Annotated in this window: 37 protein-coding genes, 2 tRNA genes and 1 pseudogene (1 of these 40 only partly in view); 33 read left to right on the top strand and 7 right to left on the bottom strand. The window is 68.1% G+C overall.

The window, feature by feature from the left end; genetic code table 11:
* Positions 1-233: 233 nt before the first annotated feature.
* On the top strand, positions 234-1,481 hold the full coding sequence (locus BN3906_RS07320; protein ID WP_066586612.1) for a ferredoxin reductase domain-containing protein: 1,248 nt from the start codon (positions 234-236) through the stop codon (positions 1,479-1,481).
* Between the two features lie 72 nt (positions 1,482-1,553).
* Here BN3906_RS07320 and BN3906_RS07315 read toward each other — a convergent pair whose 3' ends face one another.
* A complete protein-coding gene (locus BN3906_RS07315; RefSeq protein ID WP_066586610.1) occupies positions 1,554-2,480 on the bottom strand; it encodes a carbon-nitrogen hydrolase family protein in 927 nt (308 codons plus the stop codon).
* A 120-nt stretch (positions 2,481-2,600) separates the two neighbouring features.
* Entirely contained in the window at positions 2,601-3,329 is a 729-nt protein-coding gene (locus BN3906_RS07310) for a hypothetical protein (protein ID WP_066586609.1), read from the bottom strand.
* Positions 3,330-3,520: 191 nt separating this feature from the next.
* Here BN3906_RS07310 and BN3906_RS07305 point away from each other — a divergent pair, with 191 nt between their 5' ends.
* From BN3906_RS07305 to BN3906_RS07250, 12 genes and pseudogenes are all read left to right on the top strand, one after another.
* Positions 3,521-4,933, top strand: a complete 1,413-nt coding sequence (locus BN3906_RS07305; RefSeq protein WP_066586605.1) for a SulP family inorganic anion transporter — start codon at positions 3,521-3,523, stop codon at positions 4,931-4,933.
* A gap of 88 nt (positions 4,934-5,021) precedes the next feature.
* On the top strand, positions 5,022-5,423 hold the full coding sequence (locus tag BN3906_RS07300) for a hypothetical protein (RefSeq protein ID WP_066586602.1): 402 nt from the start codon (positions 5,022-5,024) through the stop codon (positions 5,421-5,423).
* Positions 5,424-5,448: 25 nt separating this feature from the next.
* Complete coding sequence (locus BN3906_RS07295; RefSeq protein ID WP_066586599.1) at positions 5,449-6,582, top strand: metallophosphoesterase family protein; 1,134 nt, start codon at positions 5,449-5,451, stop codon at positions 6,580-6,582.
* Positions 6,583-6,655: 73 nt separating this feature from the next.
* Positions 6,656-6,823, top strand: coding sequence for a hypothetical protein (locus tag BN3906_RS14685; protein ID WP_154669492.1), 168 nt, complete (start codon positions 6,656-6,658; stop codon positions 6,821-6,823).
* Between the two features lie 193 nt (positions 6,824-7,016).
* Complete coding sequence (locus tag BN3906_RS07290; protein WP_147592869.1) at positions 7,017-7,337, top strand: hypothetical protein; 321 nt, start codon at positions 7,017-7,019, stop codon at positions 7,335-7,337.
* Positions 7,338-7,968: 631 nt separating this feature from the next.
* Entirely contained in the window at positions 7,969-8,874 is a 906-nt protein-coding gene (locus tag BN3906_RS07280; RefSeq protein ID WP_066586593.1) for an alpha/beta hydrolase, read from the top strand.
* Between the two features lie 60 nt (positions 8,875-8,934).
* A pseudogene (locus tag BN3906_RS07275) lies at positions 8,935-10,208 on the top strand (NAD(P)-binding domain-containing protein).
* A gap of 245 nt (positions 10,209-10,453) precedes the next feature.
* Positions 10,454-11,542: an LLM class flavin-dependent oxidoreductase gene (locus BN3906_RS07270; protein WP_066586591.1), complete on the top strand. Its 1,089-nt coding sequence runs from the start codon at positions 10,454-10,456 to the stop codon at positions 11,540-11,542.
* Between the two features lie 56 nt (positions 11,543-11,598).
* Positions 11,599-12,021, top strand: coding sequence for a GNAT family N-acetyltransferase (locus tag BN3906_RS07265; RefSeq protein ID WP_202616732.1), 423 nt, complete (start codon positions 11,599-11,601; stop codon positions 12,019-12,021).
* A 138-nt stretch (positions 12,022-12,159) separates the two neighbouring features.
* Positions 12,160-13,512, top strand: a complete 1,353-nt coding sequence (locus BN3906_RS07260) for an alpha/beta fold hydrolase (protein WP_078057260.1) — start codon at positions 12,160-12,162, stop codon at positions 13,510-13,512.
* A 26-nt stretch (positions 13,513-13,538) separates the two neighbouring features.
* A complete protein-coding gene (locus BN3906_RS07255; RefSeq protein ID WP_066586586.1) occupies positions 13,539-15,032 on the top strand; it encodes a basic amino acid/polyamine antiporter in 1,494 nt (497 codons plus the stop codon).
* Between the two features lie 126 nt (positions 15,033-15,158).
* On the top strand, positions 15,159-15,530 hold the full coding sequence (locus tag BN3906_RS07250) for a DoxX family protein (RefSeq protein WP_066586584.1): 372 nt from the start codon (positions 15,159-15,161) through the stop codon (positions 15,528-15,530).
* 36 nt (positions 15,531-15,566) lie between these two features.
* On the opposite strand, the gene BN3906_RS07245 is transcribed toward BN3906_RS07250, so the two are convergent.
* Positions 15,567-16,004, bottom strand: coding sequence for a heat shock protein transcriptional repressor HspR (locus BN3906_RS07245; RefSeq protein ID WP_066586582.1), 438 nt, complete (start codon positions 16,002-16,004; stop codon positions 15,567-15,569).
* A gap of 11 nt (positions 16,005-16,015) precedes the next feature.
* Positions 16,016-17,173: a molecular chaperone DnaJ gene (gene dnaJ / locus BN3906_RS07240; protein WP_066586579.1), complete on the bottom strand. Its 1,158-nt coding sequence runs from the start codon at positions 17,171-17,173 to the stop codon at positions 16,016-16,018.
* Positions 17,174-17,293: 120 nt separating this feature from the next.
* Here dnaJ and BN3906_RS07235 point away from each other — a divergent pair, with 120 nt between their 5' ends.
* Positions 17,294-18,370, top strand: a complete 1,077-nt coding sequence (locus BN3906_RS07235; RefSeq protein ID WP_066586577.1) for a DUF1444 domain-containing protein — start codon at positions 17,294-17,296, stop codon at positions 18,368-18,370.
* A gap of 110 nt (positions 18,371-18,480) precedes the next feature.
* Here BN3906_RS07235 and grpE read toward each other — a convergent pair whose 3' ends face one another.
* Both grpE and dnaK read right to left on the bottom strand, forming a co-directional pair.
* Positions 18,481-19,107 carry a nucleotide exchange factor GrpE gene (grpE, locus tag BN3906_RS07230; RefSeq protein ID WP_066586574.1) on the bottom strand — a complete coding sequence of 209 codons (627 nt, stop codon included), beginning with the start codon at positions 19,105-19,107 and terminating at the stop codon, positions 18,481-18,483.
* Positions 19,104-20,969 carry a molecular chaperone DnaK gene (gene dnaK, locus BN3906_RS07225; RefSeq protein WP_066586567.1) on the bottom strand — a complete coding sequence of 622 codons (1,866 nt, stop codon included), beginning with the start codon at positions 20,967-20,969 and terminating at the stop codon, positions 19,104-19,106. The genes grpE and dnaK overlap by 4 nt, the downstream gene beginning before the upstream one ends.
* Before the next feature lie 213 nt (positions 20,970-21,182).
* Between dnaK and BN3906_RS07220 the strand changes: the two genes are divergently transcribed.
* The 7 genes from BN3906_RS07220 (at position 21,183) to BN3906_RS07190 (ending at position 28,645) form a co-directional block, all read left to right on the top strand.
* Positions 21,183-22,118, top strand: coding sequence for an alpha/beta hydrolase (locus BN3906_RS07220; protein ID WP_261796907.1), 936 nt, complete (start codon positions 21,183-21,185; stop codon positions 22,116-22,118).
* A gap of 181 nt (positions 22,119-22,299) precedes the next feature.
* A complete protein-coding gene (locus BN3906_RS14820) occupies positions 22,300-23,469 on the top strand; it encodes a hypothetical protein (protein WP_066586562.1) in 1,170 nt (389 codons plus the stop codon).
* A 38-nt stretch (positions 23,470-23,507) separates the two neighbouring features.
* Positions 23,508-24,764, top strand: coding sequence for a pyridoxal phosphate-dependent aminotransferase (locus BN3906_RS07210; protein ID WP_066589460.1), 1,257 nt, complete (start codon positions 23,508-23,510; stop codon positions 24,762-24,764).
* A gap of 12 nt (positions 24,765-24,776) precedes the next feature.
* Complete coding sequence (locus BN3906_RS07205) at positions 24,777-25,982, top strand: sensor histidine kinase (protein ID WP_066586559.1); 1,206 nt, start codon at positions 24,777-24,779, stop codon at positions 25,980-25,982.
* 22 nt (positions 25,983-26,004) lie between these two features.
* Complete coding sequence (locus BN3906_RS14680; protein ID WP_154669491.1) at positions 26,005-26,181, top strand: hypothetical protein; 177 nt, start codon at positions 26,005-26,007, stop codon at positions 26,179-26,181.
* A 110-nt stretch (positions 26,182-26,291) separates the two neighbouring features.
* The gene (locus tag BN3906_RS07200) at positions 26,292-26,915 is read left to right on the top strand and encodes a response regulator (protein ID WP_237559815.1); all 624 of its coding nucleotides are present in this window, start codon (positions 26,292-26,294) and stop codon (positions 26,913-26,915) included.
* Positions 26,916-27,595: 680 nt separating this feature from the next.
* Complete coding sequence (locus BN3906_RS07190) at positions 27,596-28,645, top strand: lipase family protein (RefSeq protein WP_066586553.1); 1,050 nt, start codon at positions 27,596-27,598, stop codon at positions 28,643-28,645.
* A 274-nt stretch (positions 28,646-28,919) separates the two neighbouring features.
* On the opposite strand, the gene dcd is transcribed toward BN3906_RS07190, so the two are convergent.
* On the bottom strand, positions 28,920-29,528 hold the full coding sequence (gene dcd / locus BN3906_RS07185) for a dCTP deaminase (protein ID WP_066586551.1): 609 nt from the start codon (positions 29,526-29,528) through the stop codon (positions 28,920-28,922).
* A 137-nt stretch (positions 29,529-29,665) separates the two neighbouring features.
* Here dcd and BN3906_RS07180 point away from each other — a divergent pair.
* From BN3906_RS07180 to BN3906_RS07125, 12 genes are all read left to right on the top strand, one after another.
* Positions 29,666-29,736: transfer RNA gene (locus BN3906_RS07180), tRNA-Gly, on the top strand.
* Between the two features lie 71 nt (positions 29,737-29,807).
* Positions 29,808-29,880: transfer RNA gene (locus BN3906_RS07175), tRNA-Thr, on the top strand.
* A 449-nt stretch (positions 29,881-30,329) separates the two neighbouring features.
* Entirely contained in the window at positions 30,330-31,874 is a 1,545-nt protein-coding gene (locus tag BN3906_RS07170) for a sugar transferase (RefSeq protein ID WP_066586549.1), read from the top strand.
* Between the two features lie 22 nt (positions 31,875-31,896).
* Positions 31,897-33,234: a glycosyltransferase gene (locus BN3906_RS07165; protein ID WP_078057259.1), complete on the top strand. Its 1,338-nt coding sequence runs from the start codon at positions 31,897-31,899 to the stop codon at positions 33,232-33,234.
* Positions 33,231-36,038, top strand: coding sequence for a tyrosine-protein kinase domain-containing protein (locus BN3906_RS07160; protein WP_066586547.1), 2,808 nt, complete (start codon positions 33,231-33,233; stop codon positions 36,036-36,038). The genes BN3906_RS07165 and BN3906_RS07160 overlap by 4 nt, the downstream gene beginning before the upstream one ends.
* Before the next feature lie 120 nt (positions 36,039-36,158).
* Positions 36,159-37,247 (top strand): acyltransferase family protein, encoded by a 1,089-nt coding sequence (locus tag BN3906_RS07155; protein ID WP_066586546.1) that lies wholly within the window; start codon positions 36,159-36,161, stop codon positions 37,245-37,247.
* Positions 37,244-38,512: a hypothetical protein gene (locus BN3906_RS07150; RefSeq protein WP_066586542.1), complete on the top strand. Its 1,269-nt coding sequence runs from the start codon at positions 37,244-37,246 to the stop codon at positions 38,510-38,512. The genes BN3906_RS07155 and BN3906_RS07150 overlap by 4 nt, the downstream gene beginning before the upstream one ends.
* Positions 38,494-39,645 (top strand): polysaccharide pyruvyl transferase family protein, encoded by a 1,152-nt coding sequence (locus BN3906_RS07145; protein WP_066586539.1) that lies wholly within the window; start codon positions 38,494-38,496, stop codon positions 39,643-39,645. The genes BN3906_RS07150 and BN3906_RS07145 overlap by 19 nt, the downstream gene beginning before the upstream one ends.
* Positions 39,646-39,742: 97 nt before the next feature.
* Positions 39,743-40,321, top strand: coding sequence for an arsenate reductase/protein-tyrosine-phosphatase family protein (locus BN3906_RS07140; RefSeq protein ID WP_261796906.1), 579 nt, complete (start codon positions 39,743-39,745; stop codon positions 40,319-40,321).
* A gap of 2 nt (positions 40,322-40,323) precedes the next feature.
* Positions 40,324-40,920, top strand: coding sequence for a hypothetical protein (locus tag BN3906_RS07135; protein WP_066586536.1), 597 nt, complete (start codon positions 40,324-40,326; stop codon positions 40,918-40,920).
* 672 nt (positions 40,921-41,592) lie between these two features.
* The gene (locus BN3906_RS07130) at positions 41,593-42,417 is read left to right on the top strand and encodes a (Fe-S)-binding protein (protein ID WP_066586534.1); all 825 of its coding nucleotides are present in this window, start codon (positions 41,593-41,595) and stop codon (positions 42,415-42,417) included.
* Positions 42,414-43,164, top strand: partial view of a lactate utilization protein B gene (locus BN3906_RS07125; RefSeq protein ID WP_066586531.1) — the beginning only. Its footprint extends 791 nt past the window's final position; 751 of the gene's 1,542 nt are visible here — the first part of the coding sequence; the start codon lies at positions 42,414-42,416; the stop codon falls past the right edge of the window. Before BN3906_RS07130 ends, BN3906_RS07125 begins: the two co-directional genes overlap by 4 nt.

Genomic DNA, 43,164 nt, shown 5'->3' with positions numbered 1-43,164 from the left:
CCCCGGTTTCGCCCCCCCACCCGGCGCGGAACTCATCTGGATCGTGGCGAGGCCCATGCGCCCCGGGGTCCGTGCCTCCCCCGGTGTCTGAGCCCCGCCCGTGTTCTGTCCGTGCCCTGCCCAACTCCTGTCTTTTATCCACATCTAAATGTATATAAGAGACACCCCCCTACGCCCGCCTCGACGAGCTCGTCGAGGCCACCCTGGAGCACTGGCGGCGTCTCACCCCGCCGGTGGCGGACGTACCGCAGCCCGTCACCGCGGACGGTACCGCCGGCCCACCCCACCTCCCCGACAGCCGATGGCTGCTCCGGGCCGCCCTCGTCGCCGCCGACGGTCTCACCTTCACCGCCTCCGGGACCGCCACATTCGACCGGGAACACACGGACTTCCTCGCCGACCTCGGCCGTGACCTGCGCAAGGACGGCGTCACCGTCGACCACTACGCCGCTGCCGCCGAAGCTCTGGGACGGGCCCTCTGCCAGATCAACGGGCTGCCCTACCCCGGTGCCGACCTGACGTACAAGGCGGCGGAGGCCGCCGGACTGCCGGAGGGGCTCACCGAGCTGTTGCAGACCCTTGACCTCGGGGTCAGGATCACCGCCCTCGGAGCCGTCGAGGACGAGGACGCCGGGATCCCCGCAGCCTCGGACGCGGAGGTCCTCGAAGTCCAGCGACGGTCACCCCGGGTCACCGTGGTCCGGCTCCAGGCCACACCCGCCCCGACCTGGTGGGCAGGTCAGTTCCTCCAGGTCCGTACCCCTTCCGATCCCGGGAAGTGGTGGTCAGCCGCCCCCTCGGTGGCACCGGACCCCTCAGGGCTGCTCGAGTTCGCGGTCTTCCACCCCGCCGGGGAGCCTCTTTCCGCCACCGTGGGAGAGCACTGGGTGGTCGCGAATCCGACGGGTGCCCTGGACATGCCCCGGCAGGGTGGCACCCCGGTGGTCATGCTGGCACTGGGCGCCGGACTCTCGCCGCTGCGTTCGCTCATCCTCGCCACCCCTGACCGCGACACCGCCCCGCCGGTGCACCTGTACTGGCAGGTCAACCACCGCTCCGACCTGCACGAGTACACCGGTCTGCTCGGCCTGGCCCGGGCGTTCGACCGTCTGACCTTCACACCCGTGGTCACCGACGGGGAGGACGCCACCGCCGACGATGACGCGGCCTGGTTCGCCGACGGCGACCGTGGACGGTTCCTCACCTTCTCCGGTCCCGGTCCGGAACTCGCCGCCGCCGGCCGCCCCCTGCGCCGTGGTACCGCTGCCGGGGTCGCCGTGGAGGATCTCACCGGTCACCCGGACGGGCAGGGCACCTCAGGGCCCGGCGGCATCGGCGGCATCGGCGGCATCGGCGGGGTGAGGTTCCTCGTCGCCGGTGACCCTTCCAACCCGGGGGGTGCCGCTGAGGTCCGTGAGGCAGTGCGTGTGCTCACCGACGCCGGTGCGGACCCGGCACTCGTCACCGCGGAGCCGCTGTGACAGTCGCAGGGGCGACACACCCGGGGCAGGGGTGACGCCGGGCGTGACGGTGGACCCGGCCGGGATTCCGCCTCAGCCCCGCTCCCCCAGGGCGCGGACACTGCCGGAGTGCACGTCCACCCCACTGATCTCCAGGTCCCGGGCATGTCCGGCGAGAACGGGCAGGCCCCGCCGGACCTTGTCCACACGGTTCGGGTCAATGTCGACGAGCAGGACCTGGGACACGTAACCGGTCTCCGCGAGCCTGGCGCCGTCGGGTCCGACGACCACCGAGTGCCCGATCCCGGTCGGCCCGTCGTTGATGCCGTAGCGGTCCGGGGACCCGGGCCTGGCCTGGCCTGCGGCTACAAGGTAGCTGGTGGTGTCCAGGGCCCGCGCCGAGGTCAGCGTGTGCCACTGGTCGAGTTTGCCCGGGCCGTCGGTCCACGATGTCGGCACGACCATCACCGTGGCACCCGCCTCGGCCAGGGCGTAGAAGTGCCCGGGGAACCGAATGTCGTAGCAGGTGGCGAGACCGACAGTCACCCCGTCAATGTCATAGACCACCCGGCGCGACCCGGGACGGACAGTGTCGGACTCCCGGTAACCGAAGGCGTCGAAGGTGTGGATCTTGTCGTAGTGGTCCGTGCCCTGCGGCCCGGTGACGAGAAGAGTGTTGTTGACCCTGCGGAACCGGTTGGCCTCGCCCGCCCCGGCGATGGGTTCCGTCGACAGTTCCCCGCTGGGATGGCGGTAGACGGTGTCCGCCGGGGTGAACATGCCGACGACGACTGTGACGTTGTTGTCCTCGGCTGCCCGGGTCACCGCTGTGGCGAAAGGACCTGACAACGGCTGTGCCACAACGTCGAGACGTCCCGCGTCGAAAGGGAACATCGCGGCCTCGGGGAAGACCACGAGGTCCGCCCCCAGGCGCGCTGCCTCGGAAATGTAGGTTCGGATGGAGACCAGGTTCGCCGCCACATCCGGCGCGGAACTCATCTGGATCGCTGCGATGCGCATGCGTCCCAGGGTACGTGACTACCCCGGCGTCTGAGGCCCGTCCGTGGTCTGTCCGTGGCCTGTCCGACACCGGTCCGGCAGACCAGGATTGACCTGCACGACCGGATCGACCCGGCGGGGTCAGCCGGTCAGGCCGGGTATCTCGATCCCGGGAATCTGCAGCTGAGGTAACTGAGGCAGCGGCGGAAGCTCCGGCAGTGCCGGAAGCTGGGGCAGCTGTGGAAGCTGCGGTACCGGAGCCGGGGCGGGAGCGGGGGCGGGGGTCTGCACGGGATCCGGTGCCGGAGCCTGCGGCACCGGGGACTGCCCGCCGCCGTAGGAGCCGGAGGACGGAGACCGGGGTGTCGCTTCCGGGGTGGGCGTCCGGGACGGGGACGTCGACGTCGGTGCAGGCGATGACGGGGCGGAGGTGCGGGCCGGTGCGGCAGGTGCCGTCGATGAGGTCGCGGGGCCGTCGCCTCCCCTGTTGGTCTCCGGGTCACGGAGGCAGGCCACCGCCCCCACCACGACAAGCCCTGCCCCGAACAGTGCGACCGGCACCCAGAGTGCACGCCGGTAGGGGTTGCCGGGGGCCATCGCCCCGGCGATGAACCACCACACCGCCGGCGCGGTCACACCGCCGGCGATCACCAGCAGTCCCAGTTGTGTCCGCCCGGACCCTGCGACCAGTGCGACGACGGCCAGCAGTGCCGCGCACAGCAGTGCCCCGACGGCGAAGACGGTGCCTGCAGGTGACCGGGGGCGACCGTGACGGCCGGACGTATCCCCGGGCGACATTTCGCTGTACGGCAACGTGGTCTCCTGATTCTCGGTCGGGTACAGGTCCGGAAAAGGACCATTATCCTCCATGACCGGCCCTTTCCGCACCTGTCGCGCGGCGTTGACAGCGGCGGTATACCATCCCCTGCGTGAACGACACCTCCTCCGGCCCCTCCCGGCGCCGCCCGGATCCCTCCGGCACGGTATCCCTTTCCCCGGGGTCGGCGGGGCCGGAACGACCCGGGCCTGAGGGAGTCCTGGCCGCCCTCCGCAGTCCCCGCATGCTCACCGTGGAAGTCCTCGGCGGTCTCGTCACGGCCTTCGCCCTCATACCCGAGTCCCTGAGTTTCGCGATTGTCGCGGGCCTCGATCCGAAGACAGGTCTGTACGCGGCGTTCACCATGGCGTGCGTCACCGCACTGCTCGGAGGACGCCCCGGCATGGTCTCTGGGGCGGCGGGGTCCACGGCACTGGTGGTGTTCCCCGTCGCGAGGGACCACGGGGTGGAGTATCTCTTCGCCACCGTCATTCTGGGCGGGGTCCTGCAGGTCGTCATGGGGTCACTCGGCGTGGCGAAACTGATGCGGTTCATTCCCCGGTCGGTGATGACAGGGTTCGTGGACGCCCTCGCGATCCTCATCTTCACCGCCCAGCTCGACAATCTCATCGACGTCCCGTGGCAGGTCTATCCGCTCGTCGCCGCAGGACTTCTGGTCATTGTCCTGTTCCCCCGGATCACCACGGGAGTCCCTGCACCACTGGCGTCGATCCTGCTGGTCACGCTCGCTGTCGTCGTCCTGTCCGTGGACGTCCCCACCGTCGGGGACCAGGGTGCGCTCCCGGAGTCCTTCCCGGTCTTCGGCGTCCCGGACGTGCCCGTGTCCCTCCACACTCTCGGCGTCATCGCCCCGTACGCGGCGGCACTGGCCCTGGTCGGTCTGATGGAGTCACTGCTGACCGCCAAACTCGTCGACGACCTGACCGACACCAGTTCGAACAAGACCAGGGAGGCGCTCGGCCAGGGAGCCGCGAACATCGTCACCGGCTTCTTCGGCGGCATGGGCGGATGCGCGATGATCGGTCAGACCATGATCAACGTGAAGCAGGCCGGGGCCCGCACCCGGATCAGTTCCCTGCTCGCCGGTGTCTTCCTCATCATCATGTCCGTCACCCTGGCCGACATCGTCGGTGAGATCCCCATGGCAGCCCTGGTCGCGGTGATGACGGCAGTCGCGGTGACCACCTTCGACTGGAACTCTCTGCGGACGCTGCGGGTGATGCCCCTGTCGGAGACTGTCGTCCTGCTGGTCACGGTGGTGTCCACGGTGGTGACCGACAACCTCGCCGTGGGTGTGGTCCTCGGCGTCCTCACGGCCATGGTGGCGTTCGCCCGGCGCGTGGCGCACTTCACCCGCATCGTCCCCACCGGGCCGGGAACCTACCGGGTGGAGGGCCAGCTGTTCTTCGCCTCCTCCAACGACCTCGTGTACCAGTTCGACTACGCCGGCGACCCGCCCGAGGTCACGGTCGACTTCTCGACGGCGACCGTGTGGGACTCCTCCACCGTCGCCGCCCTGCAGGCGGTCCGGGAGCGGTACGCCGGACACGGGAGCACCGTCACCTTCACCGGGTTGGACGCCGTGAGTGCCGGGTACATCGACCGGCTCGAAGGGAAACTCGGAGGGGCCGGGTAGCGCGGTACCGGGCATGTCCGGAGAACTTCACCGGACGGTCAGACGGGGTTGGAACGGACGACACCGGGGACGCCTACCGTGACCGGCCATGACCTCCGATCACCCTCACCACGGTTCCTCCACCTCCGGCGGTCACCCCGCCACTCCAGGTTCCCCTTTCCCCGCCCCGGCCGTCTCACGACGCCGGGCCCTGCAGTTGTTCGCTCCCTGCGGGGCAGGTGCCGCCGGTCTTCTCTCGGCGACAGGGCTGTCCCCGCTGCCGTCCGCCCGGGCACAGAGTCTGTCCCCGTCCCCGTACCCTTCACTGTCGGGGGCCGTGGGCTCCTACGGCCGGTCCTCCGACGGAGGGTTCATCGCAGGTGACCTCCAGGTTGTCACTGTCACCGAAAGTGAACTGACCGTGACATGGTGCACCTGGTCGACGGAGAGGCTCGACGACGGGCGCCCCACCGGAACCCCCCACCGACGGGGTCCTGCGGGTATGGCCTGACGACGATCCCTCCGGAGTCCGGGAGGTGCACTCACCCGGGGCCACGTCATTCCACGTGCTCACCGTCACCGGTCTGCGGCCGGGGACCCGCTACCGCTTCGCGGCGTCCTCCGGTGGTGTCACCCCGGCACCGGTGCTGAACATCTACGAGGGCCCGCTGGACACGGTGACCACGTTGGACGCCCCGGTCGGCCCGTTGGCCGGCACCGTCGTCACCACGAATGACACCCATATCGGCGAGGACCGGGACGGGATCATCTTCGGTGACTTTCCGCCGCCTGTGACCCAGGCGCGGGGAGCCCGCCCTTACGGGGAGATCATGCTGGAGTCGGTGATCGCCGGGGCGCATGCGGCAGGGGCCTCGCACCTGTTCGTCAACGGTGACCTGACGGCGGAGGCGCGCCCGGTCGAAGTTGAGACGGCGAAACGCATCCTGGACACCTTCAACGGCAGGTGGCGGGTCACCCGGGGCAACCATGACCGGCCCCATGACGCCGCCGTTGATCCGGTGTACCTCGCGGCCCCGCCGTACCGGGGGCCGGATCAGGGGGAAGCAGGGACGGACTACCGGGACAGTTTCGGGGCCGTGTTCGAGCCCCGTCAGCAGGCCTGGGTCGAGGACGGTCCCGGGGGGATCCGGGTGCTGGGCATAGATTCGACTCACCGGGACCGGTCGGGCGGGGTCATCAACGGGGAGCAGTTCACGCAGATCGAGGAGATCCTGCAGGAGGATCCCCTGCGGCCGACGGTGGTGATGCTGCACCATCCGATGACCCGCGACGCGCAGTGGACCAACATCGGCGGACCGGACTTCACCCTGGCGGACGCGGACGCACAGCGTCTGCAGGCGGTGTTCGCCGCGGCCCCCGGGGTGCGGCTCGTGCTCGGCGGGCACACCCACCGGGTGCGGCGCAACACTGCGGACCCTGCGTCGGGCCGCAGGCCGCCGGTGTACCTGGAGACGGCCTCGGCGAAGAACTGGCCGACCGGTGCGATGCACCTCCGCGTGTACGGGGACAGGTTGACGGTCAACTTCCGGCACGCGGTCGGTCCGGAGGCGTTGGCGTGGGCTCAACGGACCAGATGGTCGACGTTCGGACTGCAGTCCGCGTATTCGCTGGGCCGGCACACGTCACGGAATCTGGTGGTGGAACTGTAGTGGTCCCGGGTCGGGCGGTGGCCGGCGCAGCCGTTGCTGCACCGTCCGGGGACACCCCCTAGGCTGGGACGCCATGATCCTCATCTCCGTGGCCTTCCTTCTGGTCGCCGCACTGTTCATACTCCGCTCGCGCAATGCCGCGGCACCGTGGGACGACCGGCTGAGGTTGACGGGGGTGGTACTGCTCGGCATCGGTGTGGCGCTGACCGCACTGCGTGTGGCCGTGACGGTCACCGGCTGAGACGGGAGCACACAGGCCGGACTCCACAGGCAGGACTCCACAGGCAGGACTCCACAGGCACGGCAGGGCAGTGGTCAGGTGTTGTCCACAGCGGCACACCGGGTCGTTGCCGCAGGTTCCACCACCGCCCTATCGTCCCCTCACACCAGGTACCGCCACTTCCGGCGGTTCCGTGGACACCTTTGGAGGGGACATGGGTACATTCGGGGCGGAAGAGGTCTTCGGGATCACTCCGGACGAGGTCATCCGGGCGTCGTCCGAACTCGACGGGCACGGATCGGCGTTGCGTGAGACAGGGAAGTCACTGTCTGGTGGTGGAGCCCCTCCCCGCGACTGTCTCCCCGGGGGTCTGGCGGCCGAGTATCTGGAGATCGCCGCCGACCGGGTCGGAAAACTGGCGGCGGCTGAAGGATCGTCCACCGGATCCGCGGCGTCCGAACTGCGCATCTTCGTCGACGCGGTCACAGGGGCGGAGTCGGGGTCGGCGGAACGGCTGGGGGGACGGCGGCGGTGAAGGTCAGGGACATCACTGACGCCCGCATAGCCAGGGCGAACCTTTCCGCCCGTGTCTGGTCCGCCGCAGGAGAGGAGCTGGGGGCCGGGGCGGAGGGACTGGACTCGCTCGCGGAGTTCCCGGGCTGGTCGGGAACCGCCTCAGACGGGATGAGGCACAGGATCTCGGCGTCGTCGGGCAGGCTACGTTCGGCCTCGCTCGCGGCAGGGGCCGCCGGGGATCTGCTGGAACTGCACTGCGGGGTCCTCACCGCCGTCCAACTCGCGGTGGTGGCGACAGTCCGGACGGCGGAAGCAGCCGGGATGACCGTCCACGACGACGGCAGGGTCACCGCGGGCAGGGCAGGTGCGGCAGGAACAGTCGCCGCGGTACTCTCCCATGTCCCGGCCGCGTCCGGGGCGGTGCGCTCAGCAGAGTCTGCACTCACGGCAGTTCTCAGGGCGGCGATGACGACGGTGTCGTGCCTCGACACCGCTTTCGCGTTACAGGTGCACGCGGTCACCTCGGTGGAGCCCGGTCCGGATCCTGCCCCGGCGCCTGTCCCGGTGGCCCCGGTCTCCTATACACATCTCGATGTGTATAAGAGACCGCTGTTGAGATCGGAAGAGCGTCGTGTAGGGACAGAGTCCCGGTGGCCCCGGGCACGGCCGCGTCGTGGGCGCTGTCCCCGGACGGGGTGACGGACGGGGTACCGGAGGGGGTTCGGGTAGATCCCCGTCTCACCGGGTCGGTCACACCGGAGGTGCAGGAGGAACTTCTCGAGGTCGCGACAGCAGCGGCGCAGGAGCTTGTTCTGCGGGGTCTGGACCCGGGGCAGACCGGGGTGGAGGTGACCACGGTCGGCGGGGCCCCGGGGGTGGTGGTCGGTGACATCACCACCGCCGACAGGATCACCACCCTGGTCTCCGGTACCGGGTCGAGCGACCTCGGTGGTCTGCGGGACTCCGCCGCACTGGCGGGACGTATCTCGGCGCCGGGGCACGCGACGGTTGCCTGGCACGGCTACGCCGCACCCGGGTCTCTGCCCGAGGCGGCACTGTCCGGCAGTGCCCGTTCCGGGGGCATCTCACTGCGGGGACTGCAGTCGACCCTGCGGGAGCACAGTCCGCAGGCCCGTCTCAGCGTTGTCGGGCACAGTTACGGCACCCGGGTCATCGACGAGGCCGCAGGGGACGACATCTTCGCCCTCGACGCCGACGAGATCCATCTGATGGGCAGTCCCGGGATGACCGCACCGACGGCAGGGGACCTCAACCTCCGGGCCACGGACGGTCATGCCGAGGTCCACGTCCACAAGACCCCCGGCGACGTCATCGGTCTCGTCGCCGACATTCCCCGTATCCACGGCGACGATCCTGCGGACCCTGACTGGGGTGCGGACTCGGTCAACGGCGTGCCACCGGGGCAGGCCCCGGCCGACCGGCAGTGGTGGGAAACCGCCATGAACCTGTGGGGGTTGACCGACCTGGATGTCGGGGACGAACACGGGAGCTACCGCGGTGACGAGAGGGTGCTCGGGGCGCTGCGGGGACAGTGAGGCTCCGGCGGGCAGCCCGCCGGTACGCAGTCACTCCGTCGCCGAACTACCCTCGTCGTCATGCCACAGCCTCCCGCCCGGGTTCCCGGCCACCTGCCCAGCCGGATTCCCGTTGTCGTCGTCGGCGCCGGGCAGGCAGGTCTGGCCGCCGCACATGAACTCGTGCACCGGGGACTCGTACCCGGGACCGATTTCCTCATCCTCGACGCCGACACCGGCCCAGGTGGGGCCTGGCAACACCGCTGGGACTCCCTGACCCTCGGCAGAGCACACGGGATAGCTGATCTTCCCGGTCTGAAGATGGAACGACCGGACCCGCAGATCCCGGCGTCCCGGCTCGTGGCCGACTACTACAGGCGGTACGAGGAGACCTTCTCCCTCCGGGTGGTCCGACCGGTGCGGGTCATCTCCGTCCACGACACCGGAGACACCGGCGGCGCCGACGGAGACAGTCACTCCGGAGAGCTCGAACTGACCGTGCTGTGCGGGGGCAACGGGGACAGTGGGGACAGTGGGAATGAGGCGGGAGGAATCTGCGGCACACTTCGCACCCGCATCCTGGTCAACGCCACCGGAACATGGACCCACCCCTACATCCCCTATGTACCGGGCATCGCGGACTTCACCGGACGCCAGCTCCACACGGTGGACTATGTGCGCAGCGAGGATTTCGCCGGACAGAAGGTACTGGTCGTCGGCGGCGGGCTGAGTGCCGTCCAGTTCCTCCTCGAACTCAACAGGCCCGGTTCCGCCCGGGAGACGGTGTGGGCCACCCGCAGGCCCCCGAACTTCACGCGTACCGACTTTGATCAACGGTGGGGCTACGGCGTCGAACAGCGGGTACGCGAAGCGACTTTCAACGGGCGCCGGCCCGCCTCCGTCGTCCGCAACACCGGCATCCCCCACGCCCTGACTACCTGGATGCGGTGGATACGGGGATCCTGGTGTCCCACGGCATGTTCAGCAGAATCACCGCCCACGCCGCCACGTGGGGCGCACCCTCCGACAGTGCCCTGAAGGATGCCGCTCCCCTACCGGACGGGTCCAGCCCACTCGCCCGACCGGACAGCTGGAAGCCCTTTCCCCCCGGTCATTCCGAGGACGTCGACGCCATTTTCTGGAACACCGGTTTCCGCCCCGCTCTCGACCATCTCGCCCCTCTGCACCTGCGGGAGCCCGGTGGCGGTATCAGGATGGCCGACGAGGTCAGGGTGGCCGAGGATCCGCGCGTCCTGCTCGTCGGATACGGGTCCACGGCGTCGACGGTAGGGGCGAACCGTGCCGGGAGACTGGCGGGGCGGGCTGCAGCGCGGTTACTGGACTCACAGCCCTGACACCTCAACCGGCCCGGAGCTCGGTGCCGGGGAGGCCGGGGAGGCCGGGGAGGCGAGGTAGGGACGCGAGGTCAGGGACAACGCGTTGCCCTGCCCCTGCAGGGCCGCTTCCGCCTGTCCCCGCAGGGCCCGGTCCTTGCGTGTATCCCCCCCACGGACATATAGTTGAAACGTCAACTACTTGCCCGGCATGCCGGGCCGCTGATCAACTCTGAACCAATACCGACATCCACAAGGAGCACCACGTGAAAGCCTTCGGCTTCCTCAGTTTCGGACACTACGACCTCGCCGCCTCCGAGCGGTCCGGCCCGGGACGCCGCATGCCCGGCGCCAAGGAGAATCTCAAGAATGCGGTGGAGATCGCCGTCGGCGCGGATGAAATCGGCGTCAACGGGGCGTACTACCGCGTCCACCACTTCGCACCGCAGCACGCCTCCCCCATGCCGCTGCTCTCCGCCGCGGCAGCACGCACCAGCCGCATCGAGGTCGGCACCGGCGTCATCGACATCCGCTACGAGAACCCTCTCCACCTCGCCGAAGAGGCGGCCCAGCTGGACCTCCTCAGCGACGGCCGGCTGGCCCTCGGCATCTCCCGTGGCGCCCCCGAGCCCGTCGACCGCGGCTACGAGGCCTTCGGCTACCACGCGGCCGACGACGACCCCAAAGGCGCGGCAATGGCCCGCGAGAAGTTCGCCCGTTTCCTCGCCGCAGTCGACGGTGAAGGCATGGCCACCTCACTGCCCCTCGAGGAGCAGTACCCGCGGATGTACCAGCCGAACGTGAAGATCCCGGTGATGCCGCACTCCATGTCCCTGCGCAAGCACGTCTGGTGGGGCGCGGGGTCGCGCAACACCGCCGTCCACGCCGCCGAACAGGGCGTCAACCTCATGAGCTCCACACTGCTCACCGAGGCCAACGGGGACCAGTTCGAGAACCTCCAGGCAGAGCAGATCCACCTGTACCGTGAGGCCTGGAAGAAGGCCGGACACCCGTGGACGCCGCGGGTCTCCGTCTCCCGGTCCATCATCCCTGTGACCTCCGACCAGGACAGGAGAATGTTCGGACTCGGCGGTGACAGCGGCGGAATCGGCTGGATCGACGACGGACAGGCCACGTTCGGCCGGTCCTACGTCGACGAGCCCGACAAGCTCGTCGAACAGCTGAAGAAGGACCCCGCGCTCGCCGCGGCGGACACCCTGATGCTCACCATCCCGAGCCAGCTCGGCGTGGACGCCAACCTGCGCATCCTCGAGAACTTCGCCGAGCATGTCGCCCCGGCCCTCGGCTGGAAGTCCAACACGGAGGGACCGGTCACCGGCTACCCGGTGGACTGACCGACGGCGGGGGACCTCTCGGGCCGCGGCTGACCGCCCGGCTATCCTCTCACCTGGTGATCACGATTCTGGACGGCACAGATTTCCGCCACCGCGATTTCCGGGAACTGCTCCGACTTGCCGGCGACTTCGACGATGACGCCCTGGACAGGGTCATCGCCACCGAACTGCCCGGGATGTCGGTCCTGGGCCACCGTACCGACGGGACCCTTACCGGGGCAGCGGCGTTCGAACCGGACTCCGGCAGCCTCGAGTACATCGCGGTCGCGTCTGCGGCACAGGGCAGGGGCACCGGAACTGCTCTGGTCAGGGCGGTGCGCGAACAGCTCCCCGGTCGTGACGTCAGTGCGCGGACCGACGATGACGCGGTGGACTTCTACCGCCGTCTCGGCTTCACCGTCACCGCAGCCCCGGAGGATCCCCGGTGGCCGGGGAGGCGCCGCTACCACTGTGTCCTGCCCGGCACAGCCCGCCTCTGATCTTCTCTGACCCGCACGGGGACGCTCTGAGCCCACGCCGAGCCCCACGCCGAGCCCCACGGCCGGGCACGAACCACCGGTCCGGCTTCTCCCCACCCGCCGGTACGCCTGGTGGAGGCACCAGGTACAACCGGTGCCATGACCGTCACCCCGAACCTCACGTCCACCACCACGCGCCGGCACGGGCACACCGTCCACAGTTACCTGCTCACCGCTCCGCTGGTGCATCCCGGCACAGACCCTGCCGGCCGTACGATCGACATCTTCGCCCGCGAGTACGTGCCCGACGGCGGCGAGGACCTGCCCCGGCTCCTGTTCCTGCAGGGTGGCCCCGGCCACGGAGCACTGCGCCCGACTGCCCCGACCCGGGAGATCGGCGGCTGGCTCGGCGAGGCTCTCCGCCACTACCGCGTCATCCTCCTCGACCAGCGTGGCACCGGCCGTTCCACTCCGGTGGACGCCGCCTCCCCTGACGCTCTCGGCCCCACCCCGGCCGCCCGCGCGGAGTACCTCACCCACCTGCGCGCGGACAGTATCGTCGAGGACGCCGAACTGCTGCGCTCCGCGCTCGGCTCCGGCCCCTGGTCACTGCTCGGCCAGTCTTTCGGCGGTTTCTGCATCACAACGTACCTTTCACGGCATCCGGAGGGGGTCCGGGAGGCGTTCTTCACCGGTGGTCTGCCCGGCTACGCCCACGACCCCCGCACCCGTGCCGACGACATCTACCGCGCCACGTACGCCAAGACCGCGGTGCGCAATGAACGTTTCCACGCGCAGTTCCCCGGCGTGGAGCGGACGGTCAGGGACATCTGCCGTCATCTCGACGGTGCCGACGAGCGCCTGCCCACCGGTGAACGTCTGACCTCGCGCCGGTTCCGTATGGTCGGCATGGACCTCGGACGCACCGGCGGCTTCGACAGTCTGGCCTACCTGCTGGAGGACCCCTTCGTCAGCGTCCACGGGGAGAAGCGGCTGCGGACCCCGTTCCTGCTGGGTGTGTGCGACAGGGTCCGTTTCGCCGACGCCCCGCTCTACGCCGTGCTCCACGAGTCGATCTACGCCATGGGCGGGGCGACGGCATGGTCGGCGGCCCGGGTGGGGGAGACCCTCCCCGGTTTCACCGACGAGACCGACGCCGGTGACCGGGACGCCCCGGTCTACCTCACCGGTGAGCACATCCGGCCCTGGTTGTTCGACGAGGATCCCGCACTGCGCCCGTGGAGGGAGGTCGCCGACCTCCTCGCCGGGAAGGACGACTGGACGCCGCTCTACAACGCCGACGTCCTGTCCCGTACCGCTGAGCAGGGTGTCCGTACGGCTGCTGCGGTGTACCTGGACGACATGTTCGTGCCCTTCGAGCTGTCGATGGAGACCGCCTCCCACATCAGCGGACTCCGCCCCCATGTGACGAACCGCTGGGAGCACAACGGGCTCGGCGTCGACGGTGCGGGCCTGTTCCGCACACTGCGGGAGCTGGCTCTCGATCACTGATACGGCGGTGGGTACCCTGACACTCCGTGAACAGCTCCCGGGACACCGTCCGCCTCCCCACCCTGATCTCCCTGATCCTCGGCGCCTGCGTCGGGTCGGGGATCTTCGCGCTGCCCCAGAACGTGGCTAATGTGGCGTCCCCGGGTGCTGCGGTGATCGGATGGTCGGTCACCGGTGTGGGGATGCTGTGCATCGCTTTCGTCTTCCAGGCCCTGGCACTGCGCAAACCCCACCTGGATTCCGGGGTGTACAGCTACGTGCGTGCCGGTCTGGGGGATTTTGTCGGGTTCATCTCGGGCTGGGGCTACTGGCTGGCGAGCATCATCGCCCAGGTGGGGTACGCGACCCTGTTCTTCAGTTCGATGTCCTACTTCCTGCCGGTGTTCGACGGACGCCACCCGCTCGTCAACGCGGTGTGCGTGTCGGTGCTGAACTGGGTGATCTTCGCGGTGCTGGCCCGTGGCGTCCGCCAGGCTGCGGTGATGAACATCGTCACGACGGTGGCGAAGCTCCTCCCCATCGCCGCCTTCCTCATCCTGGTGACGTTCCTCGGTTTCCACACCGAGATCTTCACCGCGGACTTCTGGGGGCGTGCACTCACTTTCGGGGAGGACGGTGATCAGGCGGCCAGCCTGTCCACACAGGTCAAGGGGATGATGCTGTTCACGGTGTGGGCGTTCATCGGGGTTGAGGGTGCTTCGGCCTACTCACGCCGGGCGAAGACGAGACGGGACGTGTCCCTGGCCACCCTCCTCGGCTTCCTCGCCGTGTTCGTGCTGCTCCTGCTGGTGAACTTCCTGTCGTACGGGGTGGCGTCCCGCGAGGAGCTCGCCGCGATGGGCGACAACTCCATGGCCGAGGTGCTCAGGCTCGTCGTCGGCGACTGGGGCGGGGCACTGATCTCGGCGGGACTGTGCATCTCCGTGCTCGGTGCGTACGTGTCCTGGCAGATGCTCTGTGCCGAACCGTTGACGATGATGGCCCGGGACAGGCTGCTTCCGGTGAGGCTCGGCCACATCAACCCGACCGGCGCACCGGTCGCCGCCCAGCTGCTGTCGGCGGTCGTCATCCAGCTGTTCATCGTCGTGTTCTTCCTCAACGAGTCCGCGTACACCACGATGGTCCAGCTGGCGACGTCCCTCTACCTCATCCCGTACCTGTTCGGTTCGCTGTACCTGGTGTTCCTCTCGACCCGGGGCCACGGCATCCGCCACCCTGAGGAGGGACGTTCGGTCAACCTCGACGGGCCTGAGGTTCCGGTGCGGACCAACCGTCTGCATCTGGTGGTCTCCCTGGTCGCGTTCATCTACTCGGTGTGGCTGTTCTACGCCGCCGACCCGAAGTTCGTGCTGCTGGGCATGGTTCTCGTGGTTCCCGGGGCGGTCACCTACGTGGTGACGCAGCTGCGGGAGGGACGTCGTGTCTTCAACGCCTTCGAGTGGGTCATCGCCGTGGTGGTGGCCGTTGCCGCGGTCACCGCTGTCGTGCTCATCGCCGATGGTTCGGTCACCCTGGACTAGAAACACCGGCGTAGAAACACCGGCGTAGAAACACCGGCGGCCCTGTTCCGGCTCCGGCCCGCCCGACCTGCCGTGTCGGCTACACTCTGGGGAACACCCACCCCCGAAACCTCCGGCGGAGGCGACATGTCAGTTGTTCTCTGGGTAGTCAACATCATCCTGGCCGTGTCTTTCGTGGGCTCCGGGCTGATGAAGATCGGACGTGCCCGGGAGAGTCTCGTGGAGTCAGGTCAGGAGTGGGCGGACGGTTTCAGTGAGAACACCGTCAAACTCATCGGGGCGGTCGAGTTCCTCGGCGCCCTGGGCCTGATCCTCCCCCGTGCCCTCGACATCCTGCCGGTGCTCACGCCGGTGGCGGCCACCTGCCTTTTCGTCGTGATGGTGGGTGCGGTGACGACCCATGTCCGGCGGGGGGAACTGGCCGTCAGAGGACAGGCCGCCCTGTCGCTGGGACTGCTCACCGCAGTCAGCGCCGTGCTGGGTTTCGCCACCCTGTGATGTGCTGCCGTGTGCGGCGGTGCGGGGACGCCGGGTTCAGTCCCGGTCGCCCCTGCCGTCACCGTTTCTGCCGTCGTTGCGGCGCCGCCGGCGCTGCTCCCACAGCACCACGGCCGTCGACCGGGGAACGTGGACGATCTCCCCGTGCCGTCCCACCGCTGAGGACGCCGACCTCTCCGCCTCCGCGACCCGGCGCCGCAGGCCCGCGTTCTCGTCCTCGAGTTCGCTGACCCGCCGCTGGAGGTCGATGATGGCGCGGATGCCGGCGAGGTTCACACCCTCGTCGTGGCTGAGTCTCTGGATCTCCATGAGCTGCCGGATGTCGTCGCGCGAGTAGCGGCGTCCTCCGCCACTGGTCCGTTCGGGGGTGACCAGCCCCAACCTGTCGTAGGTACGCAGGGTCTGGGCGTGCATGCCGGTGATCTCCGCGGCAACGGAGATCACGAAGACCTCTTTGTCACCTTTGTCCGCCATGACCGGTCACCTCAGTTCCCGGCCCAGTTCGCCCTGGGGTCGAATCCGGAGCGTTTCTCCTCCTCGGCGTACCGGCGCAGTGCGCTGGCCGCACCTTCGTCAAGGTGCCTGGGCACGGTGACCCGCACGGTGACGAGGAGGTCGCCGGAGTTGCCGTTGCGCTTGGTGACCCCACGACCGCGCACCCTCAGGGTGGTGCCGTCGGCGGTACCGGCGGGAACCCGCACCCTGACCTTGGAGTCCAGAGTCGGCACGGTGATCGTGTCCCCGAGTGCGAGTTCGGTGAAACTGACGGGGACCGTGACCTTCAGGTCGTCGCCGGACCGGGTGAACAGCTTGTCCGGGCGCACGTGCACGGTGACGAAGAGGTCACCGGCGGCGCGCCCCCGCTCCCCCGCCTCACCCTGGCCGGCGAGGCGGACCTTCTGGCCGTCGACCACACCGGCGGGAACCCGGACGGTGATGGTCCGGGTGCGGGTCACCCGGCCGGAGCCGCCGCAGGCGGTGCAGGGGTCCTCGATCCGGGTGCCCGTGCCGTTGCAGTCGGGGCAGGGGCGGGAGAACCCGAAGGCGCCACGGTTCTCCGAGATGATCCCGTCACCTCCGCAGGTGGTGCACCGGGTGACGGATGTGCCGGGTCGGGCACCGGAGCCGTGGCACACGGTGCACGGGGCCGGGCTGGTCAGCCGGATCGGGACGGTGACGCCTTTCGTCGCCTCGCGGAAGTCCAGGGTGATCTCTGTCTCCACGTCAGCGCCACGGGAACGCCGGGTTGTCCGGGTTCCCTGCCCCCCGCCGGAGCCGAACATGCCTCCGAAAAGGTCGCCGATGTCGAAGCTCTCACCGTCGCCGGTGAACCCGCTGAAGCCCCGGGAGCTGCCCCGGTATCCGCCGTAGTCACCGAAACTGCCGCCGAATCCGCCCGTTCCGCTGGCCGCCATGGCCTTCAGTTCGTCGTATTCGGCGCGCTTGTCCTTGTCGCCGATGACGGAGTACGCCTCCGAGGCCGCCTTGAAGCGTTCTTCGGCTGCGGCGTCCCCGGGATGGGAGTCCGGGTGGTTGTCCCGGGCGATCTTCCGGTACGCCTTCTTGATTTCGTCAGCACCGGCCGAGGACGGGACACCCAGGACACCGTAGTAGTCCTTGTCGATCCACTCCTTCTGTGCCACAGTCGTGCTCTCCCTTCCCGGCTTGACGCCTGTGATTGAAACTTGAGTCTAACACGCTAAGGTCTATCTCCTGCAACGCGCCGGCAGCGGCCGACATTCCCGGGCGGTAGGGTCGGTCACATGTTCTTCAGAGGCCTCCGACACCGCCGGGAGATGCAGGACTCCACCCCCGACACCATGTTCCCCCACCTGCCCCGGCGCAGCGCGGACATCCTGCGGGACGAGGCACTGCGCGAACTCCACAGGCTCGGATACCGCACCTCCTGGCGTCCTGACGGCTACATCTCCGCCACCCGGGGTGACACCACGGAACTCGTCGGCCTCGACAACCTGTCCCTCCAGGTCGCCCAGGAGACCGAACTCGGCGAGGAGCCGGGACGCAGGGAGATCGCCGAACGGGTACGCAGGATGCTCGACGCCGTCTCACACCGGATCGACCCGGAGACCCTGACCGAGGCGGAGTTCCTCCGGATGCTGAAGGTCCGGGTGGTCAACCGGGAGATGCTCAGCTCCGTCACCGCGGAAAACGGCCAGCAGTTCAGCCGTACCACCCGCGCATGGACCGACGAGCTCGTCACCTCGCTCGTCATCGACACCCCCACCACCGTCATGACCGTCGCCGACAGGACTCTCGCCGCCCGGCACCTCGACACCGACGCGGACCTCGGGGACCTCTGGCACGCCGGCCACCGCAACCTCTGGCAGGAGCTGGTGGACGCCGAGGTCGACGTCAACGAGATCCACGGCGACGACCCGGGAGCGAACTTCTGGGTGGTCGAGTCCTCCTCGTTCTTCCTCGCCTCCGCGGTCCTGTTCCTCGAGGACCTGCTGCCCCGCTGGATTCCCGACCTGGACACCTCGGACGGCGTGATGGTGGCGGTCCCCCACCGTCACCTGCTTCTGCTGCGTGCCGTCACCACCGGCAACGACCTGCTCACCGGCATCAACACCGTCAGCTCCGTCGCCGTGGTCCAGTTCACCGAGAGTCCGGGACCGGTCACCCCGAAGCTGCACCTGTTCCGTGACGGTGCGGAGGTCCTCCCCTTCACGGACATCACCGACAACGGTGACGGCCAGCGGGTCATCCAGGTCTACCCGGACGACTACCTCATGGACCGGATCAACGAGGGCCGGCCTCCCGGAGGGTCCGCAGGTCCCGGACTCCCGGGTTTCCCCGACCCTGACGGGGGATACTGAAACTCCCGTATCCCCTGACCCCCTCATACCCCCCGGTGCCCCCCTGAGCTCTCACCGGCATCCGGTGGCACCCACGGTGCACCGGTCCCCCCGGACCGCTCCGACCGGCGTTACCGCGGGTCGGAGATGACCACCATGGCGGTGCGCAGGGTACGGTCACCGATCCGGAAGCCCCGGCGCAGCACTGTGCCGATCACCTTCTCGTCTCCGGAGGAGGTGTCCTGCACCGCCTCGTGGAGGGCCGGGTCGAAGGTGTCCCCTTCTGTACCGAAGGCCTCGATGTCCAGTTCGTTGAACACGGACGTCAGCTTGTCAGCCACGGCCTTCAGCGGTCCGGTGAGGTCGCCGTGCTTCTCGGCGAGATCCAGGTCGTCCCGCAGCGGCAGCAGCCTGACAGCCACATCGGCCTTTGCGGCCTCGCGGATGGAGACCCGGTCACGCTCGGTACGCCGCCGGTAGTTGGCGTACTCCGCGGTGATCCGCTGCAGGTCTGCGGTCCGCTCGGCGAGCTGCTCCTCAGCGTCGGAGAGCTCTCCCGAGTCGTCGATGTCGGCGTCCGCGGTCTCTGCGACCACGTCCTCGACATCCCCGGCGAGGGCGTCGACGGTGTCAGCGGCATCGGTGCCGGCTGCGTTCACGGCGTCCTCCTCAGGGGTGGTCCCGGGCATCGGGGTCTCGGTGTACTCCTCGTCGGTCTCCGACGGTGAGCCGGGGTCGGCGGGGTTGGGGGTGGTCACTTCGCATCATCCTCGTCGACGACCTCGGCGTCGACGACGACGTCGTCGTCCGCTGGGCCGTTGGTGGAACCGTCGGAGGAGGTGGCCGAACCACCCTCGGCGCCGCCCTTTGCAGCCTCAGCCTCGTAGATGGCCTTGCCCATCTCCTGGCTCTCGGCGGAGAGCTTCTCGACGGCGTCCTTGATGGCCTCGACGTCGTCACCCTTCAGGGCTTCGTCGACGGCGGTCGCGGCGTCCTCGACCTTCTTCTTCGTGTCCTCGGAGACCTTGTCCTCGTTCTCGGAGAGGAACTTGCGGGTCTGGTAGGCCATGGACTCCGCGGAGTTGCGGACCTCCTGCTCCTCGCGGCGCTTCTTGTCCTCCTCGGCGTGGGCCTCGGCGTCCTTGATCATCTGGTCGATCTCGTCCTGCGAGAGGCCGGAACCGTCCTGGATGGTGATCGTGGACTCCTTGCCGGTGCCCTTGTCCTTCGCGGTGACGTGGACGATGCCGTTGGCGTCGATGTCGAAGGTGACCTCGATCTGGGGGACGCCACGGGGTGCCGGTGCGATACCACCGAGCTCGAAGGAACCGAGCAGCTTGTTCTGCTGGGCCATCTCACGCTCGCCCTGGAAGACCTGGATCTGCACCGAGGGCTGGTTGTCCTCGGCCGTGGTGAAGGTCTCCGAACGCTTGGTCGGGATGGTGGTGTTGCGCTCGATGAGCTTGGTCATCACGCCACCCTTGGTCTCGATACCGAGGGACAGCGGGGTGACGTCGAGCAGCAGCACGTCCTTGACCTCGCCACGGAGCACACCGGCCTGCAGTGCGGCACCCACGGCGACGACCTCGTCGGGGTTGACGCCCTTGTTCGGTTCCTTGCCGCCGGTCAGTTCCTTCACCAGGTCGGTGACGGCGGGCATACGGGTGGAACCGCCGACCAGCACGACGTGGTCGATGTCGTTGACGGAGACGTCGGCGTCCTTCAGCACCGCGGCGAAGGGCTTCTTCGTCCGGTCGAGCAGGTCCTGGGTGATGCGCTGGAACTCGGTGCGGGACAGGGTCTCGTCGAGGAAGAGGGGGTTCTTGTCCTCGTCGACGGTGATGTACGGCAGGTTGATGCTGGCCTGCTGGGAGGAGGAGAGTTCGATCTTCGCCTTCTCCGCGGCCTCACGCAGACGCTGCAGTGCCATCTTGTCCTTGGACAGGTCCACTCCGTGGGCGCTCTTGAACTTGTCGACCAGCCAGTCGACGATGCGCTGGTCCCAGTCGTCACCGCCGAGCTTGTTGTCGCCGGAGGTGGCGCGAACCTCGACGACACCGTCGCCGATCTCCAGCAGGGAGACGTCGAAGGTACCGCCACCGAGGTCGAAGACGAGGATGGTCTGTTCCTTGTCGCCCTTCTCAAGTCCGTAGGCCAGGGCGGCCGCGGTCGGCTCGTTGACGATCCGGAGGACGTTGAGGCCTGCGATCTGTCCGGCGTCCTTGGTGGCCTGACGCTGGGCGTCGTTGAAGTAGGCCGGGACGGTGATGACGGCGTCGGTGACGTCTTCGCCGAGGTAGGATTCCGCGTCCCTCTTCAGCTTCATGAGGGTCCGGGCGGAGATCTCCTGGGCGGTGTACTTCTTGCCGTCGATCTCGGGGGTGGTCCAGCCGTCGTCGCCGATGTGGCGCTTGACGGAGCGGATGGTGCGGTCGACGTTGGTCACCGCCTGGTTCTTGGCCGACTGACCGACGAGCACCTCACCGTTCTTGGCGAAGGCGACGATCGACGGGGTGGTGCGGGAGCCCTCGGAGTTGGCGATGACGACGGGTTCGCCGCCCTCCAGAACTGCTACCACCGAGTTGGTGGTACCGAGGTCAATTCCCACTGCGCGTCCCATAGTGACGTCCTCCTGATGTGTTTGATCGTTGATGATCGAGGTTTGTTAAGTGAGCCGGGCTCAAGTCTGCCTCCGCGATCCGGAGGAGTCAACCTGAGTTGAGTTCCACTCGCTCAACTTCATGACATCCGGTACAACGGCGCACACCCCGAAGTTGTTCCCGATGCACTCAACTTTTTTTCGGGACGCCGCCTGCACCTACCATCAGACCCCATGAGCCTGCCGATGAAGCTGTTCGCCGCCTACGTGAAGCGGACCCGCCACAGCACATGGGCGTCCGCGGACAGGGTGAGGGAGATCATGTCCCGGCCCCGCCACTCCGCCGCGATCCCCCACGAGCTCTACCAGGTCAACCATGTCACCGGCCACGAAGTGACCACCGACGACGGCACCTTCACCGTCCACTCCCTCGTCCCCGCCACCGACACCCCCCGCGACACCCCCCTCGACATCTGCGTCTACCTCCACGGCGGCGGCTACGTCAACGGCCTCGACGACAGGCACTGGAAGTTCGTCAGCGACATCGCCGGCGCGGGAATGAAAGTCATCGTCCCGGACTACGGCCTGGCCCCGGAGCACACGGCGTCCTCCGCCCGTACCCTGCTCGACAGGGTCATCGGGGACGCCGCGGACGAGGCCCGGGACAGCGGCCACCGGCTGTGCCTGGCCGGGGACTCCGCAGGCGGCGGACTCGCCCTCGGCTGGATGCTCACCACAGGACGCCACGATGCCCGCGACCCGGTGGAGCGGATCGCACTGGTGTCCCCGTGGCTCGACGTGTCCTGCACCACCGAGGGCCTCGACGCCCTCGTCGACGACGATCCCTGGCTGCACCCCGACGGTCTCCGCGTGGCAGGCCTCGCCTGGGCGGGAGCGGACACCGCACGCGGAGTGGACATCCACGATCCGCTGGTCAGCCCCCTGGCGGCACCGGACACCGACCTGGCCGCCCTACCGCCGACGGCGGTGTGGACCGGCACACGTGACATCCTCCACGCCGACGCCCTGGCCCTGGGCGCGCGGATGCACCGCACCGGTGCCACGGTGGACGTGCACACCTGCGACGGCGCCGTCCACGTCCACCCGCTCACCCCCACCCCGGAGGGGAAGGCCGCCCGGGAGGAGGTCATCCGGTGGCTGAGCAGCTGACCTGCCCGGCCACGACCGAAGACCGGTGCCGTAGGCCGGTCCCGTAGGCCGGTCCCGACGACCGGTACAATGACCGGAGCGCAGGGCTCCCCGATTAGTCGACGCTCCTTCCCGGACTAGTATGGAACAGTCCATACCGCACGCCGGGCGAACATGTGCTCCGACGGAACGAAGAGATCAGATGAACGAACCCTCAGATCCCCAACGCCCGAAAGGCGGAGACCGGCCCCGCGAGACCGCGGCGTTCGAGGACACGGAGTTCTCTTTCGGAAAAGCTGCGTCAACGCCGCCGACCTCCCGCCAGGGCTACCTCGCCGATGTGGTGGAGAGTGACCACCCCGACGTCCCCGACGACGGGACCGTCATCGACGCAGAGATCGTCGACGAGACCGGACCTGCCGGTGACCACGGCCGCTCCACCGCGTCCCGGCCGCCCGTGCTGGGGTCGACCACCGACCCGGAGATGACCGGCATCATTCCCGCGGTCCGGGACGACAGTGAACGCCCCGGCACCGGACCCGGTACTGCCGGCTCCGCCGCCGCCGGGTCCGCCGCAGCAGAGGAGACGGCCGTGGGTGCGGTACCTCCGGTCGCGGCGTCCCCGTCCGGCCAGACGTCCCCGGAGGGCGTCCCCGCGGGCGGTTCAGGCGGCGACGGAAGTGACGGCGGCGACGACGGCGGCGACGGCAGATCCTTCAGTTTCCGCAGCGTGCCGCCCTGGGCGTGGATCCTGGTCATCGGCGTCGTCCTCGCCGTTCTCGTCGGACTCTTCGCCGCCAGCCTCATGAGGCACAACAGCGTCTCGGACTCCTCACCGCTGACGAGCGTCGTTCCGAGCTACGGACGTCCGACCGCGTGGAACTCCACGACACCGACCACGACGAAGATCCCGGACAACAGCGCAGGCCTGGGCTACGACGGCTACGGCTACGGCTACGGGGACCAGTCCGGGGACGACAGCTGGAACGACGGCAGCGACTGGACCGACACCACCGAGGAGCCTGACACCTCCGGTCCGACGGGCACCCCCTCAACCGGCGCCCCGGGCACCGGACAGGAGACCCCCGGTGGAACCGGTACCCCCGGCACCGGCGGCGGCACCACACCGGGGACGCCGGGCACCGACCCCGGCACCGGTACCTCACCCGGCACCGACCCGGGCACCGACCCCGGCACCGGTACCTCACCCGGCACCGACCCGGGCACCGGGGGCACGCCGGGCACCGGAGGAAACCCGGGTACCGGGGGCACACCGGGAACAGGCGGAAACCCGGGCACCGGAGAAACGCCGGGTACCGGTGGCGGCACGACCCCCGGTACCGGTGACGGGGACTCCACCACCACCGAATAACGGGGCAGAAGGCACGGCACCACCCCCGTACTGGCATGATGGGAAAAATGAGCACCACACCGAAGCACCCTGTGGAGCTTCGTCCCCTGGACCAGTCGACGAAACTCCAGAACGTCCTCTACGAAATCCGTGGCCCGGTGAACGCCGAGGCAGAGCGCATGGAGGCCGACGGTCACCGGATCCTCAAGCTCAACACCGGCAACCCCGCGGCCTTCGGTTTCGACGCCCCGGACACCATCGTCCAGGACATGATCGCCGGACTGCCCTACGCCGCCGGCTACTCCCAGTCCAAGGGAATCCCCTCTGCCCGGCGGGCCGTTGTCGCCCGTTACGAAGTCATCCCGGACTTCCCCCCCTTCACCACCAATGACGTCTACCTGGGCAACGGGGTCTCCGAGCTGATCACCATGGTCACCCAGGCCATGCTCAACGACGGTGACGAGGTCCTCATCCCCTCGCCGGACTACCCGCTGTGGACTGCCGCGACCACACTGGCCGGGGGCAAGGCCGTCCACTACCTCTGCGACGAGGAGAACGACTGGTTCCCCTCCGTCGAGGACATCGAGTCGAAGGTGACGCCGCGGACGAAGGCGATCGTCATCATCAACCCGAACAACCCCACAGGTGCGGTGTACAGCCGCGAGGTGCTGGAACGGATCGTCGACATCGCCCGGGAGCATTCTCTGCTGGTGCTCTCCGACGAGATCTACGACAAGATCCTCTACGATGACGCCGTGCACGTGAACACGGCGTCCCTGTGCCCTGACCTGCTGTGCATCACCTTCAACGGATTGTCGAAGGCCTACCGTGCGGCCGGTTTCCGGTCCGGGTGGATGGTCCTGACCGGGCCGAAGGAGCACGCGAAGGGCTTCATCGAGGGCATTGAACTGCTGTGCTCCACCCGGCTGTGCGCCAATGTCCCCGCCCAGTACGGCATCCAGGTCGCACTGTCGGGACGCCAGTCCATCGAGGATCTGGTCCTGCCGGGCGGACGACTGCTCGAACAGCGCAACGTGGCCTGGGAGAAGCTCAACGAGATCCCGGGCGTCAGCTGCGTCAAACCGATGGGGGCACTGTACGCGTTCCCGAAGCTCGACCCGAACGTCCACGAGATCCACGACGACGAGCAGTTCATGTTCGACCTGCTGCGGGCCGAGAAGATCCACCTGGTCCAGGGCACCGGGATGAACTGGCCGACACCCGACCACTTCCGTGTGGTCACCCTGCCGTGGGCCAGGGACCTGGCGGAGGCGATTGAACGGCTCGGCAACTTCCTGGCCAGTTACAAGCAGTGACCGGGGTGCGGCGTGCGGATTCTGGCGGGTAACGCGCTGACGGGTTTCCGGGCCCGTCACCGGATCCCTTTCGGCCTGCCGGAGGCCGTGCTGGCACTGCTGCTCCTGGTCATCGAGTTTGTGCTGGTCAGTGAACCAGTGACTCTCGCGTCGATTCTCTGCGCTGTCGCCGGTGTCGCCCTGGTCCTCACCGCACCCCGGTGGCCCCTGGCGTCCGCGGTCCTCACCCTCCCGTTCGTCGCCGCCTCGTCCTACGTTGCCGCGGACGCCGCGACCTACGCCGTCTTCTTCGTGCTCATCATCATCGAGGTGGTCACCGCCAGCGGTCTCGCCGCCGTGGGACTGGCCCTGGCACTGGTCCACACCGCCCTGGTCATGGTGGATTTCGCGACGATGACGGTCGACAGTGACCCGGTGGTCGTGACCGTGACACTGGTCCTGCTCAGCACCGGTTATTTCGTCGGCCGTAACCGGCTGGCGCAGGCGCTCAACAATGCGGCACTGCGGCGGTCGCTGGCGGACAGTCAACGGCTGCAGCGCATCGGTCTGGCCCGTGAGCTCCATGATTCGGTGGCCACCTCCCTGACCGGTGTCGTCATGAGGTCCCAGGCCCTCGAGCTGACGGTGGGTGACCGCGCGGACCCTGAGGTGGTCGAGGGGCTCAGGGACATCTCCCGCAGTTCACGTCAGGCGCTGGAACAGTTGCGGACGATGCTGCGCCTGCTCAGTTCGGACAGTGCGGACACCGGTGCCGACAGTGCGGGGCCGCCACCGTCGTTGCGGGACTCGCTGGAGACGTCGACCCGCGAACTTCGCGCCCACGGTCTGCGGGTGCGGTCCCATGTCAGTCTTCCGCGCGCATCCCGGGAACCTGTGGTGGATCTGCAGGCCCTGTCCCGGATTCTCACCGAGATGACCGCCAACGCCGCGAAGCACTCCCCCGACCACGCTGAGGTGTGGTTGAGCTGCAGGGTGAATGCGGGTAACTCGGTGACGGTGTCGATGGTGAACCCGGTTTCCGACAGCGCCGGGGCAGATCCTGCGCTGACCAGTGACCTGGGGATGGGGTCGATGGTCGCCAGGGCCCATACGGCGGGAGGGGAGCTGGTCGCCGGTCCGGTCAACAGAGATCACGGATCCGGTGGTCCCCAGCTCTGGCGCACGGCCGTCACGCTGCCTATTGTTGGAGGCGACGTATCGCCCCCCACGTCTCCGTGACTCTCTTACAGAGGAGAAAATCTTGTCCAGTTCCCGCCCGAAGTCCCTGCTGCGCCGTCTTTCCGCCGGTGCCGTGACCGTGGTCCTCGCCTCCGGCCTGTGTGTCGGTACCGCCTCAGCCGACACCGGCTCCGTCAACTACAAGGCGTCCCTCGGTTCGATCTTCTCCTGCAAGAAGCACAACCACTTCTACTGCTGACGTCACCCGTGACGTTCTCTCCCTCTCCCGGCTCCTCCTCCGGGGCCGCTTCCGTCCCCTCTCCCTCCGGCACGATCCGGCTCCTGCTGGTCGACGATGACCCGTTGGTCCTGTCCTCGCTGCGCCTGTACTTCAGCACTCCCGCCGCCTCGGACATCGAGGTGGTCGGGGAGGCGTGCGACGGTGCCGGTGCACTCGACCTTCTCGGCAGGATCGACACTGACGTCCTCATGGCCGACATCCACATGCCGACCATGGACGGGGTGGAGCTGCTGCGTCATGTCCGCGAGCTGGAACGCCCCCCGGTGTTCATCGCGATGACCGCGTTGGACGAGGACGCGACGATGCTGTCGGTTCTCTCGCTCGGCGGCGCGGGGTACATCCTGAAGAGCTCCCGCCCGGAGTTCATCATCGAGACGGTCCATCAGGCACTCGCCGGCGGTACCGTCGTCAGCCCGCAGCCTGCCACCCGTCTGATGAGGCATCTCCCTGCCGGTGGGGGACTGTCGGCGGAGGACGCGGACCGGCTGGACAGGCTCTCCCCCTCTGAGGAGAAGGTCCTGTCACTGGTGTGCGCGGGGTTGTCGAATGCGGAGATCGCCCGCAGAACGGGGCGTTCAGCCAGCGCGGTGAAGAAGACGGTGTCCTCTCTGCTCACCAAGTTCGGTACCGATTCGCGGGTGCAGCTGGCTGTCCTGGCGGTCGAGGCCGGGTTCCACCCCGAGGACCAGTAGGGTCCGGCAGCAGTACCTGCGGATTCCCCGGGCCCGCGGGGCTGCGGGCGGGCGGGTGGCGTGGTCGGTGGGACTGTGTGACCGGCCCCCGCAGCCAGATCCACAGCTAATGTCCGATCTGCGAAACTTTTTTCCGATCTGCCGCCGGAACTTCCCGATCACCCCCGGTAAGGATAACCTTTCCGACATGCGACGTTTCCCCCGTTCCCACGCCACGCCCCGCCCGCGTACGACCCCCCGCCCCCTGGACACGGCACGCAGGACCGCGGCAGCTGCTGTCCGCCGCTCCACGGTCGCCGCGCTCGCCACCGTCACCGCAGCGGCCGTCTCCTTCGTCCCCTCCGCGGCAGCCCACGTCCCCGCCACCACCGGCACCACCGCCACGACCACCGCCACAACAGCGGCCATGGCCTCCGCCCCTACACGGGGCACCGTCATCTCCTCCTCTGTCCTCCCGGACGACCNGAATTCACCTCCCAGTAACGTAAACCCCTAGGCCCACCCCCCCCCGCAATCGTTAGTAAGCGTTTTCTTACTGTCCGCACCCACCTTCTTTTTTTTGTGTCACCCGCGTCGCCCCCCCCCCTTTCTTTTGCCGTTTACCACCAGGTTTCTCTCTTATACCAATTTGTTTGTAAAAAAGCGGCACCACCGCCACGACCACCGCCACAACAGCGGCCATGGCCTCCGCCCCTACACGGGGCACCGTCATCTCCTCCTCTGTCCTCCCGGACGACCTGGTGCTCACCCGTTCCAGCGGTGGCTGGCACTTCGAGTACGAGACGGACGGCCCCCACGGAGAGAAGGCCTCCAGTCTCGGCACCCTCTATCTGCCACAGGGGCAGGCGCCCGAGGGCGGATGGCCGGTACTGGTCTACGGCCACGGCACCCAGGGCCTGGGGGACGCCAACGTCTCCTGGACAGGCTGGGTCGGGGAGGACAACACCGGCGACCAGTACCTGGCCCACTGGCTGGACGCCGGCTTCGCCGTCGCCGCACCCGAGTACGTCGGTCTCGGCACCGACGGGGTCCACCCCTACCTCAACACCCACAGTGAGGGTGCCGCGATGATCGACATCGTCCGGGCGTCCCGGTCGCTCAGCGACGACCTGTCCACCACATGGGTCACCAACGGTTACTCGCAGGGCGGCCACGCTTCGATGGCGGCGGCGGAAATGGCCGCGGAGTACGCCCCGGAGCTCCACCTCGCCGCAGTCACCGCCGGCGGCGTCCCCGCCGGTATCGCCGACGAGCTTGCCGTGGTCACCCCGGTCCTGCAGTTCAGCCAGCCTGACCTGGAGACTTACCTGGCTTTCGTGCTCGCCGGATTCCGCGCGGCGCGACCTGACTTCCCCCTCGACGACTACCTCACCGACACGGGCCGGCGGATCGTCGATCTGGCGGAGACCGCGAACTACTTCGAGATGTCGGACGCCGTGGCCGACATTCCCGTCGGTGACCTGGTGACCAGGCCTCTGGCCACCGGTGACCTCCTGCCCGCGGTGCGGGAGCACCTCGCCGTCCCGGTCGACGGGTACGACGCCCCGGTCTTCATCTACCAGCAGGCATACGACATGGTCAGTCCTGCCCCGTTCACCGCCCGCCTGGTGGCGGAGGCCGAGGCCAACGGCATGGACGTCACCTACCGGGTCGACGAGGATCCCGCGGGCCACGCCGGGTGGACCGACGGTCTCGAGGACGCCGTCGCCTTCGCATCGTCGCGGGTCTGAAGGGGCCCGGAAGAGCGTCCGGACAACCTGCACCGAGATCGCACCGAGGCGTCAGTCGATTGCCAGGGTCCTCCAAGAAGCCGCTCGTAGATTGAATCTCATCGGCAGACAGAAAGGATCCGTATACGGCAGCTGAGCATTCTCCTCTTGAAACGTCAGCAGGAAACCCCCGGTCAGTGGCGACACTGCCGGGGGTGACCTGTGTCCGGCGGCAGGCACCGGGCACAGCGGGGGGTCGGAGTCTCCCGCCCCGGAGCCCGGAACTCGGCGTCCTCTACAGGAAGTTGAGGTAGGCCTTGGACGGTGTCGGCCCCCGCTGCCCCTGGTACTTCGACCCCAGGGCACCGGAGCCGTAGGGGTTCTCCGCCGGACTGGAGAGGGTGAAGATGGCCAGCTGACCGATCTTCATGCCGGGGTACAGCGCGATCGGCAGATTGGCGGTGTTCGACAGTTCGAGGGTCACGTGGCCGGTGAAACCCGGGTCGATGAACCCTGCGGTCGAGTGCGTGAGCAGACCGAGGCGTCCGAGAGAGGACTTCCCCTCCAACCGTGCGGCGAGGTGGTCGGGCACGGTGATGTACTCCAGCACCGAACCGAGGACGAATTCCCCGGGGTGGAGGATGAAGGCCTCCCCGGCGATGCCGCCGTCGGCGATGGCGGTGCCGTCCTCCCCCAGTCCGTCACCGACCTCGACGAGGGTGGTGAGTTCCTCCTGGGGCAGCCGTGGGTCGATGTGGGTGTACTTCGAGTTGTTGAAGACCCGGAAGTAGCGGTCCAGGCGCACGTCGATGCTGGACGGCTGGACCATCGACGGGTCGAAGGGGTCGAGGGACAGTGCCCCGTCGGCGATGGCGGTGCGGATGTCTCGGTCGGAAAGAAGCACGTGAACAGCGTAGCGCAGTCAACACGTGGGGCTGGCTCCGGGACTGCGCCGGGGTGTGTTACAGTACTTAGCGTTGCCCGGTCGGAGACCCTGGTAGAGAAACCTGGTCGAAGACTGCAGCATTGCTGCCGGGCACTGCCGATGTAGTTCAATGGTAGAACTCCTGCTTCCCAAGCAGGTGGCGCGGGTTCGATTCCCGTCATCGGCTCAGCAGCGGTTCTCCTCCCGGACCTGCCCGCGTGCACTGCACGTCAGGCTCCGTGTGCGGGACCGCCGCCCGCCCCCTTAGCTCAGTCGGCAGAGCGTTTCCATGGTAAGGAAAAGGTCGACAGTTCGATTCTGTCAGGGGGCTCGGAACGATCACGACCCGGTACAGCTGCCGCCAGCTCTGCCGGGTCGTTGCGTATCTGCACCCCGGACCGCGTCCGGTCTCCGTCACATCCGACTCCGTTACACGGCCACCCCCGTGCCCCACGGAGCGCCTCCGGGACCGCCGGACACCGACGCACGCTGACTCCGGATTCAACTCACCGTGAACGTAAAACCGCAGGTGACACGCCCCCGCAAGCAGTACGTAACGTTGGCTTAACTTACGTGACCAACATCACTGTTTTTTGTGTAACGCCTGGTCAGTGCCCCTCTCCTTTTGCGGCTACTACCAGGAAACTCCTGGTCAGACCAGATGTTGACCGCCTCCGTACAGACAGGACCGTCGTGTAACGGCGGGGAAAGCATTACTGTTACCCCCGTACCTCTCCAGTCAAGCCCCCTCACCTGCCGGCACACAGAAACGACTCTCCCATGGTTCTCCGCACTCCACCGTCGACCTCCCGGTCAACAGGAAACCCCTTCCCTGACGTCATCACCCGCCCCTCCCTCCCTCACCTCGCCAAGACCGCGGACACCCGCCGGTTCCGGCACTCCCAACGCACGGTGTTCTACGTCCTCAGTGACGCCCTCGCCGTCGTCACCGCGGTCCTCATCGCCGACCTGCTCTCGATCTACACCTGGGCACCAGACTTCGGCGTCATCACCGACCACTTCTTCACCGCCCGGAACCTCCTGCTCAGCGCAGCGGTCTCGGTCTTCTGGCTCGCCTGCATCGGCCTCACCCACGGCTACAGTCACCAGGCCCGCACCTTCCACCGCATCGGCCGCGAGAACGTCATCAAGGGCAGCCTGGTCTTCGCCTCCGGCCTCGCCATGGTCGACGCCATCTCCTCCTACTCGGTGTTCCGGCACTTCGCCCTGTTCGGCCTGCCCGTCGGACTGTTCCTGCTCATGGTCTCCCGGATGGTGAACCTGCGGGTCACCGACCGTTTCCGCACCGACCTCAGGCACAGCTTCCTGGCGATCGGACAGGTCAGGGACATCAACCGCATGATCCTGTCCTTCCATGACAGGGAGGACGTCGGCGACCTCATCCACGGCATCCTCCTCACCGACCCGGAGAACCGGGACGAGCTCCTCGACGTCCACGGCATTCCCGTCGACGGAATCTGCATGAGCATCCTCACCACCGAGGAGTTCGCCAAGGCCGCCGCGGGCTACGAGTGTGACGCCGTGTGGGTGGCGTCCATCGGAGAGTTCGGCCACCGTAATCTCCGCAGGCTGTCCTGGCAGCTGGACAAGCTCAACATGCGCCTGTACCTCGACCCCATGCTCGAGGGCATCAGCGGCACCCGGCTGGACGTCGTGCCCTTCGGCCCCCGCCACGCACTGTTCGTCGACCGTCCCCGGTTCAGCGCCGCCAACGGGCTGATCAAGAGGGTCTTCGACATCACCGTCTCGGCGGTCGCCCTCATCCTCGTCTCACCGGTCATGCTGCTCACCGCACTGGCGATCAAGCTCGAGGACCGGGGCCCGGTCTTCTACGTGAGCACCCGTATCGGCCTGCACGGCCAGCCGTTCCGCATCTTCAAGTTCCGCAGCATGCACACGGACGCCGACGCCCGCCTCCAGAAGCTGCGCGAGCAGGTCGGCGCGGAAGGACTGTTCAAGATGAAGAACGATCCCAGGGTCACCAGGGTCGGACGCTTCATCCGCAAGACGAGCATCGACGAGCTACCCCAGTTCTTCAACTCCCTCATGGGCAGCATGAGCGTCGTCGGTCCGCGCCCCCACCTCAAGCACGAGGTCGACGCCTTCGGCTCCGACATGAGGATGCGTATGGAGGTCCGCCCCGGCATCACCGGACTGTGGCAGGTCTCCGGCCGCTCCGACCTGACCCCCGAACAGGCTGAACGGCTCGACCTGTACTACGTGGACAACTGGTCGCTCGCCCTGGACATCAAGACCATCGCGCGCACGTTCCGCGCCGTGGCCCTGTCACGTGGCGCCTACTGAGCCGGGGGCAGTCGGAACGACCATGAAGATCCTGCACGTCACCGACTGCTACCACGGTGGGGTCGCCACCGCCGTCGAGCAGTACGCCCGGCTTCTGCCCGACCACAGCCACCTGCTGCTGTCCAACAACGCCCGCAGCTCCGCCCCGCCCGTCCCGCGCAGCCCCGGTATCTTCACCGTGGACCGGGAACTCCCGGCGTCCCCCCTCGCCGCGGTGCGCGCGGTCCGCGACGCCGTCGCCGAACTGCGCCCGGACGTCGTCCACGCCCACTCCAGTTTCGCCGGGGTCTACGTCCGCCTCGCCGCAGCACTCGACCGCATGACACCCGGCCGCGACACCGTCCCGGTGGTGTACACCCCGCACAGTTTCGCCTTCGAACGGGCCGACATCCCCGCCGCGCAACGCCGGGCCTTCCGACTGCTGGAGAAGATGNCGTCCCCCCTCGCCGCGGTGCGCGCGGTCCGCGACGCCGTCGCCGAACTGCGCCCGGACGTCGTCCACGCCCACTCCAGTTTCGCCGGGGTCTACGTCCGCCTCGCCGCAGCACTCGACCGCATGACACCCGGCCGCGACACCGTCCCGGTGGTGTACACCCCGCACAGTTTCGCCTTCGAACGGGCCGACATCCCCGCCGCGCAACGCCGGGCCTTCCGACTGCTGGAGAAGATGCTCTACCCGTTGACCACCGTGGGGGCACCCTGCGCGGTCTGGGAGGGTGAACTCATGTGCGGTCTCGGACACGGCCTGCCGTGGACAGTGCCTGTCACCGTGGTCCCGAACGTGCTCGCCGAGGACCACCCCGCCCCCGTGGACAGCTGGTCACCCACCCTCCCGCAGACGGTGGGCGTGGTCTCCCGGGTGACCCCGCAACGCGACCCGGCCTTCTTCGCCGCCACCGCCCGGCTGATCCGCGGGGAACTGCCGGAGACCCGCTTCGTGTGGATCGGGGACGGGGACGGCAAAGACACCTCCCTCATTCCCGTTCTCGAGGACGCCGGGGTCGAGGTCACCGGCTGGCTCAACGGGGATGAGCTTCACCGGCGCATCGCAGAACTGTCAGTGGTGGTCCACACCGCAAGGTGGGACGGGTTCCCCATGTCGGTCCTCGAGGTCCGCAGGATCGGCGTCCCCCTCCTCGTCCGGGACATCCCGGCCCTGCAGGAGTGCCCGGCCGAGGCGAGGTTCGGCACACCGGAGGACGCCGCGCGCAGGGCAGTCCGGATCCTCACCGCGGGAAGGGACCCTGCGGACTGGACGTCACTTGACCGTGCGCACTCCCCGCAGACCCAGCGGGACCGGCTCACCTCGGTTTATGATCTGGCGGTGGGGAGAACCTCCGACCGGAAGGCAGTGCTGTGACCGCACGGACCGACAGCAGTCACACCCGGGGGCCGGCCTCGTCGCCCCTGGTCCTCGGGGTGTGCCTCGGTGCGGTCGCACTGGCGGTGGGTCTGCTCGTCCGTCCCAGGCTCACCGGACTGTTCGGCGGATTCGGCAATGACGCCGCCACCATCCGCTGGATCATGTCCTCCCCCTTTGACGCGGCGGACCTCGGCGCCGGCTCGTACAGTGCCATCGCCGCGTTCTACACCCGCATCGGCATGGTGGAGGCGCCGACAGCCGCCGCCGTCCTCGGCGTCGTCATCGGTGCAGCCGTCCTCGGGGCCGTGCTGGTACGTGTGGACAGTGTCCACCTGAGCACCCTCGCCCTGGTGCTCGCACTGGTCACCCCCCTGGCCGTCGGCGTGTACCAGGCGGCCTACACCAAGGAGGTGGTCATCTCCCTGGCGATGCTGGTCATCGTGCTGATGCCGGTCAACCTCCTCGGAGAGATCCTCGTTGTCGCGTCCATGGCACTGCTGGGGGCGGAGTTCCGCACCTACTGGTTCATCGTCATGGGCCTCTACGTGGTCTTCCGGGTACTGCTCAGCCGACGTCCGGCCGGTCCTGGGACCCGCAGCACCGCACAGGTGGTGTGGATGATCGTGGGAGTTGCGGTGGTCACCGGCCTGGCGGTGTGGACCGTGATGGGCGTACCTGCGGACAGTTTCCGTACAGACGCCAACGACACCGCCGAAAGGCAGGCGAACACCGGCTCGTTGATCACCCGGTTCGTCAATGCCCCGGAACCGCTCGGCGGCATCCTGAACTCCACCCTGACCTCACTGTTCTTCATCGTCCCCCTGCCGATGCTGGCGAAGTTCTCGCCGTACTACCTGGTGATCGGCGTACTTTTCGCACTCATCTGGACCAGCGCGGTCCGGGCCGCCGGCACGGCGGGCAGGGGGAACCCGCCGCTCGCCCGGTTCACCGCACTTCCCCTGGCTTTTCTCGTTGTCCAGGGCCTGTTCGAACCTGACTGGGGTTCCGCCCTGCGGCACACCACCCCGATCCTTCCGCTCATCGTCGGCGCAGTGGCGCTGGCCAGCCGCCAGGCTGCGCAGGACACCGTGCCGGACCCCGGCGACGACCCTCCCGGTGAGACAGGTACCGGACACCCGATCCACTGCCCGCCATCTTCCCGACGACTAAGGACCACCATGATCTCCCGGACTTCACCAGCCTCCACCGCATCTTCGGCCGGTGGAACGTTCTCCGCCCGCAACGTGCTCGTCGACTACCTGGGTCATCTGCGCAGGTCCTGGTGGATGCTCGTCGTCGGCGCGCTCGTGGGCGCCCTCGCCGGCTGGGGTGCCACCGCTCTCATGACCAAGGAGTACACGGCGACCGCCCAGGTGTACGTGGGCACGGCGTCCACCGGCGGTTCCAGTGACGCCTACCAGGGCGTCCTGCTCAGCCAGAAGCAGGTCGGCTCCTACGCGGAGGTGGCCAACGGCCGGGCACTGAGCCAGCGCGTCGTCGACCAGCTCGGCCTCGACCGCACGCCCGACGAGGTCATGGCGATGCTCGACGCCGGAGCCCACAAGGACACCGTCATCCTCGATCTCACGGCCGTCTCCGGGGATCCCGTGCTCTCACGGGATGTGGCGAATTCTGCGGCGACCCAGCTGCAGCAGATGGTCCGTGAGCTCAACGAGCAGACCTCAGCTCCCGGTGCCGGCGGCGCCCCGCAGCTCGCACTGCTCAACCAGGCGGTCACGCCGACGTCTCCCTCGTCCCCGAACATGTCCCTGAACATCGCCCTCGGACTTGTGGTGGGCCTTGTGGTGGGCGCTGTCGCCGCCGTGTGCCGGGGCCTGTTCGACCGCAGGATCACCGATCCCGCGGCCATCCAGGAGATCGTCGAAGCCCCGGTCATCGGCAGCGTCGGTACCGCCGACGTCCTCGTCGAGCACCACACCCTCGATTTCTCCGGTGCCCCCACCCCGGCCGCCGAGCAGTTGCGGGAGCTGCGCACGAACCTCAGGTTCCTCGACGTCGACAATGCCCCCACAGTGCTGGCCGTCACCTCGGCGATGCCCGGTGACGGCAAGTCCACCCTGGCGGTGAACCTGGCCCTCGCCCTGGCCGATGACGGTGAGAGCGTCTGCCTGGTCGACGCCGACCTGCGTGACCCGAGTGTCACGAACTATGTGGGCAACAATCTCCAGAGTGCGGTGGGCCTGTCCACGGCCCTGTCAGGCCGGGCGGACATCGGCGACGTCATCCAGTCGACCGCCACGGAGGGGCTGAGTGTGGTCGCCTCCGGTCCGATTCCGCCGAACCCTGCAGAACTGCTCGGGTCCAGGCGCTTCGGGGAGATCCTCGCCCAGCTCGCCGCCCGTTTCGACCATGTCATCCTCGACGCGTCCCCGGTGCTGCCCGTCACCGACGGTGCGCTGGTCGCCTCTTCCGCGGACGGGGTGCTGATCACGGTGCGGTACAACGGCACCACCACCGACCAGCTCACCGCGGCGGCCGACAACCTCACCGCCGTGAACTCCCGGATCCTGGGTACCGTCTTCACCCAGACTCCGGCGCCGAAGGGAAGGTACGGCAGGTACAACGGCTACGGCGCGTACGGTTACGGGTCCACCGCAGCCACCGCCGGTACCGCAGCCACCCCGGACCTCCCGGACGCAGCCACGGACGGGACAGAACCCGGGCCAGAAACCGGGCCAGAATCCGGGGAGGACGCCGGACGCACCACCTCCACGGGTACACAGGACTCCGTCAGCGTCGAGGTACCCGGCGGTACCTCCCGCCCCGACCCCGACCGCTGAATTCGACGGACGGAGCCGGCCGGCCCCTCCCTCTCCCTCCGTCCACCCCGTCCCCGCCTCACCAGATTCACCCCCTCCCTGACCCGTATCTGCTCCCTCACCTCTACAGGACGAACTGCCATGACGTCCGATCAGACGATCCGCTCCTCCACGCCCCCGTCGGCCGGTTCCGCCGACGGGGGCAGGCACCGTGCCGCCTCCGGCCGGAACATTCCCGTCGACACTCTCCGCGGACTGGCGTGCATACTGCTGGTCACCTTCCATGTCATCGGGGACACGTCCGCAGCGGGCATCCATGTCGCCGACGACAGTGCCTTCCGCTACTACTGTGACTCGGTCCAGTACCTCCGCATGCCGTTGTTCACCTTCCTCTCCGGACTCGTCTACGCGTGGCGTCCTCTGTCGGACATCCGGGCGTACCCGAAGTTCATGGGCAAGAAGGTCCGGCGACTTCTCGTTCCCTACGTGATCTTCATCCCGGTGCTCGGGCTCACCCAGATGTACGCACCCGGTGTCAACGGCACCGTGGACCCGGACCCCCTGCTGTGGTGGATCAACTCCCTGAGCCCCTACTGGTTCCTGCTGTCCACCTTCTGGCTCTTCGCCCTGGTGGCGTTGCTCGATTCCCGGGGTCTTCTGCGTTCACCGTGGGCTTTCGGGGGACTGTTCGCGGCGTCCGTGCTGATCTCACTGCTCACCAGGCCCGAGACGGTGGAGACCCTCCAGCTCGGGACCGCGCTGTCCTTCCTTCCGTTCTTCCTCGCGGGTGTCGGGGCGTTCAGGTTCCGCCTCATCCCGCAGCGGACCATGACCGCTGTGCCGGTCACCCTCGTGCTGCTGGTACTGGTGGTGCTGGTGCAGCTGTCGCTCACCGGTCACCTCGAACGGTTCGAGACCCGCCACAGTCTGGTGGGCATTGCCCTGGGCGTGGTCTTCCCCGTCGCCTTCCTGGGATGGTCCCTGAAATCCCGGGTCCTGGCCTGGATCGGCGGATACTCGTCGGGGATCTACCTCCTCCACTCTTTCGCGGTGGGGGCGTTCCGCGCCGTCACCGGTGCCGTCGGACTGGACGCTGACCTCCCGCGGTTCATCATCCTGTCGGTGGGAGGCATCTTCGCCTCGATCTTCGGCGTCATCGTCCTGAGGCACGTGAGGATCGGGCCGGTCCAGATCGGCCGGATCATGCTGGGCGAGAAGGTGAAGAAGTGAGCAACGGCGTACACCCGGTCATCGGGCTGGTCAGGAAGTTCCGGAGCTACGGGCTCTCCGGGATCGCCCAGGCGATGAACTTCGTGGCGATGCTGATACCCATCCTCGGACGCCAGATGGACCAGCTGACCTACCTGGTCGTTCCGTTGGCATTGTCCGGCCTCCTCTGCAGGGCGGTGACCTTCGCCTACCCCGGACGTTACCTCGCCGTCCCGGACAGTCTCGTGAGGACGGCGTCCTCGACCGCCTTCGCCGGGCTGTTGACCGGCACCGCTGTACTGCTGGTCGCCGCGGCCGCGCTCAGCGGACCCTCCGACTACTGGGCCGGTGTGGTGGCCTGGGGCGCACTGCTCACCTTCACCCACGGGATGTACTTCGCGGCCGTGGCGGTCGTGACCCGGGAACGCCGGATCGACGTCTATGCCCGGGCGCGGATCGTCTACGGCGTCATCAACATCACCGGGACGCTCATCGTCGTGTTCCTGGTTCCGTTCCGGGAGGGTCTTGTCGTGGTCGCCGGGACAATCACCCTGGTCGGCGCGACCGTCATGCTCGCCGGCACCACAGACCGGATCATCCCCGCCTTCGTCCGGGACGTCACCAGTCTCTTCGACAGGGGGCACCGGAGGTACCTGGCACTGTCACTGCGTGCCACCGGTGCACAGCTGCTCACCGACCTCGCCTTCCAGATCCAGGCCTTCGCCACCCCCTTCCTCGGCGCATACCAGGAGATGTGGGCGGTGGCGCTGCGACTGACCGGCGGATTCTCAGGCCTCGCGCAGCAGGTCGTCGCACCGGGCTTCGAGATGAAGATCTCGGACGCCGTACGCCGGGGAGACCCGGGGACTGTCCGCAGATGGACTCTCCGGGGCCTCTGGTCCAGTGTCGTCCTGGCGTTCTTCTCCGCGGTCGTCGTCGTCGCTGCCGTGGTCTTCGCGGCAGACGGCCCGGATGTCACGGCCCGGACCCTCCTCTGCCTGGGCGTGTTCACTCTCGGTTCCCTGGTGACGTCGCTGGTGACGAAGGTCCCCTACATCACCGGCAGAGATTCGCTGTGCCTCGTCTGGTCGGTGATCCGGCCCACGATCCTCGGTGTCTCCCTGCTCACCCTGTCGGACGGTCCACTGCTCACCGCCATCGCGGTGGCGCAGCTTGTCAGTGCAGCGGCATTTGTCCCCCTTGTCCTCCTTCCCCCGGCGGACACCGTCCCCCACACCCCCTCACCGTCCCGCGAAAGGAAGTCCACATGGAAAGCAAGGCGCTGATCCTGCACGGATACAGCTCGAGAAACCGGGGTGACGGTCTTCTCGTCGAGGAGACCGTGGCACTTCTCAGGGAAGCCCTCGGCGGGGACACGGACATCACCCTGTGCGCCTCCGACCCGGAGAGCTTCCGTCATCTTCCGGTGACCCTCCACAGTTCCCGCCCCTCTGCCCGCGGCTGGCGGCGTGACTATCTGCGGGTGCTGCGTCAGCTCGACAGGTATGACCTGGTCGTCGGGGTCGGTGGGGGATACCTGCGGGCAGGGCGGGTCACGGAAGCGCTGAAGTGTGCCCTGGTCATGGGTCCGCAGCTGGTCGCCGCCGCCCTCACCTCCTCGCCCACCGTCTATCTTCCGCAGAGCATCGGCCCTCTCCGCGGCGGCACCCGGGCACTCTACGCACCACTGCTGCGGCGACTGTCCCTGGTCATGGTGCGTGACGACCGGTCGATGAAGGAGCTCGGCCTGGACGTCGGGCCGAACAACGCGGTGCGCATGCCGGACCTCGCGATCGCGTCCCCTGACTTCACCTCACGGTTCGACGGTGCCCCGGAGACGACGGGGCCCGGGGACGCAGACCGTCCCGGAGGGCACCCCGGGTCCCCGTCCACCGTCCTCAGCGTCCGTCAGGTCCACGGGAAACTGCCTCCACTGGTGGTGTCGCTCACCGGGAGACTGCGGGACGCCGGAGTCCCGGTCGTCGGCTACGTCCAGAGCACCGTCGGCGGCAACGACGACGGAGCCGCCCAGGAGCAGGTCACCCCGGGTAACACTGTCGACGAGGACGAGTATCTGCGCCGTGGCGTCCACCACCAGGACCCGCCCAGGGTGGTGGTCGCCGTACGCCTCCACGCGGCACTGCTGGCGGTCCGCGCCGGGCACCGGGTCATCCACCTCGCCTACGAGAGGAAGGGGTTCTCCGCGTTCGCCGACCTCGGACTCGGGGAGTGGGTGCACAACGTCAACAGTTTCGATGTCGACCAGGTGGTGTCGCAGGTGGTCGGGTTGCGTGAGGATCCGGAGGATCAGTCGCGCTACGATTCGCGTGTACGCTCCAGTGTTCCGGTGCTGCAGGAGCGGCACCGGGAAATGGTCGACGATCTCCGTCGACTGGCCCGGACCACGAGCCCCGCCTGACCCCGTCCCGTCCGGCCGGTCCTGACCGTTTCCGTCCAGCTCTCCACAGTCCAGCTCTCCACCACTCCGTCCCTCCACCTCACAGGAGACCGAAGCCATGTCGTCAGCCATGTCGTCCGAACAGCAGTCATCCGCTCCCCCCCAGACCCCCGCACCCCTGCGGGTCCTGTTCGTGTGCACCGGGAACATCTGCCGCTCCCCTGCCGCCGAGTACCTTCTCCGCGACTACCTCGGCGGTGACCACCCGGGCATTGCCATGTCGAGTGCCGGTGTCGCCGGTCTGTCCGGTCACCCCATGGACTCCAGGTCCGTCGACTACCTGAAGGGCAGGGGCATCGACGGGAACGGCTTCTCCGCACGGCGTGTCAGCCGTCGGATCCTGGAAGCCCAGGACCTGGTGGTCTGCTTCGAGCAGCGTCAGGTGGACTCCTGTCTCATCACCCACCCCGGCGCGATGTCGAAGACGTTCCGTCTGCCGCAGCTGGCGCAGTGGCACCGCAGTGGTCTGCTCCCCTCCCTGACCGCCCTCCCGGAACTCCGGCACGGGCTGCCCAGGGTGGACGGGGATGTCGAGGATCCGGTCGGTTTCAGCTCGGCGAAGGAGTACACCCGGGTACTTGAGGCGATCGACAACGACGTCGCGGAACTGTCCGCCCTGCTGACCTACGGGCGCTGACGATGACGCACCGGGTGGGACCACGGTCACGCGGCCGGCGACGGATCCGCGGCGGGCGGCTGCGCCGCACCGTGCTCGTCACCGTCGTCTTCGTCCTGGCCCTCACTGTCGGGTGGTCCTGGTTCGCGGTGAAGGAGATCTACTTCCCCCGGATGGACCCGGTGCCGGACGACGTCGACGTGATCGTGCAGCTCGGTGGCGTCCCGCCCGGGGACTACCAGGCTGCGCGGGACCTGGCACAGCAGCTCGGAGTTCCGGACCTGGTGCTGTCGAACCCGGTGGGACAGGTCATTGAGGACCGGTACTGCGGGGAGCTTCCTGGTGTCCGGGTCCACTGTTTCGCCCCGGACCCGTCCACCACCCGGGGTGAGGCACGGGGGTTCGCCGCCCTGGCGGACGCCAACGGCTGGCGGTCCGCCTATGTCACCGGGACGAGTCGCGAGCATGTGGGGCGGGTCCGTCTGTACTTCAGCAGGTGCTGGGACGGTGAGCTGGCCGTGAACAGGCCGGCGTCCCCGAGGTCCGTCGGCGAGCATGTGCGCCAGGGTGTGTACCAGACCGCCGGGTGGGTGAAGGCCCTCGCGGCACGTTCCTGCTGACCCGTCAGTCGGGTCCGGGCGTCCTTCCCTGTCTGTCTTCCGGCCCCGTTCCCCCCTGCCACCCCCGTTGCGGGACCCTGGTAACGGTTCTGCCGCTTCCGCGATTGTTTCCTGCTCTTCATCCACCTGCGACTTCGATACGGAAGTACCCGACCGGGTACCCCCTGGGGTATCCACCTGGCCACCCCCGGGTCCCCGGCAGGCCCGTTGCACGTGTCCGGCCGGCCTGCCTATCGTCAGTGCACACCGCAGGGAAGACCGGCCCCACCAGGCAGAATCTCTCTTCTCTGGGTCATCTCCCCGCACAACACCACCGGCCCACTGCCGGATGCACCCCTCCGCAGGTCGCCTCAGCCGACCTCTCTCCCCCCGCAGTGGCAGTCAGCCCGGATCTACCTCCTCCGGCGCCTGACCCGGTGGTGTTTCTGCGTCCGCCCTCCCCCGGCACCGCAGCCCACAGCATTTCACCCTGTGGTCAGACCAAAGGAACTGTTCCGGTATAGGGTGGAGGGTGACTGCGCCCCCGGGGCAGACGACGGGCCTTGACCGGTCCACAGGAGGACACTGACCTGCCCTCCCCCGCCTGCCCCTCCGACGACCGGCCCGGTCGGCCGACAGAAGACCGACACCCGAACCAGAACTGACGAACCACAACCTGAGGGGTGACTCCCCATGAAGATCGCACTATTCGCCACCTGCATCGTCGATGCAATGTACCCGGAGGTCGCGCAGGCGACCGTGAGCGTCCTCGAACGTCTCGGCCACCGCGTCATCTTCCCGGAACGCCAGGCATGCTGCGGACAGATGCACATCAACTCCGGCAAGTTCAGGGACGCCTACCCGGTCGTCCGCAACCACGTCCGGGCGTTCGAAGAGGAGAACTGGGACTACGCCGTCGCCCCCAGCGGCTCCTGTGTCGCCTCCCTGGGGCACCAGCACCCGATGATCGCCGAGTACAACGGCGACCCGGGCCTCGCCACCAGGGCCTCGGAGATCGCCGGACGAACCTACGAACTCTGCCAGTTCCTCACCGACGTCCTCGGGGTGACCGACGCGGCGGAGGAACTCGGCTCCTATTTCCCCCACACCGTCGCCTACCACCCCTCCTGCCACGGGATGCGCCTGCTGCGGCTCGGCGACCGGCAACGCGACCTTCTCGCCTCCGTGGAAGGCCTGGAACTGCGCACCATCAGCAACGAGGACGCCTGCTGCGGATTCGGGGGCACCTTCTCGGTGAAGAACCCGCAGGTCTCCGGCGCGATGCTCGGTGACAAGGTCGAGGCGATACTGTCGACCGGGGCGTCCACCTGCACCGGCGGTGACGCCTCCTGCCTGATGCACATCGGCGGCGGCCTGTCCCGGACCGGTCGCCTGGTCCCCGGAGAGGGGCACATCCCCGCCGCCGTGCACCTCGCCAGGATCCTCGCCTCGACGAAGGAGCATCCCCTGCTCCTGCCCGAGGAAGGCGCGACCGTGACAGGAGGTGCCCTGCGATGAGCGTCACCGACAACGGCAGCCGCACGGTCCTGGGCATGCCCACCGTCCCCGGCCACGGCAACCTCAATGAACTCCACCCCTTCCCCGAAGTCGCCGAACACGAGCTCGGCAACATCCAGATGCGCACCAACCTGCGCAAGGCGACCGGGACGATCCGCGGCAAACGCGCCCTCAGGGTGTCCGAGATGCCGGACTGGGAGGACCTGCGCGACGCCGCCGCAGCCACGAAGGACGACGTCATCGCCCGTCTCCCCGAACTCCTCATCCAGTTCGAGGACGCCTTCACCGCCGCCGGGGGCCACGTCCACTGGGCCCGTGACGCCGACGAGGCCAACACGATCGTCCGCACCCTCATCGAGCAGAACGCCCCGCTCAACGAGAAAGGACGCCGGGACGTCATCAAGGTCAAGTCCATGGCCACCCAGGAGATCGGCCTCAACGAGGCCCTGGCCCCGGCGGGCATCGACGCCTATGAGACGGACCTCGCCGAACTGATCGTGCAGCTCGGGGGCGACAAGCCGTCCCACATCCTGGTGCCCGCCATCCACCGCAACCGTGAGGAGATCCGTCAGATCTTCCTCAACGGCATGGATGACGTGGACCCCGACCTGGACTCCGAACCGGAGCACCTGGCGGAGGCGTCCCGCAGGCACCTGCGCCGGAAGTTCCTCGAGACCAGGGTCGCCGTGTCCGGGGCGAACTTCGGCATCGCGGAGACAGGGGCCCTGTCCGTCGTCGAGTCCGAGG

It is taken from the genome of Corynebacterium provencense (genome assembly GCA_900049755.1).
Lineage (GTDB): Bacteria > Actinomycetota > Actinomycetes > Mycobacteriales > Mycobacteriaceae > Corynebacterium > Corynebacterium neomassiliense.
The sequence above is the reverse complement of the archived record's forward strand: the minus strand, read 5'-3'. Positions and strand labels throughout refer to the sequence as shown.

What these genes read in the sequence shown, in the direction of transcription:
- BN3906_RS07315 (WP_066586610.1), bottom strand. Translation starts at nt 2,480, where the DNA reads ATGCGCATCGCAGCGATCCAGATGAGTTCCGCGCCGGATGTGGCGGCG.
- BN3906_RS07310 (WP_066586609.1), bottom strand. Translation starts at nt 3,329, where the DNA reads ATGGAGGATAATGGTCCTTTTCCGGACCTGTACCCGACCGAGAATCAG.
- BN3906_RS07305 (WP_066586605.1), top strand. Translation starts at nt 3,521, where the DNA reads ATGCTCACCGTGGAAGTCCTCGGCGGTCTCGTCACGGCCTTCGCCCTC.
- BN3906_RS07300 (WP_066586602.1), top strand. Translation starts at nt 5,022, where the DNA reads ATGACCTCCGATCACCCTCACCACGGTTCCTCCACCTCCGGCGGTCAC.
- BN3906_RS14685 (WP_154669492.1), top strand. Translation starts at nt 6,656, where the DNA reads ATGATCCTCATCTCCGTGGCCTTCCTTCTGGTCGCCGCACTGTTCATA.
- BN3906_RS07290 (WP_147592869.1), top strand. Translation starts at nt 7,017, where the DNA reads ATGGGTACATTCGGGGCGGAAGAGGTCTTCGGGATCACTCCGGACGAG.
- BN3906_RS07260 (WP_078057260.1), top strand. Translation starts at nt 12,160, where the DNA reads ATGACCGTCACCCCGAACCTCACGTCCACCACCACGCGCCGGCACGGG.
- BN3906_RS07250 (WP_066586584.1), top strand. Translation starts at nt 15,159, where the DNA reads ATGTCAGTTGTTCTCTGGGTAGTCAACATCATCCTGGCCGTGTCTTTC.
- BN3906_RS07245 (WP_066586582.1), bottom strand. Translation starts at nt 16,004, where the DNA reads ATGGCGGACAAAGGTGACAAAGAGGTCTTCGTGATCTCCGTTGCCGCG.
- BN3906_RS07235 (WP_066586577.1), top strand. Translation starts at nt 17,294, where the DNA reads ATGTTCTTCAGAGGCCTCCGACACCGCCGGGAGATGCAGGACTCCACC.
- dnaK (WP_066586567.1), bottom strand. Translation starts at nt 20,969, where the DNA reads ATGGGACGCGCAGTGGGAATTGACCTCGGTACCACCAACTCGGTGGTA.
- BN3906_RS07220 (WP_261796907.1), top strand. Translation starts at nt 21,183, where the DNA reads ATGAGCCTGCCGATGAAGCTGTTCGCCGCCTACGTGAAGCGGACCCGC.
- BN3906_RS14820 (WP_066586562.1), top strand. Translation starts at nt 22,300, where the DNA reads ATGAACGAACCCTCAGATCCCCAACGCCCGAAAGGCGGAGACCGGCCC.
- BN3906_RS07210 (WP_066589460.1), top strand. Translation starts at nt 23,508, where the DNA reads ATGGGAAAAATGAGCACCACACCGAAGCACCCTGTGGAGCTTCGTCCC.
- BN3906_RS07190 (WP_066586553.1), top strand. Translation starts at nt 27,596, where the DNA reads ATGGCCTCCGCCCCTACACGGGGCACCGTCATCTCCTCCTCTGTCCTC.
- BN3906_RS07170 (WP_066586549.1), top strand. Translation starts at nt 30,330, where the DNA reads ATGGTTCTCCGCACTCCACCGTCGACCTCCCGGTCAACAGGAAACCCC.
- BN3906_RS07155 (WP_066586546.1), top strand. Translation starts at nt 36,159, where the DNA reads ATGACGTCCGATCAGACGATCCGCTCCTCCACGCCCCCGTCGGCCGGT.
- BN3906_RS07145 (WP_066586539.1), top strand. Translation starts at nt 38,494, where the DNA reads ATGGAAAGCAAGGCGCTGATCCTGCACGGATACAGCTCGAGAAACCGG.
- BN3906_RS07140 (WP_261796906.1), top strand. Translation starts at nt 39,743, where the DNA reads ATGTCGTCAGCCATGTCGTCCGAACAGCAGTCATCCGCTCCCCCCCAG.
- BN3906_RS07135 (WP_066586536.1), top strand. Translation starts at nt 40,324, where the DNA reads ATGACGCACCGGGTGGGACCACGGTCACGCGGCCGGCGACGGATCCGC.
- BN3906_RS07130 (WP_066586534.1), top strand. Translation starts at nt 41,593, where the DNA reads ATGAAGATCGCACTATTCGCCACCTGCATCGTCGATGCAATGTACCCG.